We start from the raw sequence: 57,671 nt of genomic DNA on the forward strand, positions 1-57,671 counted from the left end.
TTATCCTTGGTCTGCGAGGAGAATTTCGGGTCCGGCACCTTCACCGACAGCACCGCCGTCAGACCTTCGCGGCAGTCATCACCCGTCAGCGTCACCTTTTCCCTTTTGGTGATGCCCGATGATTCGCCGTAGGAGGTGATCTGGCGCGTCAGCGCGCCACGGAAGCCGGCCATATGCGTGCCGCCGTCGCGCTGCGGGATGTTGTTGGTGAAGCAAAGCACGTTTTCGTGGTAGCTGTCGTTCCACCACATCGCCACTTCGACGGTGATGCCGTCCTTTTCGCTGCGAATGGCGACCGGCTTGTCGACCAGCGGCTTCTTGGCGCGGTCGAGATACCTGACGAAAGCCTCAAGACCGCCGTCGTAGAGCATCTCTTCCTGCCGGACGTCGGAATGGCGCTTGTCGGTGAGCAGAATGCGGACGCCGGAGTTCAGGAACGCGAGCTCGCGCAGGCGATGCTCCAGCGTGCTATAGTCGAATTCCGTCATGGTGAAGGTTTCCGAGCTCGGCATGAAGCTGACTTCGGTACCGGTCTCACTACCGGCATCGCCGGTCACCTTCAACGGCGCGTCGGCGACGCCGTGTGTAAAGCTCATTTCGTTGATCCTGCCCTGACGGCGGATCTTCAGCTTCAGCCAGACGGACAGCGCGTTGACGACGGAAACGCCGACGCCGTGCAGACCGCCGGAGACCTTGTAGGAATTCTGGTCGAATTTACCGCCGGCATGCAGCTGGGTCATGATGACTTCAGCCGCCGAGATGCCTTCGCCGGTATGGATATCCGTCGGGATGCCGCGACCGTTGTCGGTGACCGTCACCGAACCATCCGGATTGAGCGTGACGGTGACGAGATCGGCATAACCCCCGAGCGCCTCGTCGATGGCGTTGTCGACGACTTCGTAAACCATGTGATGCAGACCGGAACCGTCATCCGTGTCGCCGATGTACATGCCGGGACGTTTGCGCACGGCGTCAAGACCCTTCAGGACCTTGATGCTGTCTGCGCCATACTCGGCATTGCCGTCGTTTTCGGTTACGGATATGTCGGTCATTTATTGAAGTCTTTCCAGTGTTTTAGAGAACACCGCCGATCGCTACCGAATCAGCAGTTTTTCTTTCCCTGAATATAGGATGTTTCGTCCGCAACTTCCAAACGGAAGGCCCCTATATGGGGTATAAAACAGGGGATTAAGGCGGTTTTCAGCCCCTTTTTCCGGCATTTTCCAGAACCAGGGACAGTTCCCCGATCGTGGTCGCATCGAGATTGCGAATCCGTCCCGCCAAGCGGTTGACAAACGCCGTATATTCCGGCGCCAGACCCGAGGTATCGACCACGACGCGCGGGTCGGAGAAGCGCGCCAGAAGGAACAATTCCTCGGCTTCATCCCAGATAATGTTGAAATATCCGGCGATGCGCTGCAGCAGATCGAAGGTCGGCGTACCGCGCTTTCCATGCTCCAGGGCGGATAAATAAGCCGGCGTAACATTCAGTGCTGCCGCCATGTCCTTCTGCGAGACACCCTTGCGCGCCCTGAGTTTCCGGACCGCTTCGCCGAAAGGAGTCACGGCCTGTCCCCCTTCGGCCGCGACAGCCGGATATAGAGGGCGCCGTCGCCGCCATGGTGCTGCGCCGCCGTCTCGTAGGAAGAAATCAGGAAGCGGAATTCCGGCTTGGAGAACCACAGCGGCACGGCCCGCTTCAAGGCGCCGTCGCTGCCCATGGAGCTGCCCTTGCCGGTGATGACGAGCACATGGCGAAGGCCGCGCTCATGCGCCCGGAACAGGAAATCCAGAAGCATCACATGCGCCTCGCTCTGGATCAGCCCGTGAAGGTCGATCCGCGCCTCCAGCGCCAGCCGGCCCTTGGCGATCTTGCGCTTGACCGGCCGCTCCAATGGATGATGCGTGCCGGACGGCTGCTTTGCTGGCAATGGCGGAGTTTGCGGATCCGCGGCTGTCGGAGTAACCCTCGCCTTTTCGGCGCGCGCGGTCTCTTCCGCCCTTGCCTCTGCCGCCAGAATGTCGTCGAAAGCCTCCATGTCGGCCTGGCGCCCGGGCATGGGCCGGGTGCTTTTCGCCACCTTGCCCCAGAGGATACGCTCATCCGTGCTGAGCTTTCGTTCTTTGCTTTTGCCTTCTGGGCTTCTGCGTTCTGGGGCCATCAGCCAAACCTCTGAGCTGCCGCCTTCGGAACCAATATATAAAAATCCGCGTCGTTGCGCACGGTACCGGCAAGCTCCCCGGCATCGTAGCCGGAACCGGTGAAGATATCGCCACGCGCCGGGCCGACGATCGCCGAACCGGTATCGAGCGCGAGCATCAGCCGCGCGAGGGGCTGGCCATCGTCGAGATGGGTCAGGCTCTCCGACTGGATGAAGAAGGGAAAGCCGAAGGTATGGATCAGCCGGTCGACCGCCAGCGAACGGCCGGCAACCAGCGGCACCTTCGCCGCTGCGATCGGCCCGAGCGCGGGATCGCTGACATCGGCCTCACGGAAAAAGATATAGGACCGGTTATGCCACAGGACCTCGTCGACTTCCTGCGGATGAGCGTAGAGCCAGTCGCGGATCGTCTGCATGGAGATCGTGGCACGGTCGAGCAGGCCACGCTCGATGAGCAGACGGCCAACGGCTGAGAAAGGGTGACCGGCCTTGGCGGCATAGGTGATACGGCCCATGCGCCCATCGGGATAGCGCAGCCGTGCAGCGCCCTGCACATGCACGAAGAAGACATCGACCTTGGACTTCGCCCAGGCGATCTCCAGACCCCTGCCCTCCAGATAACCGCGATCGATCTCACCCCGGTCGGGATAGGCGGAGATTGCCCCATCCTTCAATCTGCCGAACATGTAGGACGGATCCAGATCCGCCGGCCTGTTGGCGTCGTCGAGATCGATCAGATCATCCGGCCGGCGATAGAAGGGATAGCAATAGGTCTCGTCCCGCGTCGCGGAAACAATAATTTCCGGCTCGAAAAAGGCGGTGACGAAACCTCGGCCGCCATCGCTACGACGGATAAAAAATGGCTGGCATCGCTCCTCGAAAAAGGCACGCGCCTCGGCCGCATCACGCGGCTCGTAGCCTTCGGCATCGTCGAGAAGGGTCAGAAGATCATCGGCAGTCAGGCCGGCGGCACCGGTGCGATAGGGCTTTACGTCGCGGACATGGGTCCGACAGTCCCGCATGGCACGAAAAAGGCTGGAGGGATCATCATCCCCCCAGCCCTTCAGATCGGCGAAGGTTGCCGGCTCCAGCCTAAAATCCTTCGATGCGGTCGTCATTGTTCGGATTCGGTCGCCACGAGTTTCCAGTTGGGGTCGCGCGAGCGGCTGTCGCGGGCAAAGGTCCAGACATCGCTGATCTCCGCCACAGACTCGGCATCGCCATCGATCAGCGTACCGGCCTTGTCGTAAGTCGCCGAAATCATCTGGCTGACGATGCGCATCGTCACCAGAGCTTCCGTATCCTTCATCTCGGCGCTGACGATGTCGGCCTTGTCGATGCCGACGAAGGTGGACTTCACCTTTTCGCCCTTGGCCTCACGATCGGTGATGGCGGCATCGAAGCCTTCATAGACCTCGCGCGACAGCAGGCCCTTCAGCGCGTTACGGTCGCCATCGGCAAACGCCATGACGATCATCTCGTAAGCCATACGGGCGCCGTTGACGAATTCCTTCGGGTTGAAGCTCGGATCGGCCTTGTTCAATTCGCGCAGCGAATCATTGAGCGGCGTGCCGGCTGCCGTGAAGGCGTCGATGGCGGCGAAGCGGTCCTCATCCTCGGTCGCATCGCGGCGCGGCAAGGTCACCACCTTGCCGGCATCCGGCACAGTCGGGCCGGTAGCCTGATCGGGCGAACCATAGAGATCGCGCGGCGGCTTCTCATTCCCCGTGCGGCGGCCAAGGACGCTGCGCAGCTGAAAGAAAATCAGCACCGCCGCCACCAGGAAAAAGATCGTCACAAAGTCGTTTGCACCCATCTCGTGTCGGAACCACCATTAAAATTAAGAGTTTCATTCCCCATATAGTCCGCATCCATCTATCATTCAAATAGCGGACCGGTATCTTTATTATATGCGATGGACTAACGCTTTAGCATGATCCCCTAAAGTGTGACGCGGTTTTCGAGCCAAATCATGCTAAGTCAGAGATACGCCCGCTTTCCAGGACACCCTAACATGCGCCTATCCCTTGTTCCCATCTTCGTCTTTTTGATGCCTCTTGCCGAAATCGCCGGATTTATCGTCGTCGGCAAAATGCTTGGCGTCTGGGCGACATTGGCGCTGGTTATCCTGAGCGCACTTCTGGGCGCTGCCCTTCTTAGAATCCAGGGTATCGGCATCCTGCAGCGCATTTCGGCCGAAAGCCGCAATGGCGGCGATCCTGGCCGCGAGATGGTGCATGGCGCCATGATCGTCGTTGCCGCCTTTCTGTTGATGCTCCCGGGCTTCATTTCCGATATTATCGGCTTGCTGCTCTTCATTCCCGCCGTGCGCGAACTCGCATGGACGGTCCTGCGCAAACGTATCGTCGTTCTCGGCAGCACGCGCCCGTTCAGGCGCGGAACCGGACAAGGCCCCGGCTCGAATGCGGGTCCCGGCCCTCAGCCCCGGCCGTCGACGCCTGGCCAGGTCGTCGATCTGGACGAGACCGATTTTCATCGCGAGCCCAATCGCAACTCGCCCTGGTCGGACCGCAAGCGCCTTGAAGAGTAAGGCAAAGGGGCCGGGAATCGCCTGGGCCTTGAGGGTTGTAAGCCCTTATTCGAAATGCTAGATGGCGACACCCATTGACGTCAGAGGAAACCCCATGGCCAACGAAAACAGCAACGGCGCAGCCAGCCCGAGCCTTACCATCCTTGCTCAATACACCAAGGATCTTTCCTTCGAAAATCCAGGTGCGCCGCGCTCGCTGCAGGCCCGGGAAAACGCTCCCGATATCAACATCAATGTCAACGTCAACGCCAATCCGCTGTCGGATTCCGATTTCGACGTCGTGCTGACGCTGAATGCCGAAGCCAAGGATGGCGATCGGGTGCTCTTTCATACCGAGCTGGTCTATGGCGGCGTCTTCCGCGTTACCGGCTTCCCGCAGGAGCATATGCTGCCGCTGCTCTTCATCGAGTGCCCGCGCCTGCTGTTCCCCTTCGCCCGTCAGATCATCGCCGACATCACCCGCAATGGCGGCTTCCCGCCGCTGATGATCGACCCGATCGATTTCGCGCAGATGTTCACGCAGCGCATGGCCGAAGAACAGGCCCGTGGCCAGGTTTCCGCGGTTCCGAACTAAGCGTTCGGGCCATTCCATCGCTGGAAATGAAAATGCCCGGATCAATGTCCGGGCATTTTTTATTGTCGGCAATCCGTTAATTCGAGGCGCGGTATTTCGACCAGATGCCCTTTTCGCCAAGCTTGGCGACCAGGGCGGCGTGAGCGGCCTCTTCGGTCTCGCTCACCCTGCCCGGCAAGGGCCGGGGCCGCGCCAGAATATCCGCGACGACCTCTTCAACTTCATCATTCCGGCGCGAGCGCGCGGACTGGCCGTTGCTGCTGCCGAGGCCAAGCGCCGTCTGTCGGCCGCCGATCATTTCGATATAGACTTCAGCCAGCAATTCGGAGTCGAGAAGCGCGCCGTGGCGGGTACGGTGGGAATTGTCGATGCCGTAGCGACGGCAGAGCGCATCGAGCGAGTTCGGCCCCATCGGATGTTTGCGCCGCGCCATGGCCAACGTATCGATGACCATGTCGGGCAGGATCGGTGGCCGGCCGAGCCGGTTAAATTCAGCGTTGACGAAACCCATGTCGAAGGTGGCGTTGTGCGCGATCCACTTCGCTCCCTCGAAAAAGGCCAGGATCTCGTCGGCGACATCGGCAAAGGGTGGCTTGTCCTTCAAGGACTCGTCGGTGATGCCGTGCACGGCCAGCGCATCCGGATGAACCTTGCGGTCGCCGGGATTGATATAAAGATGCAGGGTCTTGCCGGTCGGAAAGTGATTGAAGAGTTCGATGCCGCCGATTTCGATGATGCGGTCTGCCCTGTTATCGAGCCCGGTGGTTTCCGTATCGAAGATGATCTCGCGCATGTCAGGGCTCTCCGCCTGTGGGTCCGCCGTCCGCCGATTGGCGCCGGAGGTCCGCTATGATGTCTCTTATCTGCTCCCGCGTCGTGTCGATGCTGTGGCTGGTATCGATGATGTAATCGGCCCGAGCCCGCTTCTCCGCATCCGGCGTCTGGCGGGAGAGAATCATATTGAATCTTTCCTCCGTCATGCCCGGCCGGGCAAGCACTCTTTCTCTTTGAAGCTGTGGATCGCAGCTGACGACGACGATCCTATCGACCCTTTTGTCCGCGCCTGTCTCGAACAGAAGCGGAATATCCAGCACGACGATATCGGCGCCGGCAGTGCGCTGCTGATCCAGAAATATCCGCTCGCGCTCACGCACCAGCGGATGAACGATCGCTTCCAGACGCTTGAAACCGGAGGGATCGAGCCCCAATTGCCGGCCAAGCTCCTGCCGGTCGACGGTTCCGTTCTTCGTCGTCCCTGGAAAAGCGGCCTCGATCAAAGGAACCGCTTCTCCGTTATCGCTATAAAGATCATGCACCACCGCATCGGCATCGTTGACAGTGATACCGGCCTCGGCAAACAGCTTGCCCGAGGTCGATTTTCCCATGCCGATCGAACCGGTGAGGCCAACGCGTATCATCAGTGCTTATCCATATCGACGATAATCAGAGCGCGCAGCACTTCGTCGACCACGGGGCGCTTGCCGAACCATTTTTCAAAACCCGGCACCGCCTGATGCAGCAGCATGCCGAGGCCGTCGACAGTCGCGAAGCCCTGTTCTTCCGCCTGGGCCAGCAGCGGGGTTTTCAACGGCACATAGACGATGTCGGTAACCACGGCATTTTCAGCGAGCGGCGAAAAATCGATTGTCGGGGCAACTTCGTTTTCCATGCCGAGCGAGGTCGTGTTGACGAAAAGACCGGCGCCTCGCATCACCTCGCCCAGCGCTGCCATCGGATGGGCATGGACATGCGCGCCAAAACGATCGGACAGTTCTTGTGCCCGCTCGACGGTGCGGTTGACCACATGGATCTCGTTGACGCCACGGTCGCGTACCGCCTGGATGACGGCACGGCTGGCACCGCCGGCACCGAGGATCACCGCCCGGTCAGTCCGATCCCAGCCCGGATGACGCTCGTCGAGATTGGCCGCAAAACCACGGCCATCCGTGTTGGTCGCGTGCAGCAGCCCCTCTTCAAGCCAGAGCGTGTTCGATGCGCCAAGTTCCTCGGACAATTCATCCGGCCGATCCGCCAGCTTGAAGGCGATCTCCTTGTGCGGGATCGTCACATTGCCGCCGACGAAGCCACTGGATCGATCTTCCAAGGCTGCGATGAAAGCCGGAAAATCATCCGGCCTCACTTCGACAGCGCGATAGCTGCCACCAAGATCAAGCGTGCGCAACCAATGGCCGTGGATCAGCGGGGAGCGCGAATGCTTGACCGGATAGCCGGTGACGAAGGCGTTCGGCCCATGTGTTTCACGTGAATCACCCATCGATGGCTCCCAATTCGCGAAGTTTTTTCAGGAGTGGCAGCATCGGTAATCCCAGAATAGTGAAATAATCACCGTCGATTTTGGAGAAGAGCTGGATCCCCTCGCCCTCGAGCTGATAGGCGCCGACGCTCGAAAATGCCTTGTCGCCGACGCGGGTCAGATGACGATGGATGAAGTCGGCCGAGAGATCACGCACCGTCAATTCGGCGTGGGACACATGCTCCCAGATGATATCGCCGTTCAGCGCCAGCGCGATGCCGCTGTTCAGGCGGTGGGTCTTGCCGGACAGGCTCTGCAGATGGCTCTCCGCCTCTGCCATCGTCTTCGGCTTGTGGAAGACCTGGCTGCCGAGCGACATGGTCTGATCCGAGCCGATGACAAGCGATCCCGGAAAACGGTCGCTTACCTCTTTCGCCTTGGCCTTGGCCAGCACCAGCGCCACGGCGTCGGGCCTAGCGCCATCCCGCTCCAAAGGCGCCTCGATTGTACGCTCGTCGATATCAGCCGCGATCGCCTGGAAATGCAGGCCGGCATTTTCCATCAGCATCCGCCGGAACGGACTGGAAGAGGCGAGGATGAGCGGCATTGTCATGATCGGACGAACCCTGGAAATAGAATGCTATTCAGCGCTTAGCGCAGCTTCGGTCGCAGGGCAACAATGGCGGCCGCCGTCTCTTCTATCGAGCGGCGCGTGACATCAATGATCGGCCAGTTATGCCGGGCGCAGAGCGACCTGGCATATTTCAGCTCTTCGGAGATGGTGGCGCGATCGGTGTAGCCGCCTCGATCGAAGCCGGTGGTCGCCCCGAGAATGCGGTTTTCGCGCACTTGCGATATCCGGTCGGTGGTTGCCACCAGCCCGACGATCAGCGGCCTGGTGGCCTGGATGAGGCTTTCGGGCAAAGGCACGCCGGCGATGATCGGGATGTTGGCGGTCTTGATCCCCCTGTTAGCCAGATAGATGCTGGTCGGGGTCTTTGATGTCCGGCTAATGCCGATAATCACGACATCGGCGTCATTATAGTCATCCTGCATCTGCCCGTCATCGTGATCCATGGTGAAGTTCAGGGCTTCGATGCGGGCGAAATAATCGGCGTTCATGACATGCTGGGCGCCGACTCGGCGGCGCGAGGCCGTGCCGAGATAGGTCTGGAAGACGTTCATTACCGGTTCAAGCACATTGACACAGGGTACGCCCATCTCCCGGCAGCGCTCGTCGATGAAATCGGCAAGCTCGCGATCGACGATCGTATAGAGGACAATGCCGGGACTGTGGTCGATGGCTTCGAGAACCGGCAGCAGCTGCTTACGATTCCGAATCAGTGGGTAGACATGCTCAATCGGCTGGCTGGCATGGAATTGAACGGATGCAGCACGCCCGGCGGAGATCAGAGTCTCGCCGGTTGAGTCAGAAATCAGATGAAGATGAAAGAAGCTTGTCCGGTTTTCCACGCTACTTTCCATCACCTGTTGATATCTTGGGAGAGAAGAGAGGTACGGGAACCGCCCCGTCGGGGGCAAGTGGAAAACCTCCGACTTTTCCACATTTCGGTTTTTCGGGAGGGCTTTCATCCGGGCTTGTGGGTAATGTGGATAATCTATTTTAGGCATCAGGTTTGCCCAGTTTATCCCCAGACAGGATCGAAACGGAATCTGCGCCAAGCACTTAGAAAGATTGATCTAACGTTTTTCTTTTCCACATATCCCGAACGGAGACCGATCTTTTTGCAAAGCCGCCGGTGGATGCGCGACAAATTGGATCAGCCGTGGATAGATTTTAATCCTTGATAGTCACAGACTCTAAGAAATAGAAACCTAAGATATATCTTTGTTTTTATATGGGATGATGACTGTGAACAGTGCGAGCCGGAAGATTTTAAGGGTACTCAGCGGGGAAACGCTGACCCCTCCCCCCATCTGGCTGATGCGTCAGGCGGGACGCTATCTCCCGGAATATCGTGAAACCAGAGCGAAGGCTGGAAGCTTTCTAGATCTCTGTTACAGCCCGGAGCATGCGGTCGAAGTGACGATGCAGCCGATCCGGCGTTATGGCTTTGATGCAGCCATCATGTTTTCGGATATCCTGGTGATCCCTGACGGGCTGAACCGCAATGTCCGTTACACCGAGGGGCATGGCCCCCAAATGGATCCGATCGATGAGGCGGGCATTTTCGCATTGAAAGCGGAAGGTGTGGTTGAATATCTCGCTCCGGTCATGGAAACCCTGCGGCGGCTGCGCGCAGAGCTGCCGGATGAGACGACACTTCTCGGTTTCTGCGGGGCACCCTGGACGGTCGCGACCTACATGATTGCTGGCCACGGCACGCCGGACCAGGCCCCTGCCCGACTTTTTGCCTATCGTCATCCGAAGGCATTCGAACATCTGCTGATGCTGCTTGCCGATATCTCGGCCGCCTATCTCGTGGCGCAGATCGATGCCGGCGCCGATGCGGTGCAGATTTTCGATTCCTGGGCGGGCGTGCTCGGCGAAAGGGAATTCGAAGCCTTCGCCGTCAAGCCGGTGGCAAGGATCATCGCTTCGGTGAAGGCGCAGCGGCCGGAGGCGCGGATCATCGCTTTCGCCAAGGGTGCCGGTTATCAGCTGAAGACCTATCGGCAGAAGACGAGTGCAGATGCGATCGGTCTCGACTGGTCCGTGCCGCTCGCCTTTGCCAAGGAATTGCAGCGCGAAGGACCGGTGCAGGGTAATCTCGATCCGATGCGTGTCGTTGCCGGAGGCAAGGCGCTGGAGGATGGCATTGACGAAATCCTGGAGCAACTGGGTCAAGGTCCGCTGATTTTCAATCTCGGCCACGGCATTACGCCGCAAGCCGATCCGGCCAATGTCACGGCACTGGTGGAGCGCGTGCGAGGATGGAAGGGCTGAGGCCATGAGCGAGCAACCGACGGAAAAGCAGACGGATGCTTCGGCTGGCGCCCGCGCCAGCCGACGGTCCTATTTCATGATCCTGCTGTTCGTGGCGCTGGCGATCGGCCTGTTCGCCTGGCATCCTGCCGACCTCTACCTCTGGGTCAAGGCGCTGCATATCATCTCGGTGATCTCATGGATGGCGGGGTTGCTCTATTTGCCGAGGCTGTTCGTCTATCACACCGATGCCGAGCCCGGTTCGCAGCAATCCGAAACCTTCAAGGTGATGGAGCGCAGGCTTCTGAAGGGCATCATGACGCCGGCGATGATGCTGACCTGGATCTTCGGGCTCTATCTCGCCTGGTCGGTCTATGATTTTCAAGGCGGATGGCTGCATGCCAAGATCGGGCTTGTGGTGCTGCTGACGGGCGTTCACATGTATCTCAGCCGTTCGGTACGGGCCTTTGCCCGCGATGATAACCGCTATTCGGCCCGTCATTGGCGGCTCGTCAACGAAGGCCCGACGTTGTTGATGATTGTGATCGTCATTCTGGCGGTGGTGAAGCCGTTCGCATGAAACTGATAGGATCGGGCGTTGAAGTTAAATTTTCTTCATTTCGCCGGCCCCCCTTGCGGGGCGCTGACTGAATCGCTATTTTCCCGCCATCTCTTCTTCGTGGCATGTATCAGTTCTATCGCCCGCGACATCCCCCATCGCGGCTCTGAATACGACCAACATTGCCTTTCCCCTTCTAAAATAGAGTAATTCCCTTCATGGCTGAAATGAAGCTTCAAGAACTTAAGAACAAATCCCCGACCGATCTTCTGGCTTTTGCTGAATCGCTCGAGGTCGAAAACGCCAGCACGATGCGCAAACAGGAACTGATGTTTGCGATCCTGAAGGAACTCGCCAGCCAGGATGTTGAAATTATCGGTGAAGGCGTTGTCGAGGTTTTGCAGGATGGCTTCGGTTTCCTGCGTTCCGCCAATGCCAACTATCTTCCGGGTCCGGACGATATCTATATTTCGCCGTCGCAGATCCGCCGCTTCTCGCTGAAGACAGGCGATACTGTCGAGGGACCGATCCGTGGACCGAAGGAAGGCGAGCGCTATTTCGCGCTGCTGAAGGTCAACACAATCAATTTCGACGATCCAGAAAAGATCCGTCACAAGGTCCACTTCGACAATCTGACGCCGCTCTATCCGAACGAGCGCTTCCGTATGGAGCTCGACGTTCCCACCACCAAGGATTTGTCGTCGCGCGTCATCGATCTCGTCGCGCCGCTCGGCAAGGGCCAGCGCGGATTGATCGTGGCGCCGCCGCGCACCGGTAAGACCGTCCTGCTGCAGAACATCGCTCATTCGATCACTGCTAACCATCCTGATTGCTATCTGATCGTTCTTCTGATCGACGAACGTCCCGAAGAAGTGACCGATATGCAGCGCTCGGTGCGCGGCGAAGTCGTCTCCTCGACCTTCGACGAACCGGCTGTGCGCCACGTTCAGGTCGCCGAGATGGTCATCGAGAAGGCCAAGCGCCTTGTCGAACACGGACGCGACGTTGTCATCCTGCTCGATTCGATCACGCGCCTTGGTCGTGCCTACAACACCGTCGTTCCCTCGTCTGGCAAGGTCCTGACGGGCGGCGTCGACGCCAACGCGTTGCAGCGCCCGAAGCGCTTCTTCGGCGCGGCCCGTAATATCGAAGAAGGCGGTTCGCTGACGATCATTGCCACCGCGCTGATCGATACCGGCAGCCGTATGGACGAAGTCATCTTCGAAGAATTCAAGGGCACCGGTAACTCGGAAATCGTCCTGGACCGCAAGGTCGCCGATAAGCGTATCTTCCCGGCGATGGACATCCTCAAGTCCGGCACGCGTAAGGAAGACCTGCTGGTGCCGCGCCAGGATCTGCAGAAGATCTTCGTCCTGCGCCGTATCCTCGCGCCGATGGGCACGACCGACGCGATCGAATTCCTGATCGACAAGCTGAAGCAGACGAAGAACAATCCGGATTTCTTCGACTCGATGAACACCTAATCTTGAATCGGATTGGCCGTCACTTATGGGTGACGGAGGCTGAGATAATACGGATCGGGTCGCGCTTGCGGCCCGATTTCGTTTATAATCTTCGGAGCATGCACTGAGATCGAGTTGGTGTTGGTAGTTTTGCTCGCGCAACGAATGCTTCGGCTACGGGATATTCTTTGCTTTCGTGATCCATATATCGTGGAACATCAAACGGCTTTGAGTTAGCCCGACGGAAGCCTGATCAGATTGGATGATAGTTAGAAATCGACCCTTTGCTGATAAGGCCAGGAATCGATTCGGATGCGGATCAATTGGATGAATGCAATCGGCGATACGATCTTTGCGCTTTCTAGCGGTGCTCTTCCGGCCGGTGTCGCGGTGGTGCGGATTAGCGGTCCGGAAGCGCTTGCCGCAGTAGCAGCGCTGGCCGGTACTTTACCGAAGCCGCGACAGGCGACTTTGAAAACGATTCGGACTCGTAACGGTTTAACGATCGACCAGGGACTGGTTTTGGTTTTCCCGGCGCCGGCCTCGTTTACAGGCGAAGACTGTGCGGAAATCCAGGTTCACGGTGGCAAAGCCGTTGTTGCCGCTCTTCTGGACGAACTATCCAATATCGAGGGTTGCCGCCTGGCCGAGCATGGCGAATTCTCGCGCCGAGCCATGGAAAACGGCAAGATGGATCTTGTCGAGGTTGAAGGTCTCGCCGATCTCATCGCCGCCGAGACGGAAATGCAGCGCCGTTTGGCGGTAGAGCACGCCGCCGGTGGTCTCTCCAAGCTGTACGAAGGATGGGCCGATCGCCTGACGCGGGCTCGTGCTCTGATCGAGGCGGAGCTGGACTTCGCTGATGAGGACGATGTGCCAGGTTCTGTGTCCGATATGGTTTGGGACGATATGGCGAAGCTGCGCGCGGAACTCTCAGCGCATCTCGCCGGCGCCGGCTTCGGCGAGATCGTGCGAGACGGTTTGAAAGTCGTTATTGCCGGCGCACCCAACGCCGGCAAATCCAGCCTAATGAATGCGTTGGCGCGTCGCGAAGTGGCGATCGTCACCGATATCGCCGGCACGACGCGCGATGTTCTGCATGTCGATCTCAATATCGAGGGCTATGCTGTTCGGCTCTACGATACCGCCGGATTGCGGGAAACCGAGGAAGTTATCGAACGCGAAGGGATCAAGCGTGCATTAAGAACGGCGGCGGAAGCCGATGTCATACTCTCCCTCGCCGAGATCGGCACTGAGGCGCAGACCGATTTTCTTGGTTTTGGCGGCCGGATTTTTCGTATCGGAACCAAAGCGGATATTCATCAGGCGGCGGGAAAGGGATATGATCTGTGCATTTCCTCGAGCACCGGTGCTGGTCTGGCGGAACTGCATCAGCTATTGGTCGAAGATCTCCAAGAGCGCTCTGCTTCTCTATCATTGGCGCTGCCAAGTCGCTTGCGGCATCGGACATTGTTGGCCGAAAGCTTGGAGGCTTTGACCCGAGCGGTCAATGCCATCTCTGCAGGATTGGATATACGTGCGGAAGATCTTCGCCAGGCCGGGCATAGTCTCGGTCGGATCACCGGAAGGGTCGATGTCGAGGATCTTCTCGATGTGATCTTCTCGGAATTCTGCATCGGCAAATGATTCACGTGAAACACGACTCATGAGATAGGTCGTTCAAAACGTTTCACGTGAAACCTTCTTGACTCCTGAAATTGGTGTGCCAAACAGACGGCACCACTGAGGGCTAGGCAATGCTCGAGACTATATATGATGTGATCGTCGTTGGCGGCGGACATGCGGGCAGTGAAGCTGCGGCCGCAGCCGCGCGGCTGGGCGCGAGGACGGCGCTGGTCACCCACAAGCGCGATACGATCGGCGTGATGTCCTGTAATCCGGCGATCGGCGGCCTCGGCAAGGGTCACCTTGTTCGGGAAATCGACGCACTCGATGGCTTGATGGGCCGCGTGGCGGACGCTGGTGGCATTCAGTTCCGAATGCTGAACCGGAAAAAAGGCCCGGCGGTTCGTGGTCCGCGCACGCAGGCCGACCGCAAGCTTTATCGTCTCGCCATGCAGGCCGAGATCGGCGCGATTGAAAATCTCGACATTATTGAGGGCGATGCCTTTGATCTGACCATCAGCGACGGCCGCGTCTCCGCTGTGGTTCTGAAGGATGGCTGGACTATTCGCTGCGGCGCCGTTGTTCTGACGACGGGCACCTTTCTGCGCGGTCTGATCCATATTGGCGACAGGAAAATTCCTGCTGGCCGCGTCGGCGAAGAACCCTCCGTGGGTCTGTCGGGGACACTGGCGCGCTATGGGCTTGCGCTGGCTCGTCTGAAAACCGGAACACCCGCGCGCCTTGATGGATCGACGATCGACTGGAATGCGGTTGGACGCCAGGGCGCCGACGATGAACCGGTGCCCTTCTCTTTCATGACCGATCGTATCGTGAATCCGCAGATCGAATGCGGCGTGACGCGGACGACGCCGGCGACGCATAAGATCATCGCCGATAATCTCATGCGTTCGGCGATGTATTCCGGGCAGATCGAGGGTGTTGGACCGCGCTACTGTCCGTCGATAGAAGACAAGATCGTCAAGTTCGGCGAGCGTGACGGCCATCAGATCTTTCTCGAGCCGGAAGGGCTTGACGATACGACGGTCTATCCCAACGGCATATCGACCTCCCTCCCCGAGGACGTCCAGGATGCCTTTATCAGGACCATTCCGGGTCTGGAACGAGTTCGTATCCTGCAATGCGGTTATGCTATCGAATATGATCACGTCGATCCGCGCGAATTGAAACCGTCGCTGGAAGTGATGAAGATCCCCGGTCTTTTCCTGGCAGGGCAGATCAATGGTACCACCGGCTATGAAGAAGCAGGCGCGCAAGGGCTAATTGCCGGTCTCAACGCAGCGCGATTGGCTGCGGGCGGCGACGCGATCCAGCTTAGCCGAACCGAATCCTATATCGGTGTGATGATTGACGATCTCACTTCGCGTGGGGTCGCCGAGCCTTATAGGATGTTCACCTCGCGCGCGGAATATCGGTTGTCTCTTCGCGCCGATAATGCCGATGTTCGCTTGACGCCGCTTGGCTTGACCATTGGCTGTGTCGGCAATGCCCGAGCTGCACGGTTCGGCGATTACATGGAAAAACTTGAATGGGCGCGGGCTCAGTTAAAGGCATTGAGTGTCACGCCGAGCGAGGCCGAGAAGTCTGGGCTGCATCTGAATAAGGATGGCCAGCGCCGGACGGCCTATGATCTTCTGTCCTATCCGGAGCACTCGATCGACTCGCTGTCCAGTCTCTGGCCGGAATTGCGCTCAATTGATCGGCGGGTGGTCGAGGCGGTCGAAATCGAGGCGGCTTATGCGGTTTATATGGATCGCCAGACCTCGGATATCGTTCAGGTTCGGCGGGAGGAAGAGCGGCTTATCCCTCAGGATTTCGATTTCTCCGTTCTGTCAGGCCTGTCGAACGAGCTAAAGCAGAAGCTCGCCAAGGCGCGGCCGAAGAATATCGCTCAGGCGTCGCGGATCGATGGGATGACGCCTGCGGCGATATCACTGCTGCTCGCGCATCTGCGGAAGTTGACGATGGTGGAAGAGCGGAAGCTTGTTTCTTGATATCAAGGCATTGCAAGGTGTGAGAGTCCTGCCATGGAATTAAACGGTGTGCGTGTTTCACGTGAAACACAGGGGCGGCTGCAGCACTTTGCCGAGCTCTTTCAGAAGTGGGCGAAGACCATCAATCTGGTCGCTCCATCTACCATCGATGATCTTTGGCGCCGGCACATTGCCGATAGCGCGCAGATCTTTCAGCTTCATCCAGAGCCGGCGCACTGGGTGGATCTTGGAAGCGGCGGCGGTTTCCCAGGCATCATCACCGCGATTCTCTTGGCTGAGCAGAAGGACGGGCATGTCGATCTGGTGGAAAGCAACCAAAAAAAAGCAGCGTTTCTACGGGTTTGCCTTCGAGAATGCGAAGCGCGCGGTGCCGTTCATGCGGTGCGCATAGAGGAAGCGCCAAAGGTCATTGCCGATTGCGATGCAATCTCGGCGCGGGCGCTTGCCGAGCTGGATATGCTGCTGGATTACGCGGCGCCATGGGTCGAGCGCAATGAAAACCTGCGCTTGCTGCTGCATAAAGGCCGGGATTACGAGCGCGAGGTCCAGAAAGCCCGTGGTCGTTGGGAGTTCGATCTGGTAAAACACAATAGTGTTGTCGAGAGCGATTCCGTAATCTTGGAGTTAATGCGCCCTCGTCGTCGAATTTAACCATGATGGATATGCGGCAAATGATCGGCGAGCGAAACCGGATTATTACTATCGCAAACCAAAAGGGTGGTGTTGGCAAGACAACCACCGCGATCAATCTGGCCACGGCTCTGGCCGCTATTGGCGAGCGTGTCCTGATTGTCGATCTCGATCCGCAGGGAAATGCCAGCACGGGCCTCGGCATCGACCGTCGCGACCGAAAAGTGTCTTCCTACGATCTTCTGGTGGGTACGCATACGATCCTGGATACGGTCCAGGAGACGGCTGTGCCAAACCTTTTCATTGTCCCCTCGACGATGGATCTGCTTGGTATCGAAATGGAGATCGCACAGCAGCCTGATCGTGTTTTCCGGCTGCGTCGGGCTCTGAATGGAGCCGGTGCGACCGCCTTCTCTTATATTCTGGTGGATTGCCCGCCTTCGTTCAACCTGTTGACCATGAACGCCATGGCGGCGGCACATTCGGTGCTGGTGCCGCTGCAGTGCGAATTCTTTGCGCTGGAAGGCCTCAGCCAGCTTTTGGAAACGGTCGATCAGGTGCGCCGCACCGTCAATCCGTCCCTGGATATTCAGGGGATTGTGTTGACGATGTTCGATTCCCGTAACAATCTGGCGCAGCAGGTCGTCAATGACGTACGGACGCATTTGGGTGAAAAAGTCTACCATACGTTGATTCCGCGCAACGTCCGCGTGTCCGAGGCGCCTTCCTATGGCAAGCCGGCGATCCTTTACGATTTGAAATGCGCCGGCAGCCAGGCCTATCTGCAACTGGCGTCGGAAGTTATCCAGCGGGAGCGGCAGCGGAAGGCGGCCGCCTGATAGTGTGTTTGTTCTGGAGTGAGTATTGCGATGAATGATGATCTTTCGAAACGGCGCCTCGGGCGCGGTCTGGCGGCTCTTATCGGAGAGATGGATCAGCCGACGCCCGTGGAGGCCGGCAGGCCGGGCGTAAACCCGGATCGCATGGTGCCGATCGAATTCATCAGCCGCAATCCGAAGAATCCACGCCGCTATTTCGATGAAAGCGAGCTGCACGACCTCGCCAGCTCGATCCGCCAACACGGTATCGTGCAGCCGGTCGTCGTGCGTACGGTCTCTGCCGATCGCTATGAGATCATCGCGGGTGAAAGACGCTGGCGTGCGGCGCAACTGGCTGGTTTGATTGAGATTCCGGTCATTGTTCGCGATGTTGACGATAAGACGGCGCTGGAAATTGCCATCGTCGAAAACGTTCAGCGCGCCGACCTCAATCCGCTGGAAGAGGCGCTGGGCTACGAGCAGCTGATTGCCGAACACGGCTATACGCAGAACGATCTCGGCGAAATCATCGGCAAGAGCCGCAGCCATGTTGCAAACTCTCTGCGCCTGCTGAAACTGCCGGATACGGTTCGCGACATGCTCGCCGGTGGCAGCCTTTCGGCCGGTCATGCTCGCGCGCTGGTCTCGACCTCCGACCCCGCGACGCTTGCTCGCACGATCGTCTCCAAGGGCATGTCAGTGCGCGATGCCGAGCGGTTGGCGCAGAACGATATCAAGGCCCAGAACGATCCCCGGCCCGCTAGCTCCCGCAAGGATGACAAGGATTCGGATACGCTGGCGCTGGAACGCACCCTCTCCGACACGCTCGGGCTTGATGTCGCGATCAACCATCGCGGCAATGGCGGCCAGGTGAAGATTTCCTATAAGACCCTGGAACAGCTGGAAGAAATTTGCCGGTTGCTTGAGCGGCGCTGAGTTGTTTCCTGTGAAACACCAGAGCATCGTGCTTTCAGGCATTGTTGCCTGAAAGCGAAATAGATATTTTAAATCAATATGTTAGCGAAGTCTTCGCGCCTTCAGATGAAGGCGGCGCTCTAGCCCTTCCGGGCCGATTGTAGCGTAGTCGCCAGCAATGTCTGCGTGGCGATCGTATCTTCCAGGCTGGCGCGTTGTCTGGTCTGCAGGATGGCTGACTGCAAACGGTTCATTTCACGGGCGATTGCCGGCGCCGTCCAGCTCCGGAGCGCCTGCTCGATGATGGGCTTGCGGCGGAAATGCAGATGCCGGCCGAGTGTCTGCATGACTTGCGCCGGCGGCACGCGTTTTTCGTCCATCTCGATTCGCATGACGTCCAAAAGCTGAAACTGCCTCAGACAGCCCTGCAGCACCAGAAACATCGACGTCTTGGAGGCTGCGATCTTCTGCATCGCATGCAGAAAAGCATCCGAATCGCCCTTCAGGATGGCATCGACAGCGTCGTCCGCGGAAATGGCGCTGGCGTCACCGATGATATCGGCGACATGACCTTCCTCGATCGTTCCCTCCCCGCGGCAATAGAGTGCCAGCTTGCGGACTTCGTTGCGCGACGCGATGCGGTCGCCCCCCAAAAGTTCGAGCAGCATTTGTCGCGCAGCGGGTGAAATACGCAAATTTTCGCTGGCAAGCTCGGTGTCGATCAGGCTGTTCAGCGCGCGGCCGTCATCGGCATAGCAGGGGATGGTCGCAATCTTTCGGGATGCTTCCGCGACCTTGCGCAGGCCGGATCCCTTCTTGAGATCGCCTGCCTCGATAATGACGAAGCTGGCGTCGGGAGGATTTTCGGCGATGACCTGCAGCGAATCGACCAACGCCTTTTCGTTGGCCGCGCCGCGAATCCAGACCAGCTTTTCACCGCCAAACAGGCCGATGGCGTTGACCTCGTCGAGCAATCGGCCGGCATCGTTCTGGAGATCACCGACATCGAGTTTGATCAGCGAAAAAGGGTCCTTCAGGTCGACGCCGGTGTTGCCGGCCACCTGTCCTGCCCGCTCGGAGACAAGGCCGCGATCCGGGCCATAGATGACGAAAAGGCGGTAATTGCGCGCGGCAGTTTGAAGAAATCCGTCAAACTCGTGGGATTTGATCTCCGACATACCGCGCGCTCAGATCAGCGGCTGAGTGCGCCGCCGATATCGGCGGCGACCATCTCGGCAACTTCACGCGCGGCGCGGTCTTCCGAATCGCGAATGGCGCGCTGCTTGGCGAACTCCTCGGTCGGGAAATCCACCAGCGAGGTGACCGAGCGACTGCCGGATTTCAGCACCTTGCCGTCGCTGGCATTCTTCAGCGTGAAGGAAGCAGTAACCGTGGTGCGGCCGGCGCCTGAAGTACCCGAGGACGGCAGGTAAATGACGCCTCCTGTTCCAGAGCTGACGCTCAGATCGACCGTATATTTCGGCGTCTTTGTCTCGCCAGCGCCGCGGCCGGCGATGAAGATCAGCTGATTGCGAACTTGCTGGCCGACACGCGAGCTGGCGTCGGAGAAGGAAACCTCGGCAAGCTTCTGGGTGACACCCGTGCTTACGGCATAAAGCGGCCGAACCTGGCAAGAGGACAAGAGACCCGCAACGGCAATCACAGACGCAACGCCAGCAAGGCGGGCGAGTTTGAAGAGCTTATCAGACGACAATGTTTACGATCCTCTGTGGAACGACGATGATCTTCTTTGGCGCCTGACCATTCAATGCGCTTGTGACGGCATCCAAGGCGAGTACGGCCTGCTGCACGGCATTCTGATCCGCATCGCGCGCAATTGTCAATTCGGCGCGCTTCTTGCCATTGACCTGCACCGGATAGACGATTTCGTTCTCGACAACGAGCGCTTCGTCGTAAATAGGCCAGGGGCTCATGGCGACGAGATGCGTGTTGCCGAGCGCCGTCGAGCATTCCTCCGCCAGATGCGGTGTGATCGGCGCGACTAGCGCGATGAGGATCTCGACCGCTTCGCGAACCGCAGCCCGGTAGCCAGCATCGGCCCCGCCGGCGGCAACCTTGGCCAGCGATGCTGCCAGGGCGTTGACGAATTCGTAAATGCGTGCGACCGCTTTGTTGAAGGCGAGCTTGTCATAGTCGGCCTGGACGGCCTTCAGCGTGCGGTGGGCGATCTGGGAAATTGCCAGGGCATCGCCTTCTCTTGCTGGAGCCGAAACAACGGCTTTCAGCTCGTCGGCGGCTTCCGACACCAGGCGCCACATACGTTGTGTGAAGCGATGCGCGCCTTCGACACCGGCCTCCGACCAGATGACGTCACGGTCGGGCGGCGAATCGGAAAGCACGAAGAAGCGGGCGGTATCGGCGCCGTAGGAGGCGATGATATCGTCCGGATCGACGACGTTCTTCTTCGACTTCGACATCTTCTCGATGGCGCCGATGGCGATATCCTCACCGGTCGACAGCAAGGTCGCACGGCGCTGGCCGTCGGTTTCCTCAATGCGGATATCGGCCGGCGATACCCATTCACGCGTCAGGCCATTGCCGCGGCTATAGGTCTCGTGAACCACCATGCCCTGCGTGAACAGGCCCTTGAAGGGCTCCCTGGCGTCGACATGGCCGGTCTCGCGCATAGCGCGGGTGAAGAAGCGTGAATAGAGCAGATGCAGGATCGCATGCTCGATACCGCCGATATACTGATCGACTGGCAGCCAGTGATCGGCGGCAGCCTTGTCTGTGGGATCATCGGCCCAGGGGACGGTGAAGCGGGTGTAGTACCAGCTCGAATCGACGAAAGTGTCCATTGTGTCGGTTTCGCGACGGGCATCCTTGCCGCATTGCGGGCAGGCGACATGCCGCCAGGTCGGATGACGGTCGAGCGGATTGCCCGGCAGATCGAAGGTGACGTCGTCCGGCAGCTTGACCGGCAGGTCTTGCTTCGGCACCGGCAGGACACCGCAATCGTCACAATGGATGACCGGGATCGGGCAGCCCCAATAGCGCTGACGGGAGATGCCCCAGTCGCGCAGGCGGAAATTCACCTTGCGTTCGGCCTGCGGCACATTGCCGAGGCTTACCGCCGACAGCTTCGTCGCCACCGTCTCAAACGCTTCCTCCGGGCTCATGCCGTCGAGGAACCGCGAATTGATCATCACGCCGTCGCCGTCATAGGCGACATCGCCGATGGCAAAGCTTGCGGCGTCGCCGTCTCTGGGCATGACGACGGGAATGACCGGCAGGTCATATTTGCGCGCGAAATCCAGGTCGCGCTGGTCGCCGGAGGGGCAGCCGAAGATGGCGCCCGTGCCGTAGTCCATCAGCACGAAGTTGGCGACATAGACCGGCAGTTCCCAGGACGGATCGAGCGGATGGCGGACGCGGATACCCGTGTCCATGCCCTTCTTCTCGGCGGTCTCCAATGCGGCGAGCGAAGTGCCGGCGCGGCGGCATTCCTCGCAGAAGGCGTCGATATCGGGATTGAGGGCCGAGGCTTCCCTGGCCAGCGGGTGGTCCGCCGAAATTGCCAGGAAGGATGCGCCAAACAGCGTGTCCGGGCGCGTCGTATAGACGGCGATCTCGCGATCGGCGTTTGGCGAGGTCTCGGGCACGATTTCCCAACGAATCGTCAGGCCTTCGGAACGACCGATCCAGTTCTTCTGCATCAGCCGTACTTTTTCCGGCCAATGGTCGAGCGTATCCAGCGCGTCCAGCAGTTCCTGGCTGAAATCGGTGATCTTGAAGAACCACTGCGTCAGCTCGCGCTGCTCGACCAGCGCGCCGGAACGCCAGCCGCGGCCGTCGATGACCTGCTCATTGGCAAGCACGGTGTTGTCGACCGGATCCCAGTTGACCTTGGATTTCTTGCGATAGATCAGGCCCTTCTGCATCATGTCGATGAAGAGCATCTGCTGGCGATGATAATATTCGACATCGCAGGTGGCGAATTCGCGGCTCCAGTCCAGCGACAGGCCCATGGCCTTCAGCTGCGCCTTCATCGAGGCGATGTTCCGGTAGGTCCACTCTTTCGGATGCACCTTGTTGTCACGCGCGGCGTTTTCCGCCGGCATGCCGAAAGCGTCCCAGCCCATGGGGTGCAGGACATTGTAGCCGCGGGCACGCTTGTAGCGGGCGACGACGTCGCCCATGGCATAGTTGCGCACATGGCCCATATGGATGCGGCCCGACGGATAAGGGAACATCTCTAGGACGTAATATTTCTCGCGCGGATCGGCGTTGTCGGTGAGAAAGACGTTCTCATCGTTCCATTTCTGCTGCCAGCGGGGCTCGGCATCACGCGGATTATAACGTTCGGTAGCCATCTGTTCTTGTATTCCGGAAAATCATGGGGAGTTGGTCGTGACCTTCATCACGAAACCAACCAAGCGTCAAGTTTAGCAGGCACGGCAAGTGCTTTATCTTGCAATGCAAAGCCGGATTCTGCGGCATTCGCCCTTGGCAAAGGCCGCTTGCCTCATTACTGCAAAGTCTTGGGAATAGGCAGATATATCGAGGCGAAAAGATGGAACTTCAAGAGCGGTTGAACGAGGTTCGTTCCCATATCGCGGCGGCGGAACATCAGGCCGGCCGGCCTGGCGGCGCCGTGCAGCTCGTTGCTGTCTCCAAGACCTTCGATGCCGACGCGATCCGCCCGGCGATATCGGCCGGCCAGCGCGTGTTCGGCGAAAACCGTGTGCAGGAAAGCCAGGGCAAATGGCCCGAGCTGAAGGCTGAGACGCCCGGGATCGAGCTGCATCTGATCGGGCCGCTGCAATCGAACAAGGCGGCCGATGCCGTGGCGTTGTTCGACGTCATCGAGACGGTCGACCGGGAAAAGATCGCCCGCGCGCTTGCCGATGAAATCAAGCGGCAGGGCAAGGCGATCAGGCTTTACGTCCAGGTCAATACCGGGCTGGAGCCGCAGAAGGCCGGGATTGCGCCCGACGATACCGTCGCCTTCGTCAATCTCTGCCGCAATGCGCTTGGGCTTTCGATCGAGGGATTGATGTGCATCCCGCCGGCGGACGAGAATCCGGGGCCGCATTTCGCGCTTCTCGCCAAGCTTGCGAGAAAGGCCGGCGTCGAAAAACTCTCGATGGGCATGTCGAGCGATTACGAGATCGCGGTTGCCTTCGGTGCGACGAGTGTCCGCGTCGGTTCGGCGATTTTCGGGGCGCGATAGTTTCCGGTCACCCTCAAAAAATAAAGCCCCGGTCGGGAAACCAGGGCTTTGAAAACATGCGATCGGTTGCGTCTCAGTACTGATCGTCGTCGTCGTCCGGTGTCGTGGACTTTAGCGACTTCAGCTTGGCGAAGACGGCGTCGGCGTCGATTTCCTTTTCCTTGGGCTCATCGCGCTCGTAGCTGAAGCCGAGCTTCTCGGTCTCCTGCGCGGGCTGCAGCGTCGCGCCGAGTTCGGCGGCGGTCGGCAGCGGACGGCCCTTGGCGGCCTTTTCGACTTCCATGTCGAGGTCGATCTGGCTGCAGAGGCCGAGCGTGACCGGATCCATCGGGGCCAGGTTCGTCGAGTTCCAGTGCGTACGGTCGCGGATCTGCTCGATGGTCGACTTGGTGGTGCCGACCAGGCGGGAAATCTGTGCGTCCTTCAGTTCCGGATGGTTGCGCACCAGCCAGAGAATAGCGTTCGGGCGATCCTGGCGCTTGGAAACCGGCGTGTAGCGCGGGCCACGGCGCTTGGATTCCGGCACACGGACCTTCGGCTCGGAAATCTTCAGCTTATGGTTCGGATTGCCTTCGGCGCGAGCGATTTCATCGCGCGACAGCTGACCGGTGGCGATCGGGTCGAGGCCCTTGATGCCCTGGGCGGCTTCGCCATCGGCAATGGCCTTCACTTCGAGCGGATGCAGCTTGCAGAACTGCGCGATCTGGTCGAATGACAAGGCTGTATTGTCCACAAGCCAGATGGCCGTTGCCTTCGGCATGAGCAATTGTTGAGCCATAGATATAGTCCTTCTGTCAGTCCGCGCCGGTGTCGCGGTCCGGGGTGTAACACCTTATTGTCCGGGAAATATGGCCCTATATAACCGCAGCGTTGGGGAATTGCAATTCTTTGCACCGGATTTGATCTTTGTCTAATTGCTGCCACCACTTGACCTGCTATTGATTGCGCAAATGGGTGCCCATAATCTCGACAGAGGGTGCCATGATTTGAGGAGGACACGATGTCGGAAAAGATTCATCCGGTGACGAAACCGGTCAAGGCGCGGGCGCTGATCGACGAGGCAAAATATCAGAAATGGTACAGGCAGAGCGTCGAGGATCCTGACAAGTTCTGGGGCAAGCATGGCAAGCGGATCGATTGGTTCAAGCCCTATACCAAGGTCAAGAACACCTCGTTTACCGGCAAGGTCTCGATCAAATGGTTTGAGGATGGGCTGACCAACGTCTCTTATAATTGCATCGACCGTCACCTGAAGAAGCATGGCGATCGCGTTGCCTTCATCTGGGAAGGTGATAACCCCTATATCAACAAGAAGATCACCTATAACGAGCTTTACGAGCATGTTTGCCGGTTGGCGAATGTCCTGAAGAAGTACGGCGTCAAGAAGGGCGACCGCGTCACCATCTATATGCCGATGATCCCAGAGGCGGCCTATGCGATGCTGGCCTGCGCCCGCATCGGCGCGGTGCATTCCGTCGTCTTTGGCGGTTTCTCGCCGGAAGCGCTGGGCGGCCGCATCGTCGATTGCGAATCAACTTTCGTCATCACCTGCGATGAAGGTGTTCGCGGTGGCAAGTCCATTCCGCTGAAGGAAAACACCGACAAGGCGATTGAGATCGCCGCCAAGCAGAAAGTTGCGGTCAAGAATGTCCTCGTGGTCCGCCGCACCGGCGGTAAGGTCGCCTGGGAGGCCGGCCGCGACCTTTGGTATCACGAGGAAACCGCCAAGGTGAAAGCGGATTGTCCGCCGGCGAAGATGAAGGCGGAAGATCCGCTCTTCATCCTCTACACCTCAGGCTCGACTGGCAAGCCGAAGGGCGTGCTGCACACGACAGGCGGCTATCTCGTCTATGCGGCGATGACGCATGAATACACCTTCGATTATCATCCAGGCGACATCTACTGGTGCACGGCCGATGTCGGCTGGGTCACCGGCCATTCCTATATCGTCTATGGTCCACTGGCGAATGCCGCGACCTCGCTGATGTTCGAGGGCGTGCCGAACTACCCCGATCAGGGCCGTTTCTGGGATATCATCGACAAGCATAAGGTCAATATCTTCTACACGGCACCGACGGCGATCCGCTCGCTGATGGGCGCGGGCGATCATTTCGTCAAGCGTTCGTCCCGCTCCAGTCTGCGCCTACTCGGCACCGTCGGCGAGCCGATCAATCCGGAGGCCTGGGAATGGTACTATAAGGTGGTCGGCGACAGCCGCAGCCCGATCGTCGATACCTGGTGGCAGACAGAAACCGGCGGCCACATGATCACGCCGCTTCCGGGCGCGACGGATCTGAAGCCCGGTTCGGCCACCCTGCCCTTCTTCGGTGTCCAGCCGCAGCTGGTCGATAGCGAAGGCAAGGTGCTGGAAGGTGCAGCCGACGGCAATCTCGTCATCGCCGACAGCTGGCCTGGCCAGATGCGGACGGTCTATGGCGATCACGAGCGCTTCATCCAGACCTATTTTTCCACCTACAAGGGCAAGTACTTCACCGGCGATGGCTGCCGCCGCGACGAGGACGGCTATTACTGGATCACCGGCCGCGTCGACGACGTCCTCAACGTCTCCGGCCACCGGCTCGGCACGGCGGAAGTGGAATCGGCACTGGTCTCGCACAAGCATGTCTCGGAAGCGGCCGTCGTCGGCTATCCGCATTCGATCAAGGGTCAGGGCATCTATTGCTATGTGACGCTAATGGTCGGCCAGGAAGGCTCGGACGCGCTGCGGCAGGAGCTGGTGAAACACGTGCGCACCGAAATCGGCCCGATTGCCTCGCCGGACAAGATCCAGTTCACCCCCGGCCTGCCGAAAACCCGCTCCGGCAAGATCATGCGCCGCATCCTGCGCAAGATCGCCGAAGACGATTTTGGTGCGCTTGGCGATACCTCGACGCTGGCCGATCCGGCTGTTGTTGATGATCTGATTGCCAATCGGCAGAACAAGGCGGATGCGGCTTGATTTTGGGACGCATATTGGAGGTTTTATCTCGCCCGTCCCGGGCGAGATAGGCTCTGCATCTGCTACGCCGAACAAAACGGTCCGCACAGCGACTAATCAAAAATCGATCGTCCGCCCATTGATCTCCCAATCGCCGAAGCGCGAAGGGTCGGCGCCGCCGCGGCCGCCGATTTCAGGGGGGAGTTCGGCCTGCGCTTGTGCCTCCTGCGCCTTGCGGCGTTCCTCGGCCTCGACGAGTGCGCGCTTGGCGGCGGGCGAGAGCGGTTTGCGGGGCGCTTCGCCGGCTTCGATGTCGGTTTTATTGTCGTTATCTGCTGTCTGCATGGCTTGGTGCGGCCTGGAACTGTTGAAATAGCCGGGTGAATAGCCAAATCATAGTGCGTCCGGCCACAAAGAGAAAGGTTCGGACTGCCGATCGTGTTGGAGACACCGAATGAATCTCATGCGTACTGCCATGCTGCTTGCCTTCATGACCGCCCTGTTCATGGGCGTCGGCTATCTGATCGGCGGGCAATCCGGCATGATGATCGCGTTGGTCGCGGCTGCCGGCATGAATTTCTTTTCCTATTGGAACTCCGACCGCATGGTGCTGTCCACCTATGGTGCACAGGAAGTGGATGAGCGAAGCGCGCCGGAATTCTACGGTATCGTTCGCGATCTGGCGCGCAATGCCGGCCTGCCGATGCCCAAGGTCTATCTCTATGATAATCCGCAGCCGAACGCCTTTGCCACCGGCCGCAATCCGCAGAATGCCGCGGTCGCCGCCTCGACCGGTCTTCTGCACGCGCTGACACCGCAGGAAGTGGCGGGTGTCATGGCGCATGAGCTGGCGCATGTGCAGAACCGCGACACGCTGACCATGACGATTACGGCGACGCTTGCCGGCGCCATCTCCATGCTCGGCAATTTCGCTTTCTTCTTCGGCGGGCGCCGCGACAATAATAATCCGCTTGGAGCGATCGGTGTGCTCGCGGCGATGATCGTCGCTCCTCTGGCCGCCATGTTGGTGCAGATGGCGATCAGCCGGACGCGCGAATATTCGGCCGACCGTCGTGGCGCGGAAATCTGCGGCAATCCGCTCTGGCTCGCCTCGGCGCTCGGCAAGATCGCGCGTGGTGCCGCGCATATCCCGAACGAGGAAGCCGAGGGACATCCGGCGACGGCGCATATGTTCATCATCAATCCGCTCTCCGGCGCGCGCATGGACAATCTGTTTTCCACGCATCCGGACACGGAAAATCGCATCGCCGCGCTGCATGAGATGACCCAGTATGGCGGCGGAACAGGCCCTTCTGTTGGCACGCCGACCCGCTCCGGCTCGACGGGACCGGCCATGACTGCTAATCCGGAGCGCAAATCGCGCTCCGTTCCGAATACGGGTCGCGGTGGTTCGCAACCGCCGAAGGGACCTTGGTCTTGAGTTCTGATAATAAAAACAAGCATTTCAATAAGGACGGAAAGCAAGCAGGCAACCGCTCCGGACAGGGCCGACCGCGTGATTCGGTTTCCTCCAAGCCCGGATTTGCGGCGCGCGCCGCCGCGACGAAGATCCTTTCGGCCGTCATCGACCGCAAGACACCGCTCGACGGCATGCTGGATGCCGAAGGCGGAAATCCTGCCTATAAGGCGCTTGGCGATAGCGACCGGGCGCTGGTGCGCGCTATTCTGAACTCGGCCTTGCGGCATCTGCCGCGCATCGAGGCGGCGATCGCTTCGCTGTTGGATTCGCCGCTGCCGGAAGGGGCTCGCGCCCTGCATCATGTGCTGGTGGTCGGCGCGGCGCAGATGCTCTATCTCGACGTGCCGGATCACTCCGCCGTCGATATCGCCGTGGAACAGGCCAACCAGGATCCGCGCAATCGCCGCTTTGCCAAGCTGGTCAATGCCATTCTCCGGCGCATCGGCCGGGAGAGGCAGGACATTCTCAGCCAGGGCGCCGATGTGCCGGCCATGCCCAAATGGTTCCTGTCCCGCCTCGAGGCTGCCTATGGCAGGCAAGCGGCGCTGAAGATTTCGGATACGCAGCTGGAGCCGGCCGCCATCGACGTCACGGTAAAATCCGACGCCGAGGGCTGGGCGAAGCGCCTGAACGGCGTCGTCCTGCCGACCGGCGGCGTGCGGCTTGCCGCGTTTGAAGGCTCCATCCCATCACTGGACGGCTTTGCGGAGGGCGAATGGTGGGTGCAGGACGCCGCCGCCAGCATCCCGGCAAAGCTGTTCGGCTCGCTTGCCGGCCAGCGGGTTGTCGATCTTTGCGCCGCGCCCGGCGGCAAGACGGCGCAACTCATTCTTGCCGGCGGCAAGGTGACCGCGCTCGACCAATCCGCCAATCGCCTGAAGCGGCTGTCCGGCAATCTGGCACGGCTCGGGCTGGAGGCGGAAACCGTCGTCGCCGATATGGCGAAGTTCCAGCCCGACGATCTCTTCGACGCGGCCCTTCTCGATGCGCCGTGCTCGTCCACCGGCACGACCCGCCGTCATCCCGATGTGCTCTGGACCAAGGGTCCGGAGGATATCGCCAAGCTCGCCGCTTTGCAGGAGCGCCTGCTTCGTCATGCCTTGACCCTGGTCAAGCCCGGCGGGCTGGTGGTCTTTTCCAATTGCTCGCTCGACCCTGAAGAGGGCGAGGATCTCGTCGCCCGCGTTTTGTCCGATACGGACATGGCGGAGCGTGTGCCGATCAGCCCCACGGACTGGCCGGGTCTCGAAGCGGCGATCTCTCCGCTCGGCGCTTTCCGCACCACGCCCGACATGCTGCCGCTTTCCGGCGGTTTTGCCTCCGGCCTCGATGGCTTCTTCGCCGTGGTGCTCCGTCGCACGCATTAGTGGCGGAGCTTGATCGACTACCCTCACATTGATGAAAAATCGGGCACAACGTCCCGATTTGGCATATTGCTAACCTCTTCTTAACCTTCGGGCGCTGAGAGTAAGTACAAGCAAATATGCAGGCTTGCGGCAGGATTTAGTGAAATTACACATGCGGGAAGCATGGCGGCGGATGTCTCGCCGCGCGGCGTTGGCGCGATTGCGTCTCACCCGCCACACGATGCGTGTGCCGGAACGGCTGATCGTGGCCCCGACCGATTTGCGCAGTATCGATCCCTTTTTCGCGGAAGAGCTGATCAATGGCCGCATCCTGCTGGCGGGTCGCGTGCTGGAAACCGAGGGCCGATCGCCTTTCGCGCTGGAACTTCCGTCGCAGGTCTTCGCCGTGCGGCTGCACAATTTCCGTTGGCTGCGGCATTTGCGGGCGGAAAAAAGCGATCAGGCGTCGGCACTTGCGCGCTCCATTCTCAATGACTGGATGGCGGTGCATGGCCGCCGGCTGCAGGGCATCGCCTGGGCGCCCGATACCGCCGCCGAGCGGCTGATCGCCTGGCTGTCGCATTCGCCGGTTCTCCTGCAGGGCACGGATAGCGGTTTCTACCGTCGCTTCATGCGTATGCTCGTCCTGCATGTGCGCTATCTGCGTCGGGTTGCGGCAACGACGCGGGATGGAACGACGCGGTTCCGGGTGCGGATCGCGCTTGCCATGTCCTCGGTCGCCATGCCGAATGGCGCTTCCGTGCTGAAGCGCGCCGGTCAGGCGCTCAATCGGGAAATCGACCGGCAGATCCTGCCCGATGGCGGGCATATCTCGCGCAATCCGCGCGTGGCGCTTGAGCTTTTGCTCGATCTGCTGCCGCTGCGCCAGACCTATGTCAATCTCGGCCATGATGTCCCGTCGCGGCTGATCCCCGGTATCGACCGCATGTATCCGGCGCTCCGCTTCTTTCGGCATCAGGATGGCGATCTGGCATTGTTCAACGGCGCGACCTCGACGCTTGCCAATGAGCTGATGTCGGTGCTGCGCTATGATGAAACCGCCGGCCAGACCTTCAAGGCGCTGCCGCATGCGAAATACCACCGGCTGGCCGCGGGTCAGGCGGTCGTCATCGTCGATACCGGCTGTCCCGCTTCCGCCGATCTCAGCCGCACGGCCCATGCGGGCTGCCTGTCCTTCGAAATGTCCTCGGGCAAGGCCCGATTCATCGTCAATTCCGGCGCGCCGGAATTTGCCGGCGACCGCTATGTGCAGGCGGCCCGGGCGACGGCGGCGCATTCGACCGTGACGCTCAACGACACATCGTCCTGCCAGTTTTCCAAGTCGAAATCTCTAGGTCCCGTCATGGTCGGTGGGGTGAAGAAGGTCATTGTCGAGCGCGCCGAAACCGAAGACGGCCGGGATTATGTGCGAGCCGCGCATGATGGCTATCTCTCCACGTTTGGCTATGTGCATGAGCGTGAGATCAGCCTCAATGCCGCCGGCACGATCCTGACCGGCCGCGATCGTTTCTTCGTCCCCGAGGGCAAGAAGCATACGCCGAGGGGCGAAAGCCTGGCTTCGGCCCGCTTCCATATCCATCCCTCCATCAGTCTGTTGCAGACCGAGACGGACAGCGCCCTGCTGATCGCGCCGGATGGAGAGACCTGGGTCTTCTCCTCGCCGGGCAACGAGGTGTTGGTGGCCGAGGATATCTTTTTCGCCGATGCCTCCGGCATGCGCTCCTCCGACCAGCTCGAGATTGTTTTCCCGATTGGCGAAAAGCCGGAAATCCGTTGGTTTTTGTCCTATCGGCCATAGGCTAACAGCGTCAGCTATGCTAACGGGGCGGGCATATCGTCCCGCGCCGTTTTCGCCGGACATTTCGTCTCCCCACGCTAGACCGGAGAAAGCCCATGGCCGTCGTATCCAAGAAAATCCCCGCTCCCGACAAAGTCCAGGTGAAGACCGCGCTTCTGTCCGTCTTTGACAAGACCGGCATTGTCGAGCTTGCTCGTGCGCTCAGCGAAAAGGGTGTGCGGCTCCTGTCGACCGGCGGCACGCACAAGGCGATCGCGGCTGCCGGCCTTGCGGTGACCGACGTTTCCGAAGTCACCGCGTTTCCGGAGATCATGGACGGCCGCGTCAAGACGCTGCATCCGAAGGTGCATGGCGGCCTGCTTGCCATCCGTGACGATGCCGAGCATCAGGCGGCGATGAAGGAGCACGGCATCGAGGGCATCGACCTCGCCGTCATCAACCTCTATCCCTTCGAAGACGTGCGCAAGGCCGGTGGCGATTATCCGACGACGGTGGAGAATATCGACATTGGCGGCCCGGCAATGATCCGCGCTTCGGCGAAGAACCATGCCTATGTGACCACCCTGACGGATCCGGCCGATTATCCCGAGTTGGTGGAGCAGCTTTCCGCCGATGCCGGACAGACGAGCTACGACTTCCGCAAGCGCATGGCCGCAAAAGCTTTTGCGCGCACCGCTGCCTATGACGCGATGATCTCCAACTGGTTTGCCGAAGCGCTCGATATCGCCACGCCGCGCCACCGCGTCATCGGCGGCGTGCTGCGTGAAGAGATGCGTTATGGCGAAAATCCGCATCAGAAGGCGGCTTTCTACGTCACCGGCGAAAACCGCCCAGGCGTTTCGACTGCGACGCTGCTCCAGGGCAAGCAGCTTTCCTACAACAACATCAACGACACCGATGCAGCCTATGAGCTGGTTGCCGAGTTCTTGCCGGAGAATGGTCCTGCCTGCGCGATCATCAAGCATGCCAATCCCTGCGGTGTCGCCACCGGCCCGAGCCTGGTCGAAGCCTACAAGCGGGCGCTCGCCTGCGATTCCGTCTCGGCTTTCGGCGGCATCATCGCTCTGAATAGCATTCTTGATGCGGCAACGGCCGAAGAGATCGTCAAGCTCTTCACGGAAGTCATCATCGCGCCGGAGGTGACCGAGGAAGCCAAGGCGATCATCGCCCGCAAGCCGAACCTCCGCCTTCTCTCGGTCGGCGCCCTGCCCGATCCGCGCGTGGCCGGTCTGACCGCCAAGACCGTCTCCGGCGGCCTGCTCGTGCAGAACCGCGACAATGCGCTGGTCGAAGACATGGAGTTGAAGGTCGTCACCAAGCGTGCGCCGACAGCGCAGGAGCTGAAAGACATGAAGTTCGCCTTCCGCGTCGCCAAGCATGTCAAGTCGAATGCCGTCGTTTATGCCAAGGATGGTCAGACGGCCGGCATCGGCGCCGGCCAGATGAGCCGCGTCGATTCGGCTCGCATCGCCGCGATCAAGGCGGAAGAAGCTGCCAAGGCCATGGGGCTTGCCGAGCCGCTGACCCGCGGTTCCGCCGTTGCCTCCGAAGCCTTCCTGCCGTTTGCCGACGGCCTGCTGTCGGCGATTGCCGCCGGCGCCACGGCCGTCATCCAGCCGGGTGGCTCGATGCGCGACCAGGAAGTCATCGACGCCGCCAACGAGCATAATGTGGCGATGGTGTTCACCGGCATCCGCCATTTCCGCCATTAATTGGCGGATATACCAAATCCTGAATTTGGATATCCCGGTTGGCCAGCCCAGCCGGGATTTTCTTTTACCTATCTAGCCTTGTCGGCGGGATAGGGCGTCGGCAGCAAAAGAAGAAGGCCGCCGGCAAGGAAGATGACGAGGGTTGCCATGCCGAGACGGGCCGAACCGCTCCAATAGGTCACCAGCGAGAAGAACAGCGTCGCCATGAAGCTGGTGGCGCGGCCGGAGAGCGCATAGATGCCGAAATAGCGCCCGGCCTCCGAGAGGCTGACGCTGCGGGCGAGATAGGAACGCGAGGAAGCCTGCACCGGGCCGAAGGCGATACCGATCAGCAGACCGTAGCCGATATAGGCCTTCTCCGCTGCCGTCCCGAACAACCGGCCGGAATCGACGGTGGAAAGCGGCACGAGGCCGAAGAGCGTAAAGCCCGGCCCGGTCGAGACGATACCGAATGTGGCGACGAGCAGCAGGGTGAGGCTGATGACGACCGTTATCTTCGAGCCGAGCCAGCGGTCGACATAGCCGGCGATGAAGCAGCCGAAAATGGCGATGATATTGAGGATGATGCCGTAGATGCCGATCTCGATGGTCGCCCAGCCGAACATGCCCGCCGCGAAGGTGCCCCCGAGGATCAGCAGGCCGTTGACGCCGTCCTGGTAGATCATGCGTGCAATCAGGAAGAGGCTGATGCCGCGCCGACGCTTCAGCTCGCCGAGTGTCGTTTTCAGTTCACGCAGGCCAGAGCGAACAGCAGTGGCCAGCGGCAGGCCGCGCGCGGCATCGGGTGTGAAGAAGAACATCGGCAGGATGAAGAGGAAATACCAGACGGCGGCGATTGGCCCGGTGATGCGCGCATCCTCGCCGAGCGCCGCATCAAGGCCGAAGAGCGGCGTCAGGCGGAGGATGGTCTTGCCGGTCTGCGGGCTGCCGGCCAAAAGCGCCACGACGGCGATCAGCACGATCATGCCGCCGAGATAGCCGAGGCCCCAGGCGGTATTCGACAGCCGGCCGACATCGTCCTTGCTGACAAGCCGCGGCATCATCGAATCGTTGAAGACGATCGAGAATTCCGCCGAGATCGAGGCGAGGATCATGAAGATGACGGGATAGATGACTGGTGAGCCGGGGGCAGCCCCCCAGAGGCAGAAGAGGCTGGCGATCTTGATGACGGCGAAGAAGGCAATCCAGGGTTTACGCCTGCCAGATTGATCCGCGATCGAGCCGAGCACCGGCGACAGCACGGCGATGATCACCGAAGAGATCGTCGCCGTGTTGCTCCATGTCGTCTGCGCGGCAACCGGATCGGCGGTCAGTCGTGCGACGAAATAGGGACCGAAGATGAAGGTGGTGACGACGGTGAAGAAAGGCTGCGCCGCCCAGTCGAAGAACATCCATCCCCAGATGCCCCGCGCCGGCACTTTTGCCGGCGCATTGTCGCTTATCTCGGTGGCCACCAAATTCTTGCCCTTGATTCCGCCGGTCGGCTATTGAGTCGGGCGGACTGTCTCACCTCGCCCGGTCATGCGCAAGGTCGGTCAGGAGGCCGGCGGCAACCGTGATCCGGGCCAAGTTCGGATCGCCGCTTTCGCTGAGGTTTCCAAGCTCTTCTGCAATGCGGTTGATGCGGATGCGATCCTCCGCATGCCATGCCTGGATCGGCTGCTTTTCCTTCGGATGGTTCGACAGCGCCGAGATGACGATATCGCGCCGGGCGCCGGCGATCTGGTCGAGGCTGCGCGCCAAGGCCAGGCTCTCATAGTGATCGCCGGTGAGGATACGGCTGCCGGCCAGCAACAGGCGACCGACGCGGAAGGTCTGCGACACGGTGAAGTAGCTCTCGGCGGCGCGGTTGAGCGTGTCACCGGTGCGTTCGGCGATCTGCATGATCTCTGGTACCAAAACGAGCGCGTAGATCATGGCGATCTCGCCGGCGAGTTTTTCCGGCAGACCGGCCGCCTGATAGTCCGTCTGGCGGGCCGCGATCTCGGCGGCGAAATCCGCCGGGATATGGCTGAGGAAGAGCGGCCGCAGCTTTTTCAGGGCCGCCTGGAGCCGGCTGATGGTTTCCTCGATATTGCCCTTGGCCGCGCCGGTTTTCAGCAGCAGGCGGGTGAGCGCCGTATAGACATCGGTGATCTCGCCGTAGACGCGGTTCTGCATCTGTCCGGCGACTTTACCATCCAGCGCATCGGTTTCGTCCCAGAGCCGGTCGAGATCGAAGCCGTCGCGGGCAAGCACGGCAGCCTTGACCACTTCGGCGGCAGACGCTGCCGTCGCATCCATCATGCTGACGGCAAAGCCCGGTCCGCCACGGTTGATGACTTCGTTCGCCAATACGGTCGCGACGATTTCACGCTTCAGCCGGTGGCCGGTGATATCCCCGGCATTCGAGCGCTGCATCTTCCCCGGGAAATAGTGGCTGAGCGTTGCGGCGAAATAGGGATCGTCCGGCAGATCGCTTGCCGCCAGCGCGTCAAAGAGGACGATCTTGGCGTAGGAGAGCAGAACCCCGATTTCGGCGCGCGTCAGCGGCCGGCCATTGGCATAGCGCTCAGTGAAGGTCTGGTCGTCCGGCAGGGTCTCGACCTTGCGGTTGAGCTGCTTGGCGGCTTCCAGAACGCTCATGAAGCGGCTGAGCTCCAGGGCGTTGCCGGTGCCCTTGCGCTCGGTCAGCGAGATCGCCAGCGATTGCAGGTAGTTGTTGCGCAGCACCAAGGTGCCCACTTCGTCGGTCATCGACGCGAGCAGTGTATCGCGTTTCGCCCGCGTCAGGCGGCCGTCATGCATGGCAGATGCCAGCGCGATCTTGATGTTGACCTCGACGTCGGAGGTGTTGACGCCGGCCGAGTTGTCGATGGCGTCCGAGTTGCAGCGTCCGCCCTTGAGACCATAGGCGATGCGGCCTTTCTGGGTGACGCCGAGATTAGCGCCCTCGCCTATCACCTTGGCGCGCACCTCTTCGGCGGTGATACGGATCGGGTCGTTGGCACGGTCGCCGACTTCCGAATCCGTCTCGGACGGCGCTTTCACATAAGTGCCGATGCCGCCGAACCAGAGCAGGTCGACGGGAGCCTTCAGGATCGCCGTGATGATTTCGAATGGCGTTGCCACCGTCTTGTCGATACCGATCGCAGCGGCGGCCTCAGCCGTCAGCGTCACCGATTTTGCCGAGCGTGAGATGATCATCGCGCCCTTCGACAGGACGGATTTGTTGAAATCCTGCCAGCTGGAGCGTGGCAGGTCGAAGAGGCGCTGCCGTTCGGCCAGCGTCTTTGCCATGTCCGGATCGGGATCGATGATGATGTCGCGATGGTCGAAGGCGGCGATGAGGCGGATCTTCGGCGACAGCAGCATGCCGTTGCCGAAGACGTCGCCGGACATGTCGCCGACACCGACGACCGTGAAGGGGGTCGTCTGGATGTCGATATCCATCTCGCGAAAGTGCCGCTTGACGGTTTCCCAGGCGCCGCGGGCAGTGATGCCCATCTTCTTGTGGTCGTAGCCGGCCGAGCCGCCGGAGGCGAAGGCGTCATCCAGCCAGAAGCCGGCTTCCTGTGCCAGCGCATTGGCGGTGTCGGAGAAAGTGGCCGTGCCCTTGTCGGCGGCAACGACGAAATAGGGATCGTCGCCATCCAGCCGCACGGTATCCAAGGGTGCGATGATATCGGCGCCGGAGATGTTGTCGGTGATCGACAGCAGCGTGCGGATATAGGTCTTGTAGGCCTCGCGCCCGGCATTGAAGATCTCGTCGCGGGCGCCGCCAACCGGCAATTTCTTCGGATAGAAGCCACCCTTGGCGCCGACAGGCACGATGACGGCGTTCTTCACCTGCTGTGCCTTCACGAGGCCGAGCACTTCGGTGCGGTAATCCTCGGCGCGGTCTGACCAGCGCAGACCGCCGCGCGCCACCTTGCCGAAGCGCAGGTGCACGCCTTCCACTTCGACGCCGTAGACGAAGATTTCGCGGAAAGGCCGCGGTTCCGGCAGACCGTCCAGCAGCTTCGGATCGAGCTTGAAGGCGAGCATCGCCTTCGGCGTACCGTCGGGGTTTTTCTGGAAATAGTTGGTGCGCAGCGTCGCGTCGATGGCGTTGACGTAACGGCGCAGAATCCGGTCGTCGTCGAGGCTGGGAACATCGGCAAGCTCGGTTTCGATGGTCGCATGCAGCTCGGAAAGCTTCTTCGTGCGGTTCTTGTCGCTGAGCTTCGGGTCGAGCGTGTCGTAGAACAGCCGGAAGATCGCGGCGGCGATGCGCGGATATTTATCCAGCGTCGCGGCAATATAGTCCTGCGAATAGGCAATGCCGGCCTGGCGGAGATAGCGGGCATAGGCGCGGAGCACATTCGTTTCGCGGGCGGAAAGATTGGCCGAGACGATCAGCCGGTTGAAGCCGTCATTGTCGATCGTGCCACCGAAGGCAGCTAGGAAGGCTTCCTCCAGCGCCGCGCCGTGGCGGGCGAGATCGATCACCGTGCCGGTGCGGGCTTCGAGTTCCATGTCGTGGAGCACCACATGGCCGGTTTCGCCGTCCTTGCCCGTGACATAGATGTCGAAAGTCCGCTCGCTGATGACGTTGAAACCGAGATTTTCGAGCAGCGGCACGCGGCGCGACAGTGCCAGATTGCCCTGCCCGTGGAAGATCTTCAGCGAGAGAATATCGCCGCTTTCATCCTTGCGGGTGTAGAAGGCGATGCGGATCGGCTCGGCACCGGCGGTGGCGGTGATATCCGGCAGGTCGGCGACCGCATCCTCCGGCGTGAAGGCCTCCTGGAACGCCTGGCTGACGGAGATGCGCGGCGCTTTCGGCCCGGCCAGCATGACGAAACGCTCATCCCAGCGGGCGGTGATGGCGCGGATCGCCTCTTCGAGCTTGCCTTGTGGAATATGCGGCGTCTTGCCGCCACTGCGGCCGATGATGAAATGCACGCGCGCCACGCCGCCTTCCGGGAATGCCGGGTAATAGGCGGAGACGCGGCCGTCATAGACGGTCTTCAGGTAATTGCCGATCTTCTCGCGGACGACCGAATCATACTCTTCGCGCGGAACGTAGACGATGATCGAGACGAAGCGGTCGAAATGGTCGATACGCGGCAGCGCCCGCACATGCGGCCGGTCGGTCAGATCGTTGATCTGTTCGGCAAAGCTTGCGAGCAGAGTGGTGTCGATCTGGAAGAGATCGTCGCGCGGGTAGGATTCCAGCGTGTTTTCCAGCATTCGGCCGGAATGGCTGGCCGGGTCGAAGCCGAAGTAATCCTTGACCTTCTGTACCTTCGAGCGCAGCAGCGGCACATCGGCGGCGGCGCTGGTATAGGCGGTCGAGGTGAAGAGGCCGACGATACGCAGTTCGCCCGTCACCTTGCCGTCGGCATCGAAGCGCTTGACGCCGACATAATCCATATAGGCACGCCGGTGTACGACCGACTTGACGTTGGCCTTGGTGACGATCAGGAAATCGGGACCGTCAAGGAAGGCGAGGATTTCCGGTGTGGTGGTGACGGCGTCCTTGCCCTGGCGGAGCACCAGGACATCCGGATTGGAGAGGATACCGAGGCCGGTGCCGCGATCGCGCTCCACCTTGGCGTTGGCGCCCTTGCCGGAATAGACATATTCGCGCATGCCGAGGAAGGTGAAATTGCCGTCGCGCAGCCAGGAGAGGAAAGCCAGCGCCTCGTCGCGATCCGCCCTACGGCGTCCAGCCGCCTCATAGATGGAAAGTTCCGATATCACCGTATCGAGCCGCGCCAGCATCGGCGTCCAGTCGGAAACGGTCAGATGCGTCTGGTCGAGCACGGTCTGGACGCGCTTGATGAGGTCGGTCGCCTGCGCTGCGGTCAGCGGCGTCAGATGCAGCTGGATATGGCTGACGCGATGGGCCGGATCGCTGGGCTGATCGGAGGAATAGAGGCTCGGCTGCTTGCCGCTCTCGATGACCAGGATCGGGTGCACGGCCATATGGAGGTCACGGTAGCTGCTCGTCACCTCGCCCATGACCGATTCGTAGAGGAAGGGCATGTTGTGGTCGGTGATCGACAGGATCGAGACGGGCACGCCATCGGGATCGATATCGGCTACCTGCTCGATCGAAACGCGGGGGGACGTACCGCTCCAGGCCGCGAGCTCCTTGGCCGCGTGCACCGCGGTAAGGGCAAGCATTTCCGGGCTGTAGCGCTCCATGTCGTCATTGCTCGCCCGGCCGAACAGGATCTCCGGATCGAGATGTGCCTCGCCGGTCGCGGCAGCGATCTTTCGCGCCGCCTCAATCTGTTTTTCCCGTTTCGGATTGGTCCTGGACGCCATGAATTTCCTCCAAATTTCAAGATTTTGACCACAGTATCAGAAGATTTATCGAAAAAACTGGCAAAATGAATGCGAATTTGATCGCTTTTCGACGGATTCTGTCTCAAATCGTGAAGAATCTTGCCGAACGTCGTGATCCCGTTGCAAAGCGCATGATAGGGGCGCGGAATTGTCACCATAAGCTCCGCAACAGACGTTTTCATGACTCTGTGAAGCGCGGTTGACAGAGTGACGATAAAGGGATCATCACAACCCCATCGAAGTCGGAAGATCATAACCGGAAGCAAGCATCATGTCGGACAATTCGGCGGGCGCCGTTATCGTCATCTCCAGCCATGTCGTCAGAGGCTCCGTCGGCAATCGTGCCGCCGTCTTCGCGCTGGAAACCCTCGGTCATCCCGTCTGGGCGCTGCCGACCATCGTTCTTCCCTGGCATCCAGGCCATGGCCGCTCGACGCGACTGACCTTCAATGAAGCTGATTTCGATCATGCGATCGACGATCTCATCGCCGCACCCTGGTTGTCGGAAGTGAAGGCGGTGCTGTCGGGTTATTTCGGCAATGCCGCGCAGGCGCATTCCGTTGCCCGGCTGGTACGGGCACTGAGGGAAAAGAACCCCGACCTCTTTTATGCCTGCGATCCGGTCATCGGCGATGCCGGCGGTCTCTACGTGCCCGAGGCGACGGCGGAAGCGATCCGGGATCAGCTGATCCCGCTGGCATCGCTGGCGACGCCGAACCGCTATGAGCTTGCCTGGCTCGCCGGCGCGCCGCTGGAGGACAACAACGCCGTCATGGAGGCTGCCCTGGCGCTCGGGCCGTCGCGCATGCTGGTGACCTCGGCTGTGCCGATGATGGCCGGTGGTATCGGCAATCTCTATCTCAGCGGCCGCAATGCGCTGCTTGCCGAACATCGCAGCATTGACAATGCCCCGAACGGGCTCGGCGATCTTCTCTCGGCCGTATTCCTATCGCGGCTCCTGTCCGGCATGGACGAAGAGCGGGCGCTGCAAATGACCACGGCAAGCGTCTACGAAGTGCTGGCAAGGGCGGTCAAGCGTGGTAGCGACGAGCTGACGCTGGCGGCGGATGCCTCCAGCCTGTCGACGCCGATGGCGATGGTGCAGATGCGCCGGCTGATGCATCCCGCCCAGCGCAAGAAGTAGCGATCGAAGCTATCAAGAGCTTTTTGCAGTGCAATAGTTGCCATTCGCGGCGGCGCGCTGTAATTCAATCCGCATGGACAGCTTTCCTACATCCCTTCTGAGCGGCTATCGCAACTTCATGAGCGGACGTTATGCGGACGAGCGCGAGCGTTATCGCAGTCTCGCCGAGAGCGGCCAAAGCCCATCGACCCTGGTGATTGCCTGTAGCGACTCCCGCGCGGCGCCGGAGATTATCTTCGACGCCGGCCCGGGGGAGCTTTTCGTCATCCGCAACGTCGCCAATATGGTGCCGCCCTATGAGCCGGACGGCCATTTCCATGCGACGTCGGCAGCGCTGGAATTTGCGGTGCAGTCGCTGAAGGTTTCCGACATCGTCGTCATGGGCCATGGCCGTTGCGGCGGCATCCGCGCAGCGCTCGATCCCAATGCCGAGCCGCTCTCGCCAGGTGACTTCATCGGTCGCTGGATGGGGCTCCTGAAGCCCGCCGCCGAGCAGATCCAGAGCAACGACATCATGACACAGGCCGAGCGGCAGACGGCGCTGGAGCGCATCTCGATCCGCAACTCGCTCGAAAATCTGCGCAGCTTTCCGGATATCAAGGCGCTGGAAGAAGAAGGAAAGTTGAACCTGCACGGGGCTTGGTTCGATATTTCGACCGGCGAATTGTGGGTGATGGACGCAAAGACCCGCGACTTTATCCGCCCCGAAGCCTGAGAACGCTCTATCTCTTTGTTTTTACGCAATTCCGGACGGAAAACCGGCACACACTTTTCCTGGAATTGCTCTAGATCAAACAAAAAAGCGCTTCAGACCATCCGGTTGAAGCGCTTTTTTGATGTGTATGGCTTTTGATTATTTGCCGTCGATCTGCTTGCCGATATAGGCGATTGCTTCCTGATAGACCCTTGCATCGTTCCAGCCGCCGATCGCCGAGAAATTCGGTTCGCCGGGCTGATAGGGAGCGCCCGACTGCCAGCCGTGGCCCTTCAGGAAGTTTGCGGTCGACGACAGCGCGTCGGCGCGCGAGCCGACGAGATCGACCTTGCCGTCGCCGTCGCCATCGACGCCATAGAGCACGACGTTCTTCGGCATGAACTGCGTCTGGCCGATTTCGCCATGGGCAGCACCGCGAGCGGACGGGCTCAGATAACCTTCGCCGACGAGCTTGAGGGCGGCATAGAGCTGATCGGTGAAATAGGCCGAGCGGCGGCAGTCATAGGCAAGGGTCGATACGGCGGAGAGGGTATGCTGATCGCCCATGAAGCCGCCGAAACCGGTTTCCATGCCCCAGATGGCGATGATCGGGCCTGGGGGAACGCCGTAACGCTTCTCGATGCGCGAGAACAGAGCGGCGTTGGCCTGCTTCATGCTCTTGCCGCGGCTGATGATCGTCTGGCCACCGCGCTTCTTCATGAATTCATCGAATGAGAGCTTGAAGCTCTTCTGGCCACGGTCGGCGCGGATGGTCGGCTGGTTGTAGTGGACGTTGGCAAAGGCCCGGTCGAGGACGGAAGGGCTGATGCCCTGACCCTGCGCTTCCTGCTTGAATTCGCGCACCCAGTTGTCAAAACCGGCGGACGTATTGCCGCAGGATGCGGCGTTTGCCGCAAACGGCGTGACCAATAACAACCCGCCTGCCAAGAGAGCTGCCATTCCAGACTTAGTGATGCGCATTCAGAATCCCCAAATTCTTACCGCGCGAAAGACGCGGGAACGTTTTTGAATGGCGCGTGAGCCTCTCCGTTCTCCGGGCTCATGCGCTGTTTTGTCGCCACAGGACCATGCCAGTATCGAATGGTTCTGTCATTACTACATTTTAGCGATCAATGTTTTTCACTTCACGTAAAAGACGATCGCTCAAGTATATTTCACAAAAGCCCCGCCTTTCATTATGAAATGGCGAGGCTTTTCCTCAAGTCCTGATTATCCCGTCAAGGTTTATAAACCGTAAATTGGTTTACAAGCGCTTATGCAGCCTTCTTGCGCGGCTTGATCAGACCGCGGTTGATCAGGAGTTCGGCGATCTGGATGGCGTTCAGGGCCGCACCCTTGCGCAGATTGTCCGAGACGACCCAGATGTTGAGGCCGTTTTCAACCGTGGCATCTTCGCGGATGCGGGAGATGTAAGTCGCGTCTTCACCGGCGCATTCATAAGGCGTGATGTAGCCGCCGTTTTCATGCTTGTCGATGACAAGGCAACCCGGCGCCTCGCGCAGGATATCGCGAGCCTGGTCGGCGGAAATCTCGTTTTCGAACTCGATGTTGACCGATTCCGAATGGCCGATGAAGACCGGCACGCGCACGGCGGTGCAAGTAACCTTGATCTTCGGATCGAGCATCTTCTTGGTCTCGGCCAGCACCTTCCACTCTTCCTTGGTGTAGCCGTCTTCCATGAAGCTGTCGATGTGCGGAATGACGTTGAAGGCGATGCGCTTGGTGAACTTCTTGTTCTCGATCGGATCGGCGACGAAGACGGCGCGGGTCTGATTGAAGAGCTCGTCCATGCCATCCTTGCCGGCGCCGGAGACGGACTGATAGGTGGAGACGACAACGCGCTTGATCTTGGCGAAGTCATGCAGCGGCTTCAGGGCCACGACGAGCTGCGCGGTCGAGCAATTCGGGTTGGCGATGATGTTGCGCTTGGTGAACTGGGTGATGGCGTCCGGGTTTACTTCCGGCACGATCAGCGGCACGTCGGCGTCGTAGCGCCAGGCGGACGAGTTGTCGATGACGACGCAGCCCTGAGCGCCGATCTTCGGCGAGACCCGCTTGGAGACATCGCCACCGGCCGACATCAGGCAAATGTCGGTGTCGGAGAAATCGTAGTTCTCCAGGTTCGAAACCTTCAGCGTCCGGTCGCCGAAGGAAACTTCGGTGCCCTGCGAGCGAGCCGATGCCAGCGCCACGACTTCGTCGGCGGGGAAACCGCGTTCAGCCAGGATATTGAGCATTTCGCGACCTACATTTCCGGTCGCGCCCGCTACTGCAACTTTGAAACCCATTTCTCAAGCTCTCTTTCTCTTCTCTCCTCTTTGGCGAGGGGGGAACCACGGTCATAACGACCGGTTCCTGTCCCCAGCCGAGCCGGGGAGAGAGCGGCAGGCCAGAGACGTCAGACGGTTTTCGTCGTCGTTTTGGCCTTGGTTTTGGAAGAAACCGGAAAATAGACATCCCGCCCGGCACATTGCGCCAGGTGAGCGAAGCTATCGATCTGTTCGAAGCGAACCATGGAGGTCTTCCTTTTCCGCTGCCGGTTCTAAGAGGTTTTCCACAGGAGTCAAGGATTTTGCGCTCCCACCCCAGTGGGAACGCGGAAATCGGAGCAAGGTTTTACCGATTGGTGTTGCGCGTGGATTCGAACAGGAACCAGGTGCGGCGCTCGGTCTCGTCCAACCAGTTTTCCAGCAGGCTGGCGGTTGCGATGTCGCCATACTCGTCGCAAACATCGTGGGTGGCGCGGATTTCGGCTGAAAGCTTGAGATTGTTGTCGGCCAGTTCGGCGAGCATGTCCTGAGCGTCGACATATTCGGCGTCATTGTCGGGGATGCGCTGCAGCTTGGCGATCTGGCCGATGGAACGCAGCGTCGTGCCGCCGATCTTGCGGGCACGCTCGGCAAGCGGATCGGTCATGGCGAAAAGCTGCTCGCCCTGTTCGTCCAGCAGCAGGTGGTAGTCGCGGAAATGCGGGCCGCTCATATGCCAATGGAAATTCTTGGTCTTGAGATAAAGGGCAAAAACATCGGCCAGCAATGCCCTGAGCGCCGCGGAAATATCGCGGGTCGCTTCTTCGCTGAGGTTGGTGCGGGTACCCAGTTTCGATTTGGTATTGGCGGTATTCATGATGACATGCTCCGTTTCGTTGTTCGCATCAGCGATCGCCGAGAGATTTTAGCGGAGTTTAATGACATTCGCTGTTGTGTGGGCGCTGTTGTGTGGGATGGCATGGCAGGCAGGCCTGGCGCGAGTGTTTTTCGCGGCGGAGCCGGCTGCGATGATCTGCGGAAAGCCCGAACAGGAATGATAGTATGAAGACGGGAAGGGTTTGGCAATTGCTCGCTGATATAGCAGATCGGCACTGGAAACGTGCCGCCTCCCCCGCGCGAGGGAAGCGGCCGGAGGGATGGCGGTTACTTCAAGCCGCCGCCGGCATAGAGGGTTTCGCCCGTCAGCCAGCCGGAATCTTTCGAAGCGAGGAAGACCGCGATCGGGGCAATGTCGGTCGGCTGGCCAAGACGGCCGAGCGGCGTTTGTGAGACCAGATGCTTTTCGAAATCGCTGCCGATGACGCCGGCCGCATGTACGCCTTCGGTCTCGACGCCACCCGGCGAAATGGTGTTGACGCGGATGTTGCGGGGTCCGAGTTCCTTGGCGAGAATCTGGGTGATCGAGGTGACGGCCGCCTTGGTCGCCGTATAGACGGCGGTGGTCGGCAGGTTCAGGGTGACGGCGTTCGAAGCGATGTTGATGACATTGCCGCCGTCCGGGCCGAAATACTTCACCGCTTCCTGCGTCGTCAGCAATGTGCCGAGGACGTTGATATTGAATTCACGATGGAATTCCTCCTCGGTGATCTCTTCCAGCGAGGCGAATTTATAGACGCCGGCATTGTTGACGAGGATATCGACGCCGCCAAACGCCTCCTTGGCCTCGGCAAAAAGCCGTTTCACGTCGGCGGATTTTGAAACGTCGCCATGGGCCGCGATCGCCTTGCCGCCCTTGGATTTGATCTCGGCCACGACCCTGTCGGCGCCTTCCCGGCTGGATGCATAATTGACCACGACGGCTGCGCCCGCCTCGCCAAATGCCTTGGCGATGCCCGCGCCGATGCCCTTGGATGCTCCGGTCACGATCGCGACCTTACCTGCCAGCTTGCTCATGTTATCTCCTATCGAGAATTGTTAGATGATTTTATATCTATCGAAACGTTGGCGCGAGCGAGGCCTCTGGAGGCTAATCTTCGCCGCGTCACTTTGATATTTAGATAATCATCTAAATGATACAAGAGGACGCGCGTGTTGCGATCAAAGAATCATTCGGGCTGAATCCGTCAGATGTTGGAAAGCTCTGCCATATAGGCGCTGAGCACGTCCCGGCGTAACACCAGATTGGCGAATTTGCCTTCGCGCACGATCTCGATGAGACCGGCGTTCTCAAGTTCCTTGATATGATGGGAGATTGTTGCGGCGCTGACGGTATGGCATTGCGTCAGCACGCTGCAAGGCATCGAATCGGTGCGACGGCCGATTTCCTTCAGCATCTGCACGCGACGTGGCTCTGCAAGCGCGCGGGAAATCAATCCCAGCTGCCTTTCGCTCAAACGTATCGTCCCGGCATCCGTCATCGTCTTTACCACATCGCAAGCGGGATGGATTTCCCGCAGATTCACCGTTCCAGATATATGAATGCAAGGGATGCTTGGCAACCATTCGGGGTGGGTGGTGGAGCGGTATGATATATAGGTGAGGGGATTTTCTTTTCCCTTACCCGTCTTCGTGGTTCGAGACGGCCCTGCGGGCTTCCTCATCATGAGGACTAATCTTTTGTGTCCGGGCGGACAGCTTACTCCGCCTCATCCAGAGGGGCGGAGCTCGAAGAGCGAAGCCTCGAGGGACGAGGCGGCCCCGAACTCGCGATAAATCGATCACTTCCCCTTGAGCAACGGCAGTCTCGGCACCGGCCAGCCGGTTTCGCCGATGCGGAAGAGCAGGCCGTAGCGGGAATAGACGATCGCCATCATGAAGGAAAACCAGCCGCCGAGTGCCAGGCCGGCGATGACGTCGCTTGGATAATGCGCGCCGATCATCACGCGGGTCGCGGCGAGCCAGAGGGCGCAGGCGATGAAGATGTAGCGATAGCGCGGAAAGAGGAAAGCCAGCGCCACGAAGAAGGCGCCGATGGTGGTCGCATGGCCGGAGGGGAAGCTTTCGAAACTTGCGCGGCCGTTGAAGGGTGAGAAGCCGAAGGTTCCCCAATCCTCGAAATGTGTGGGTCGGGCACGACCGATGGCGCGCTTCAGGAGATTGGCAAGAATGCCCGAAAGCGCGATCGTCGTCAGCAGATAGCCGCCGATCTGACAGATACGCAGCGCCTGGCACCGACAGCGCGCCGACTGCAACAGCCGGCTACCGGCCCAACCCTCGAAGAACAGGAAGGCGCTGAGGAGGATGATCCAGCCTGATTCACCGAAATTGGTGAGCAGCTTGGCGAAAAAATGAACGGGCGGCGCTACGTTCTTGATGTTCGCGCCGACCGGTGCATCGAACAGCAACGCGGAGAGAAAGACGATATTGGCGGTCAGGAACAGGCAGATTTTCCAATGCGACGGCGCAAAGCCATGTCTGCTTCGCCGCCACCGCCTGTCGAGAGACGTCAAGATTGCCTGCATGTCCACCGCCTGTCGCCGACACTTCCACCCCAGTCGACAATCACGCGTAGCAGGCTTCTGCTACAATTTTTTTACAGATTTGAGACGGTCGGCGGGATAGGCAAGCCAATGGCTCGAACGCGGTCGTAGCCAGCCGGTTTGCGCGGCGGAGAAGACCAGGCCAAGGCGGGAGAAAAGGATCGCGACGGCAAAGGCGATCCAGGCGCCAAGCGCCAGGCCGGCGGCGACATCACTTGGGTAATGCACGCCGATGATGATGCGCGTCGCCCCAAGCCAGAGGCCGATGCCGGCGAACAGCAGCCGGAAGCGCGGGAAAAGCAGGGCGAGTGCCGCAAAGAGCGCGCCCACATGCGCTGAATGCGCCGAGGGAAAGCTCTGAAACAGGAAATCGCCGTGAAACGGCTCGAAGCCGAAAATGCCATACTGATCGTAGAGCGGCGGCCGTGCCCGGCCGATCGCATATTTCAGGAGATGCACGACGATGCTGGCGGACAGGACCGAGAGGCCGACATAGATCACCTTCCGGACGAGATTGGCGGCTTGGTAACGGGCATGCGGTCGGGCTAGGTACCTGGTGATGAGTAGGCTGAAAGCCAGCACGGCAACGGCGGTGGCGAGAATCCAGACGAGCCTGCCGATGTCGGTGATGGCGCCCGCAGCCGCGACCAGCTGCGGCGGAAGGTTCTTCGCCGCCTGCCCCAGTGGGGCGTCGAAGACGAGGAAGGCAAGAAGGACGATGTTGACGGTCGTCAAGGCATAGCCGAGCCAGGGAAGGCGGCGATGCCGGCCGCGGCGAAGGTCATAGCGCCGCGCCAGCCTGCCCCATGGCGATGCTTGCCTCCGGATCGCATTGTTCGGCGGCGGGGTGGTTTCCATTCTCATGCGAGGGGACATAGGAGGCGATGTGGCCGAATTCAACAAAAAGCCCTCGCTCCGTGGGCCGGGAGCGAGGGCTTTTATGTTTCACGTGAAATATAGCAGGCGATTTATGCCGACTTTATGCGGATAGCGCCTTGAATTCGGCGAGGATAGCGTCGCCCATTTCGGTGGTGCCGACCTGGCGGCTGCCAGCCGACATGATGTCGCCGGTGCGGATGCCGCTGTCGAGCACGTTGGCGATCGCCTTTTCCAGCGCGTCGGCCTCGGTGACCAGACCGAAGGAGTAGCGCAGGCACATGGCAAAGGAGGCGATCATGGCGATCGGATTGGCGATGCCCTTGCCAGCGATGTCGGGGGCCGAACCATGCACCGGCTCATAGAGCGCCTTGCGCTTGCCGGTCTTGGCGTCGGGAGCGCCGAGGGAGGCCGAAGGCAGCATACCGAGCGAACCGGTCAGCATGGCGGCGACGTCGGAGAGCATGTCGCCGAAGAGGTTATCGGTGACGATGACGTCGAACTGCTTCGGCTGGCGAACGAGCTGCATGCCGCCGGCATCGGCGAGCATATGCTCGAGCTGGACGTCGGCATATTTTTCCTTGTGCGTCGCGGTGACGACCTGGTTCCAGAGCACGCCGGACTTCATGACGTTGCGCTTTTCCATCGAGCAGACGCGATTGTTGCGAGTGCGCGCCAGTTCGAAGGCGACGCCGGAGATGCGCTCGATTTCGTAGGTGTCATAGACTTGCGTATCGATGCCGCGCTTCTGGCCGTTGCCGAGATCGATGATCTCCTTCGGCTCGCCGAAATAGACGCCGCCGGTGAGTTCGCGCACGATCAGGATATCGAGGCCTTCGACCAGTTCCGGCTTCAGTGAGGAGGCCGATGCCAGCGCCGGATAGCAGATGGCCGGGCGTAGGTTTGCGAAAAGCTGGAGATCCTTGCGCAGGCGCAGCAGGCCGGCTTCGGGGCGCACTTCGTAAGGCACATCATCCCACTTCGGACCGCCGACGGCGCCGAAGAGAACGGCATCGGCGGCCATCGCCTTGGCCATATCGGCATCGGAGATTGCCGCGCCGTGCGCGTCATAGGCGCTGCCGCCGACCAGACCCTCGTCGGTAACGAAACCGGCGCCCTTCGCCTCGTTCATATAGGCGATGATCTTGCGGACTTCGCCCATGGCTTCAGGGCCGATGCCGTCACCCGGCAGAAGGAAGAGATTGCGCACTGTCATGGGAAGAGCCTCCGCAAAAGAAACAAGTTGCGGGGTTCTTAGACCTGCAAATGCGGCTTTTCAAGCGAGGAAGGGCGGGAAACGGTACGGTTTTGCGGCCAATCACCCGCCCTCACCCTTCGAGGGCCCTGCGGGCCACCTCAGGGTGAGGGCTAGTCTTTTGTGCTTGGCTGAAAAGGCCGCTCCACCCTCATCCTGAGGTGCGGAGCCTCGAAGGACGAGGGTGGCCCCGACTCGCTGCCTTTCCGGGATGCTTACTCAGCCAGACCCAGCGAGGCCAGATAAGCGGCTGATGCCGGGATCTTTGACTTGTCCTTGATCTCGATGATCAGGCGCGGATTGCTGTCGAGCTTGGCAAGGGCGGCGAAGACGGCGCGCCAGTGGATATTGCCTTCGCCGAGGCTCCAGTGACGATCGGCATAGCCGTCGGCATCCTGCAGGTGGACGTGCTGCAGGCGGTTGCCGGCGGCGTGGACGTAATAATCGACCGGCGGTGCGCCGGTGTAGCCATGGGCATAATTGGCATGGCCGGTGTCGATCGACACGGCGACGGCGGGCGAATTGAAGCTGTCGGCGAGGCCGACGCGGATATGCGGGTCCTTGTCCTCGATGTTCTCGATGACCATGGTCAGCCCGATGTCCTCGGCGCGCTTGACGGCATCCTTCAGCGTCAGATGCGTATGTTCGATGATCTTTTCGCGTTCGCCCTTGTTGTTGTCCAGGTTGTTGTAGGACCAGGACGTATAGGGGCTATGGATGACCATCTGCGTCGCGCCGATATTGGCGCAGACATCAAGCGCCTGCAGGAGACGCCTGGAAACGACGGCGCGGATATCCGGATCCTGCGAGGCGATGATGAAGCCCCAGAACGGACCATGGATGCCGAGACGGCCCTGATGTCCGTCGAGCAGTTTTCTGGCACGCTCGGCAAGCGGCGCCCAGTCGCCATTGAGGATTTCGGCTTCGACGAAGCTCTGCAGTTCCAGGTCACGCGGCTTTTCGAGCAGCCAGCCGCGATGGGTTTCGACGTCGGAGAGCGTCATGGCGGCGCCGACAATGGGAAGGGAGGTCATGGGGAATGCTCCAGTGGGGAGGAGGAAAATCGGGGGGCGGGAGAGGCCTGAAAGGGCTCCGCGGAGACTGTATGATCCCCGTTTTTGTCGGGCATATTACAGCTGGCCGGATCTCACGGCCTTTATGCGCCGCGACATAAGAAAAAAGCCGGGCTTTTCAGCCCGGCTTCGACACGCAAATATGATGATTAAATCGATCAGGCAGCCCAGGGATGAGCGGCGGCGTTCGACTTTTCGAACTTGTCGATCGCGGATGCCTTCTCCAGCGTCAGGCCGATATCGTCGAGGCCGTTCAGCAGGCAGTGGCGCTTGAATTCGTCGAGTTCGAACTTCAGCGAGCCGCCGTCCGGGCCGGTGATCTCGAGGTTTTCCAGATCGATCGTCAGGATGGCATTGGAGCCGCGCGAAGCGTCGTCCATAAGCTTGTCGAGATCTTCCTGGCTGACCTTGATCGGCAGGATGCCGTTCTTGAAGCAGTTGTTGTAGAAGATGTCGGCGAAGCTGGTCGAGATGACGCAGCGGATGCCGAAGTCGAGCAGCGCCCAGGGAGCGTGTTCGCGCGAGGAGCCGCAGCCGAAATTGTCGCCGGCGATGAGGATCTTGGCGTTCTGATAGGCCGGCTTGTTGAGCACGAAATCCGGGTTCGGCGAACCGTCTTCATTGTAACGGGCTTCGGCGAACAATCCCGTTCCGAGACCGGTGCGCTTAATGGTCTTCAGATAATCCTTCGGGATGATCATGTCGGTGTCGACATTGACGACCGGGAGGGGTGCCGCGACACCGGTCAACTTCACGAACTTGTCCATAGGTCCTGCCTTCAATTTTCGTCTATGCACGAATTATCCTGCCAATAGAGCAAATCCGGCCCAAAATGAAGGGGAATCTTGGAAATGCTCCGCAGGTGGGCGCATCAGTCGCGGTGCTGCAATTTAAGGATCGCGCACGGACAAGCGCATCGGGCGCGGCAAGACGCCGCCCTGCCCGATATCAGAGGTCGATGATCGTGCCGCGACCGTCGTTCCAGACGCGCATCTCGCGCTGACCGTTGTTCGCCCTGGCGCGCACCGGAACCGGTTTCATCCGCAGCGAAATCGCGCGGCCCACCATAAGCGCGGTGAGGATGCCGCCGACGGCGAGCGTCAGCGAAACGGTAAACAGCGCCATCGCCGCAAACACGGTGATGCCGGCAAGCGCGATAAACAAGGAACGGATGTTTTTCATGGTCGAGACCTCTCTACTCATGGAAATGTGGTCCTCTCTTCTCCCATCTGCAAGAGGAGCGTGGCTTTTTGTTGTCGCGCTATTGTCATCTTGCCTAGAGATTGAAAGCGCGGCAAAACTGGAGGATGAGTAGAGCTGCCCCTCCCCGTTCCGTCTGCCTGCGCCGTTCGGTGCTGAGCGTTCCCGCGATCAATCGTCGCGCGCTTGAAAAGATCGCCAGCCTCGATTGCGATGCGGTCATCTTCGACCTCGAGGATTCCGTGGCGCCGGAGATGAAGGTGGAGGCGCGCGAGAATTTGAAGGCCTTTTTCGCCGGGCCGAAGCTTGTGGGCAAGGAGCGGATCATCCGCATCAATACGCTGTCATCCGGTTTTGGCGCCGACGATCTGGATCTGGTTCTGGCGCTCGAACCTGATGCGGTGCTTCTGCCCAAGGTCGACGGACCGCAGGATGTGACTGTCGTCAGCGACAGGCTTGCCGAAGCGGATGCGCCCGAGAGCCTGCGCATCTGGGCGATGATCGAGACGCCGCGCGGCATTTTGAATGCGGCTGCCATCGCCGAGGCCGGACGCACGCCGGGAAGCCGGCTCGATTGCTTCGTCGTCGGCCTCAACGATCTGCGTAAGGAGACCGGGGTGTTGCCGCAGCCGGGCCGCGCCTATCTCGTGCCCTGGCTGATGCAGGTGATTTTGGCGGTCAGCGCTTACGGGCTCGACGCTATCGACAGCGTCTTCAACGATTTCAAGGATATGCAGACGCTGGACGCCGAATGCGACGAAGGTCGCGCCATGGGCTTTGCCGGCAAGATGCTGATCCACCCGAACCAGATCGAGGCCGCTAATCGGCATTTCGGGCCGGACGAGACGGCGATTGCCGAGGCGGAGGCGATCATCGCCGCCTTTTCCGATCCCGCCGCCGCGAGCCTCAATGTCGTCAATCTCGGCGGCCGCATGGTCGAGCGGCTGCATCTTGTCCAGGCGGAAAGACTGGTTCATAAAGCTCGCCTGATTGCAAAACGCCATCGCCCTTCGGCAAGTTGAGGGTGAGGCCGCTATGTTACGAAAGACGCTTCGATGAAACTCTATCGCTTCCTCACCGGACCGGATGACGCTTCCTTCTGCCACAAGGTGACCGCCGCGCTGAACAAGGGCTGGGACCTCTCAGGCTCGCCGACCTATAGCTTCAACGCCGCGACCGGCGTGATGCAATGCGGCCAGGCCGTCGTCAAAGAGGTTGTAGGCAAGGATTACGATCCTGAGGTCAAGCTTTCCGAGCAATAAGCGTGCGGCAATAGAGCCGCTTTTCTAGCGATCTGTCGCTTCTTCCGCGCTTTCCTCGATGCGCTCCATGTCCTCGTCGCTCAGGCCGAAATGATGGCCGATTTCGTGGATCAGGACATGGGTGATGATATCGCCGAGGGTTTCCTCGTTCTCCGCCCAGTAATCGATGATCGGCCGGCGATAAAGCCGGATCTTGTTCGGCATTTCCCCGGTCTGGGCGGTGAAGCGCTCGGATATCCCACGACCTTCGAACAGGCCGAGCAGGTCGAAGGGCGTTTCCAGCGCCATGTCCTCGAACACGTCGTCGTCTGGAAAATCCTCGATCACAATGATGAGATTGCCGGTGAGCGAACGGAATTCGTCCGGCAGGTGGCTGTAAGCCTCCGTGGCCAGTGATTCAAATGCGCTGATTGAGGGTGCGTGGCGGTCCCGCCAATCCTCGCTCTGGTCAATGCGGGCCATGAATGCTTCCTTCCGTAGCTGGTCATATAGAGCCTTTGCTCGGCTTTTTCGAGAGCCGATTGTGGCAGAGGAATATTTTCTCATAGAATCATGTTGACTCTTTCCTCGACCTCTGGAATCCATAAGAACATAACAGGAACATAATTGATCTGGAGCTAACGTCATGGCAGAGACCGCCGTGGCGCGGGAAACGCTTTTTGCCCTGCGTGAAACCATCGCCCGACTGGAAGGCAGGCCGATACCGGCGCTGTCAGCGGCTGCGCATGAGACGCGGGCGACGGAGCCTGAGGCCGGTCTGATGGGTGCTGTCCAGTCGCTGCTGGCGACCGGGGTTGCCGATCTCGACCAGGCGATGCAGGGCGGCGTGCCGCTCGACGCGCTGACGGAGATCCGTTCGCTGGCCTTGCGTCATGCGGGTGCGGCCAGCGGCTTCACGCTTGCTCTTGCCGCGCGGCTTGGGGCGCAAGCCGCCGGCAAGACCGCCACCGTGTCGCCGGTTCTATGGATCGGCGACACGGTGGCGGCGATGGAGGCGGGCCTGCCCTACCCCATCGGCATCAGGGATTTCGGATTGGAGCCGGCCGGCTTTCTGCAGGCCTCGCCGCGCAAGCTGGAAGAGGCGCTGTGGCTGGCGGAGACGGCGCTCGCGAGCGCTGCCTTTGCGGTCGTCATCCTGGAGGTGCGCGGCAATCCGGCCCGTTTCGGCCTGACCGAAAGCCGGCGGCTCGCGCTTCGGGCCAAGGCGGCGGGGCGGCCTTTGTTTCTCTTGCGGCAGGGAGGCGAAGAGGAGGCAAGCAGCGCCCTCTTCCGCCTCTCCGTCGAACCCGCGCCGGCTTTGGCGCGGCCTCTACCGGACGGATCGATGCTTGGCGGTAGCATCGGTCATCCGGCCTTTCATCTCACCCTGGAAAAGAGCCGCAATCCGGCGCCTTTTTCCATAACCCTGGAATGGAATGCCCATGACCGCCAGTTTTCCCTTGTCCCCGACGCTCAGCGTCCTGCCTTTCCCGACGAATACGCAGCGCATTCTGGCGCTGACCTTCCCGCATCTGCCGACGGACCGGATCGCCCGGAAGCGCTGGGGCCTGTCCTGGCGTACAGCCGGCCGGCTTGAAGCGCCGCCGCTTGCCTGCGCCGGCAAGCTCAGCAATGCCATGCGGCTCACCGCGCTCAACGAAAAGGCGGAGATCATCGGGCTGAAGCCCGGCCTGGGTGTTGCCGAGGCGAAGGCGATCTGTCCCGCTCTCGACGTCATCGAAGAGGATCCGGCGGCAGACCGCAAGCTGCTGGAGGCGATCGCCGACTGGTGCGATCGTTATACGCCGCTGGTGGCGATCGACGGCAAGGACGGGCTTTTTCTCGACATTACCGGCTGCGCCCATCTCTTCGGCGGCGAAGATGCGCTGCTCGAGGATATATTGATCCGCATTTCCGGGCTGGGGCTCGATGTTCGCGGCGCCATCTCCTCCGCGCCGGGCCTGTCCTGGGCGGTTGCCCGCTTTGACGACAGCCGTGTCGTCCCGCCGGACGCCATGGAAGAGGCGCTGGCGCCGTTGCCGGTCGCTTCGCTGAGGCTCGGCGAGGAAACCGTCGCCGCCTTGCAAAAGCTTGGATTGAAGCAGGTGGGCGATCTCCTCGCCGCACCGCGCGCGCCGCTCACCCGCCGTTTCGGCGCGCAGTTGCTTCTGCGGCTCGATCAGGCGATTGGCCACGCCGAAGAGCCGATCTCGCCGCGCCGACCGGTGGCGCAATTGTCGGCCGAACGGCGGCTTGCCGAGCCGGTGCAGGCCGAGGCCGATATCCTGCAATTGGCCCGCGAGCTTGCCGAAACCTTGAAGCCGGGGCTGGAAGCGCGCGGTGTCGGCGGCCGCCTGTTCGAGCTCCTGCTGTTTCGGGTCGATGGCGCGGTGTTCCGCATTGCCGCCGGCGCGTCGCAGCCGCTGCGTGAGCCAAGGCGGATCGCCGGCCTGTTTACTGAGCGCTTTACCGCTATTCATGATGATCTCGATGTCGGATACGGCTTCGAAATCGTCCGCCTCAACGTCCTGCAGCATGCGCCTTTCGATGCGATGCAGGGCGATTTTGTCGAGGAGGATCGGCAGGGCACGTCGCTTGCCGCCTTCGCCGACCGGGTTGCGGCGCGGCTGGGGCCGGATTGCCTGCAGGGCTTCGAATTACGGCAAAGCCATATTCCCGAGCGGGCCGCCCGGCCGGTGCCGGCCATGCACATCTTCGCTACTCGCAGGCGGACGGGCAGCGAAGATGCCGGTCACGGCTTTTTCCGGGGCGAACGGCCGCTCCGTCTGTTTCGCATGCCGGAGCCGATCGAGGCCTTTGCCGCCGAGGTGCCTGATGGCCCACCCCGGCAGTTCCGCTGGCGGCGGATGATGCACCGGGTCCTGCGGGCCGAAGGACCGGAGCGACTGGCGGCGGAATGGTGGATCGAGGAGGAAGACGATGTCCCGGAGCGTGATTATTTCCGTATCGAGGACGAGGGCGGTCATCGCTACTGGCTGTTCCGCAAGGGGCTTTATGGTCGAGGCGAAACGGCGCCGCACTGGTATATGCATGGGGTCTTCGCATGAGCGCCCATCCGTCCTCTTCCGGGCCACCCCCTTTTTTCGAGATTGGGGCCCGGTCGAACTTCTCCTTTCTCGAAGGTGCCTCGCATCCGGAAGAGATGGTAGCGCAAGCCGCTATTTTGAAACTTTCGGGGTTTGGAATTGCCGACCGCAATTCGGTTGCCGGCGTGGTCAAAGCGCATGCGCATACCAAACTTCTCCGCGAAAAATATAAAGAGGCCGCGAACAACCTGGAGCTTCGAACCACGGGCAAGCCGGAAAAACATCCCCTAGAGCCAGTCTCCTTCCAACCTGGTGCTCGGCTGGTGTTTTCGGACGGCACGCCTGATATTCTTGCCTATCCGCAGAACCGCATGGGCTGGGCGCATCTCTGTCGGCTGTTGAGTGCCGGCAATCTCAAGGCCGAAAAAGGCTCCTGTCAGCTCGAAGAAGCCGACCTGATGCAATGGGGCGACGAGATGATGCTGGCGCTCATTCCCGATGCTGACAGCATCGAGACGCCGGGGGGGCAGGCAAAGCTTGAGGAGTGCCTGAAGCGGCTATGGATGCGGTTTGGCCAAAAGTTCCATATGGTCCTGTCGCCGGCCTATGATGGACGGGATCGACTGGTCTTTGCCACGCTTTCCATCCTGGCGCAGCGCAATGGCGTCCGGCTGATCGCTAGCAACCAGCCGCTCTATCACGCAACCGAACGTAAGCGGCTTGCCGATATCGTGGTTTCCATCCGCGAGCATGTGCCGATTGCGGAAGCCGGCTTCAAGCTGGCGGCCAATGCCGAACGCTATATGAAGGGCGCTGCAGAGATGGTGCGTCTTTTCAGGGACTATCCGAAGGCTATCGCCAATACGCAGAAGTTTTTCAGCCGGCTGTCTTTTTCACTGGATGAGCTGAAGCATAATTATCCCGACGAAAGCATTCCTGGCGAAACCGTTGCGGAAACGCTGAAGCGACTGACGTGGGAGGGCGCGAGATGGCGTTATCCTGACGAGATCCCTGAAAACGTCTCGATGCAGATCGAGCATGAACTCAAGCTCATTCGTGAGAAGGAATATGAGCCCTATTTTCTGACAGTGCGTCGCATCATGGAGTTTGCCCGCAGCAAGAATATTTTATGTCAGGGGCGCGGTTCAGCCGCTAACTCCTTGGTCTGCTATTGTCTGAGGATCACGGAGGTCAATCCGAAGATTACGACGTTTTTGTTCGAACGCTTCATCTCGACGGAACGTGAGGAGCCGCCTGATATCGACGTCGATTTCGAGCATGAGAAGCGCGAACAGGTCATTCAATTCATTTATGACCATTACAAGATCGAGCATGCCGGGCTCACGGCGGCCGTCACTAGCTATCGGGCCCGCTCGGCCGGCCGCGAAGTGACAAAGGCCTTTGGCCTGTCGGAGGATGTGCAGTCCGCCCTTGCCAGCGGCGTCTGGGGCTGGTCGACGGAGGAACTGTCCGAACGCGAGGCCAAGCTTGCCGGGCTCGACCTTAAGGACAAGACGACGCAGCGCGTGCTTTCCTATGCCTCGACGCTGATGGGATTTCCAAGGCATCTCACCCAACATGTCGGCGGTTTTGTCATCACTAGAGATCGGCTGGACGAAGTGGTGCCGATCATGCACACGGCGATGAAGGATCGCTATATGATCGAGTGGAACAAGGACGATCTCGACAATCTCAATATATTGAAGATTGATGTTCTGGCGCTCGGCATGCTGACCTGTCTCGCCAAGGCTTTCGACCTGCTGCTGCTACATTACGACGTAAAAAAGCAGCTCTCTGATCTTGGTTACGCCAATTATCCTGATGGTGAGCCGGTCTATGACATGATCTGCCGGGCCGATACTATCGGCGTCTTCCAGATCGAAAGCCGGGCGCAGATGAGCATGCTGCCGCGCCTTCGGCCTCGCAAATTCTATGATCTGGTTATCGAGGTGGCGATTGTCCGGCCGGGACCGATTCAGGGGAACATGGTGCATCCCTATCTTAAGCGACGGGATGATGTTCTTCACAATCGGCCGATCGAATACCACCGACCGGAACTGAAAGCGGTCTTGGAAAGAACGTTAGGGGTTCCCCTATTTCAGGAACAGGCGATGCAAATTGCCATTACAGCGGCCGGATTTTCCGCGGCAAAGGCTGATCGGTTGCGTCGGTC

The 57,671-nt window shown here is 60.2% G+C and carries 52 protein-coding genes (2 of these 52 cut by a window edge); 23 read left to right on the forward strand and 29 right to left on the reverse strand.

From position 1 onward, the window contains the following. From gyrB to AB6803_RS18720, 5 genes are all read right to left on the reverse strand, one after another. Positions 1-1,052, reverse strand: partial view of a DNA topoisomerase (ATP-hydrolyzing) subunit B gene (gyrB, locus tag AB6803_RS18700; protein ID WP_371110302.1) — the start only. 1,384 nt of this gene lie to the left of the window's left edge; 1,052 of the gene's 2,436 nt are visible here — the first part of the coding sequence; it begins with the start codon at positions 1,050-1,052; its stop codon lies off the left edge, out of view. Between the two features lie 148 nt (positions 1,053-1,200). Then, positions 1,201-1,566 carry a helix-turn-helix domain-containing protein gene (locus AB6803_RS18705; protein WP_371110303.1) on the reverse strand — a complete coding sequence of 122 codons (366 nt, stop codon included), beginning with the start codon at positions 1,564-1,566 and terminating at the stop codon, positions 1,201-1,203. Beyond that, entirely contained in the window at positions 1,563-2,162 is a 600-nt protein-coding gene (locus tag AB6803_RS18710; RefSeq protein WP_371110304.1) for a Smr/MutS family protein, read from the reverse strand. Before AB6803_RS18710 ends, AB6803_RS18705 begins: the two co-directional genes overlap by 4 nt. After that, positions 2,162-3,280, reverse strand: a complete 1,119-nt coding sequence (locus tag AB6803_RS18715) for a murein transglycosylase A (protein WP_371110305.1) — start codon at positions 3,278-3,280, stop codon at positions 2,162-2,164. Before AB6803_RS18715 ends, AB6803_RS18710 begins: the two co-directional genes overlap by 1 nt. After that, the gene (locus AB6803_RS18720) at positions 3,277-3,978 is read right to left on the reverse strand and encodes a Tim44/TimA family putative adaptor protein (protein ID WP_371110306.1); all 702 of its coding nucleotides are present in this window, start codon (positions 3,976-3,978) and stop codon (positions 3,277-3,279) included. The genes AB6803_RS18715 and AB6803_RS18720 overlap by 4 nt, the downstream gene beginning before the upstream one ends. 198 nt (positions 3,979-4,176) lie before the next feature. Between AB6803_RS18720 and AB6803_RS18725 the strand changes: the two genes are divergently transcribed. Both AB6803_RS18725 and secB read left to right on the forward strand, forming a co-directional pair. After that, positions 4,177-4,713: an FxsA family protein gene (locus AB6803_RS18725; protein WP_371110307.1), complete on the forward strand. Its 537-nt coding sequence runs from the start codon at positions 4,177-4,179 to the stop codon at positions 4,711-4,713. A 94-nt stretch (positions 4,714-4,807) separates the two neighbouring features. Next, positions 4,808-5,287: a protein-export chaperone SecB gene (gene secB / locus AB6803_RS18730; protein ID WP_371110308.1), complete on the forward strand. Its 480-nt coding sequence runs from the start codon at positions 4,808-4,810 to the stop codon at positions 5,285-5,287. A 76-nt stretch (positions 5,288-5,363) separates the two neighbouring features. Here secB and dnaQ read toward each other — a convergent pair whose 3' ends face one another. The 5 genes from dnaQ to AB6803_RS18755 are packed head-to-tail and all read right to left on the reverse strand — an operon-like array spanning position 5,364 to position 9,014. Next, positions 5,364-6,080, reverse strand: coding sequence for a DNA polymerase III subunit epsilon (gene dnaQ / locus AB6803_RS18735; protein WP_371110309.1), 717 nt, complete (start codon positions 6,078-6,080; stop codon positions 5,364-5,366). A gap of 1 nt (position 6,081) precedes the next feature. Beyond that, complete coding sequence (gene coaE / locus AB6803_RS18740) at positions 6,082-6,705, reverse strand: dephospho-CoA kinase (protein WP_371110310.1); 624 nt, start codon at positions 6,703-6,705, stop codon at positions 6,082-6,084. After that, entirely contained in the window at positions 6,705-7,562 is an 858-nt protein-coding gene (locus AB6803_RS18745) for a shikimate dehydrogenase (RefSeq protein WP_371110311.1), read from the reverse strand. The genes coaE and AB6803_RS18745 overlap by 1 nt, the downstream gene beginning before the upstream one ends. Continuing rightward, positions 7,555-8,154, reverse strand: coding sequence for a Maf-like protein (locus tag AB6803_RS18750; protein ID WP_371110312.1), 600 nt, complete (start codon positions 8,152-8,154; stop codon positions 7,555-7,557). The genes AB6803_RS18745 and AB6803_RS18750 overlap by 8 nt, the downstream gene beginning before the upstream one ends. A 38-nt stretch (positions 8,155-8,192) precedes the next feature. Beyond that, entirely contained in the window at positions 8,193-9,014 is an 822-nt protein-coding gene (locus AB6803_RS18755; protein ID WP_007698683.1) for a pyruvate, water dikinase regulatory protein, read from the reverse strand. Positions 9,015-9,408: 394 nt separating this feature from the next. Between AB6803_RS18755 and hemE the strand changes: the two genes are divergently transcribed. The 8 genes from hemE to AB6803_RS18795 all read left to right on the forward strand — a co-directional run bounded on the left by hemE (position 9,409) and on the right by AB6803_RS18795 (position 18,472). Further along, entirely contained in the window at positions 9,409-10,449 is a 1,041-nt protein-coding gene (gene hemE, locus AB6803_RS18760; protein ID WP_371110530.1) for a uroporphyrinogen decarboxylase, read from the forward strand. Between the two features lie 4 nt (positions 10,450-10,453). Beyond that, positions 10,454-11,008, forward strand: coding sequence for a protoporphyrinogen oxidase HemJ (hemJ, locus tag AB6803_RS18765; protein ID WP_371110313.1), 555 nt, complete (start codon positions 10,454-10,456; stop codon positions 11,006-11,008). A gap of 197 nt (positions 11,009-11,205) precedes the next feature. Further along, positions 11,206-12,471 carry a transcription termination factor Rho gene (gene rho, locus AB6803_RS18770; RefSeq protein ID WP_371110314.1) on the forward strand — a complete coding sequence of 422 codons (1,266 nt, stop codon included), beginning with the start codon at positions 11,206-11,208 and terminating at the stop codon, positions 12,469-12,471. Positions 12,472-12,762: 291 nt separating this feature from the next. Then, a complete protein-coding gene (gene mnmE / locus AB6803_RS18775) occupies positions 12,763-14,097 on the forward strand; it encodes a tRNA uridine-5-carboxymethylaminomethyl(34) synthesis GTPase MnmE (RefSeq protein ID WP_371110315.1) in 1,335 nt (444 codons plus the stop codon). 110 nt (positions 14,098-14,207) lie between these two features. Continuing rightward, positions 14,208-16,088, forward strand: a complete 1,881-nt coding sequence (mnmG, locus tag AB6803_RS18780; protein WP_371110316.1) for a tRNA uridine-5-carboxymethylaminomethyl(34) synthesis enzyme MnmG — start codon at positions 14,208-14,210, stop codon at positions 16,086-16,088. 33 nt (positions 16,089-16,121) lie between these two features. After that, positions 16,122-16,739, forward strand: coding sequence for a 16S rRNA (guanine(527)-N(7))-methyltransferase RsmG (rsmG, locus tag AB6803_RS18785; protein ID WP_371110317.1), 618 nt, complete (start codon positions 16,122-16,124; stop codon positions 16,737-16,739). Between the two features lie 20 nt (positions 16,740-16,759). Then, positions 16,760-17,557: a ParA family protein gene (locus AB6803_RS18790; protein ID WP_153369430.1), complete on the forward strand. Its 798-nt coding sequence runs from the start codon at positions 16,760-16,762 to the stop codon at positions 17,555-17,557. Between the two features lie 30 nt (positions 17,558-17,587). Beyond that, positions 17,588-18,472: a ParB/RepB/Spo0J family partition protein gene (locus AB6803_RS18795; RefSeq protein ID WP_371110318.1), complete on the forward strand. Its 885-nt coding sequence runs from the start codon at positions 17,588-17,590 to the stop codon at positions 18,470-18,472. A 119-nt stretch (positions 18,473-18,591) separates the two neighbouring features. On the opposite strand, the gene holA is transcribed toward AB6803_RS18795, so the two are convergent. Genes holA through leuS form a run of 3 tightly spaced genes read right to left on the reverse strand, consistent with a single transcriptional unit; the run spans position 18,592 to position 22,785 of the window. Further along, positions 18,592-19,629, reverse strand: a complete 1,038-nt coding sequence (gene holA / locus AB6803_RS18800; protein ID WP_371110319.1) for a DNA polymerase III subunit delta — start codon at positions 19,627-19,629, stop codon at positions 18,592-18,594. Positions 19,630-19,643: 14 nt separating this feature from the next. Further along, a complete protein-coding gene (gene lptE, locus AB6803_RS18805) occupies positions 19,644-20,165 on the reverse strand; it encodes an LPS assembly lipoprotein LptE (RefSeq protein WP_371110320.1) in 522 nt (173 codons plus the stop codon). Next, positions 20,155-22,785, reverse strand: a complete 2,631-nt coding sequence (gene leuS, locus AB6803_RS18810; RefSeq protein WP_371110321.1) for a leucine--tRNA ligase — start codon at positions 22,783-22,785, stop codon at positions 20,155-20,157. The genes lptE and leuS overlap by 11 nt, the downstream gene beginning before the upstream one ends. 200 nt (positions 22,786-22,985) lie before the next feature. Between leuS and AB6803_RS18815 the strand changes: the two genes are divergently transcribed. Beyond that, positions 22,986-23,645, forward strand: coding sequence for a YggS family pyridoxal phosphate-dependent enzyme (locus tag AB6803_RS18815; protein ID WP_371110322.1), 660 nt, complete (start codon positions 22,986-22,988; stop codon positions 23,643-23,645). Between the two features lie 73 nt (positions 23,646-23,718). On the opposite strand, the gene AB6803_RS18820 is transcribed toward AB6803_RS18815, so the two are convergent. Then, positions 23,719-24,423, reverse strand: coding sequence for a DUF1013 domain-containing protein (locus AB6803_RS18820; RefSeq protein WP_007698715.1), 705 nt, complete (start codon positions 24,421-24,423; stop codon positions 23,719-23,721). 222 nt (positions 24,424-24,645) lie between these two features. On the opposite strand from AB6803_RS18820, the gene acs reads away from it, so the two are divergent. Next, complete coding sequence (gene acs, locus AB6803_RS18825; RefSeq protein WP_371110323.1) at positions 24,646-26,604, forward strand: acetate--CoA ligase; 1,959 nt, start codon at positions 24,646-24,648, stop codon at positions 26,602-26,604. 96 nt (positions 26,605-26,700) lie between these two features. Here acs and AB6803_RS18830 read toward each other — a convergent pair whose 3' ends face one another. Further along, positions 26,701-26,928 carry a DUF1674 domain-containing protein gene (locus AB6803_RS18830; RefSeq protein WP_371110324.1) on the reverse strand — a complete coding sequence of 76 codons (228 nt, stop codon included), beginning with the start codon at positions 26,926-26,928 and terminating at the stop codon, positions 26,701-26,703. A gap of 109 nt (positions 26,929-27,037) precedes the next feature. Here AB6803_RS18830 and htpX point away from each other — a divergent pair, with 109 nt between their 5' ends. The 4 genes from htpX (at position 27,038) to purH (ending at position 32,940) form a co-directional block, all read left to right on the forward strand. Further along, on the forward strand, positions 27,038-28,024 hold the full coding sequence (htpX, locus tag AB6803_RS18835) for a zinc metalloprotease HtpX (RefSeq protein ID WP_371110325.1): 987 nt from the start codon (positions 27,038-27,040) through the stop codon (positions 28,022-28,024). Continuing rightward, entirely contained in the window at positions 28,015-29,430 is a 1,416-nt protein-coding gene (locus tag AB6803_RS18840) for an RsmB/NOP family class I SAM-dependent RNA methyltransferase (protein WP_371110326.1), read from the forward strand. Before htpX ends, AB6803_RS18840 begins: the two co-directional genes overlap by 10 nt. A gap of 151 nt (positions 29,431-29,581) precedes the next feature. Further along, positions 29,582-31,228: a heparinase II/III family protein gene (locus AB6803_RS18845; protein WP_371110327.1), complete on the forward strand. Its 1,647-nt coding sequence runs from the start codon at positions 29,582-29,584 to the stop codon at positions 31,226-31,228. 95 nt (positions 31,229-31,323) lie between these two features. Further along, the gene (gene purH / locus AB6803_RS18850; protein WP_371110328.1) at positions 31,324-32,940 is read left to right on the forward strand and encodes a bifunctional phosphoribosylaminoimidazolecarboxamide formyltransferase/IMP cyclohydrolase; all 1,617 of its coding nucleotides are present in this window, start codon (positions 31,324-31,326) and stop codon (positions 32,938-32,940) included. A 68-nt stretch (positions 32,941-33,008) separates the two neighbouring features. On the opposite strand, the gene AB6803_RS18855 is transcribed toward purH, so the two are convergent. Beyond that, positions 33,009-34,397 (reverse strand): MFS transporter, encoded by a 1,389-nt coding sequence (locus AB6803_RS18855; protein ID WP_371110329.1) that lies wholly within the window; start codon positions 34,395-34,397, stop codon positions 33,009-33,011. 49 nt (positions 34,398-34,446) lie between these two features. Continuing rightward, the gene (locus AB6803_RS18860) at positions 34,447-39,237 is read right to left on the reverse strand and encodes an NAD-glutamate dehydrogenase (RefSeq protein ID WP_371110330.1); all 4,791 of its coding nucleotides are present in this window, start codon (positions 39,235-39,237) and stop codon (positions 34,447-34,449) included. 292 nt (positions 39,238-39,529) lie between these two features. Between AB6803_RS18860 and pdxY the strand changes: the two genes are divergently transcribed. Next, on the forward strand, positions 39,530-40,402 hold the full coding sequence (pdxY, locus tag AB6803_RS18865; RefSeq protein WP_047453791.1) for a pyridoxal kinase PdxY: 873 nt from the start codon (positions 39,530-39,532) through the stop codon (positions 40,400-40,402). 73 nt (positions 40,403-40,475) lie between these two features. Next, positions 40,476-41,117, forward strand: coding sequence for a carbonic anhydrase (locus tag AB6803_RS18870; protein ID WP_371110331.1), 642 nt, complete (start codon positions 40,476-40,478; stop codon positions 41,115-41,117). 138 nt (positions 41,118-41,255) lie between these two features. Here AB6803_RS18870 and AB6803_RS18875 read toward each other — a convergent pair whose 3' ends face one another. From AB6803_RS18875 to AB6803_RS18925, 11 genes are all read right to left on the reverse strand, one after another. After that, entirely contained in the window at positions 41,256-42,077 is an 822-nt protein-coding gene (locus AB6803_RS18875) for a lytic transglycosylase domain-containing protein (RefSeq protein WP_371110332.1), read from the reverse strand. A 293-nt stretch (positions 42,078-42,370) separates the two neighbouring features. Beyond that, positions 42,371-43,405 carry an aspartate-semialdehyde dehydrogenase gene (locus AB6803_RS18880; RefSeq protein ID WP_371110333.1) on the reverse strand — a complete coding sequence of 345 codons (1,035 nt, stop codon included), beginning with the start codon at positions 43,403-43,405 and terminating at the stop codon, positions 42,371-42,373. Positions 43,406-43,733: 328 nt separating this feature from the next. After that, positions 43,734-44,243 carry a Dps family protein gene (locus AB6803_RS18885; RefSeq protein WP_371110334.1) on the reverse strand — a complete coding sequence of 170 codons (510 nt, stop codon included), beginning with the start codon at positions 44,241-44,243 and terminating at the stop codon, positions 43,734-43,736. 287 nt (positions 44,244-44,530) lie between these two features. Further along, positions 44,531-45,280 (reverse strand): glucose 1-dehydrogenase, encoded by a 750-nt coding sequence (locus AB6803_RS18890; RefSeq protein ID WP_371110335.1) that lies wholly within the window; start codon positions 45,278-45,280, stop codon positions 44,531-44,533. Between the two features lie 170 nt (positions 45,281-45,450). Next, positions 45,451-45,930 (reverse strand): ArsR/SmtB family transcription factor, encoded by a 480-nt coding sequence (locus AB6803_RS18895; protein WP_371110336.1) that lies wholly within the window; start codon positions 45,928-45,930, stop codon positions 45,451-45,453. 114 nt (positions 45,931-46,044) lie between these two features. After that, on the reverse strand, positions 46,045-46,788 hold the full coding sequence (gene lpxE, locus AB6803_RS18900) for a lipid A 1-phosphatase LpxE (RefSeq protein WP_371110337.1): 744 nt from the start codon (positions 46,786-46,788) through the stop codon (positions 46,045-46,047). Positions 46,789-46,848: 60 nt separating this feature from the next. Next, entirely contained in the window at positions 46,849-47,664 is an 816-nt protein-coding gene (locus AB6803_RS18905) for a phosphatase PAP2 family protein (protein ID WP_371110338.1), read from the reverse strand. Between the two features lie 121 nt (positions 47,665-47,785). Beyond that, positions 47,786-48,898 (reverse strand): 3-isopropylmalate dehydrogenase, encoded by a 1,113-nt coding sequence (gene leuB, locus AB6803_RS18910; RefSeq protein ID WP_065707556.1) that lies wholly within the window; start codon positions 48,896-48,898, stop codon positions 47,786-47,788. A gap of 254 nt (positions 48,899-49,152) precedes the next feature. After that, entirely contained in the window at positions 49,153-49,971 is an 819-nt protein-coding gene (locus AB6803_RS18915; protein ID WP_371110339.1) for a sugar phosphate isomerase/epimerase family protein, read from the reverse strand. Positions 49,972-50,168: 197 nt separating this feature from the next. After that, positions 50,169-50,777, reverse strand: a complete 609-nt coding sequence (gene leuD / locus AB6803_RS18920; RefSeq protein ID WP_371110340.1) for a 3-isopropylmalate dehydratase small subunit — start codon at positions 50,775-50,777, stop codon at positions 50,169-50,171. A gap of 181 nt (positions 50,778-50,958) precedes the next feature. Then, on the reverse strand, positions 50,959-51,192 hold the full coding sequence (locus tag AB6803_RS18925) for a hypothetical protein (protein WP_037219472.1): 234 nt from the start codon (positions 51,190-51,192) through the stop codon (positions 50,959-50,961). Positions 51,193-51,317: 125 nt separating this feature from the next. On the opposite strand from AB6803_RS18925, the gene AB6803_RS18930 reads away from it, so the two are divergent. Then, positions 51,318-52,232 carry a CoA ester lyase gene (locus AB6803_RS18930; protein WP_371110341.1) on the forward strand — a complete coding sequence of 305 codons (915 nt, stop codon included), beginning with the start codon at positions 51,318-51,320 and terminating at the stop codon, positions 52,230-52,232. 33 nt (positions 52,233-52,265) lie between these two features. Then, positions 52,266-52,472, forward strand: coding sequence for a DUF1737 domain-containing protein (locus AB6803_RS18935; RefSeq protein WP_371110342.1), 207 nt, complete (start codon positions 52,266-52,268; stop codon positions 52,470-52,472). 24 nt (positions 52,473-52,496) lie between these two features. On the opposite strand, the gene AB6803_RS18940 is transcribed toward AB6803_RS18935, so the two are convergent. Beyond that, positions 52,497-52,934: a metallopeptidase family protein gene (locus AB6803_RS18940; protein ID WP_371110343.1), complete on the reverse strand. Its 438-nt coding sequence runs from the start codon at positions 52,932-52,934 to the stop codon at positions 52,497-52,499. Between the two features lie 163 nt (positions 52,935-53,097). Between AB6803_RS18940 and AB6803_RS18945 the strand changes: the two genes are divergently transcribed. The 3 genes in view from AB6803_RS18945 to AB6803_RS18955 are tightly spaced (at most 40 nt apart) and all read left to right on the forward strand, a layout consistent with a single transcriptional unit that may run on beyond the window. Next, complete coding sequence (locus AB6803_RS18945) at positions 53,098-54,048, forward strand: ImuA family protein (protein ID WP_371110344.1); 951 nt, start codon at positions 53,098-53,100, stop codon at positions 54,046-54,048. Between the two features lie 40 nt (positions 54,049-54,088). Next, positions 54,089-55,519: a DNA polymerase Y family protein gene (locus AB6803_RS18950; protein WP_371110531.1), complete on the forward strand. Its 1,431-nt coding sequence runs from the start codon at positions 54,089-54,091 to the stop codon at positions 55,517-55,519. Further along, positions 55,516-57,671: the 5' portion of an error-prone DNA polymerase gene (locus AB6803_RS18955; RefSeq protein ID WP_371110345.1), read on the forward strand. It continues 1,315 nt past the right edge of the window; the window shows 2,156 of its 3,471 coding nt (coding positions 1-2,156); its start codon is at positions 55,516-55,518; its stop codon lies beyond the right edge, outside the window. Before AB6803_RS18950 ends, AB6803_RS18955 begins: the two co-directional genes overlap by 4 nt.

The sequence above is a fragment of the Rhizobium sp. RCC_161_2 genome, assembly GCF_041355235.1.
Taxonomy (GTDB): Bacteria; Pseudomonadota; Alphaproteobacteria; order Rhizobiales; family Rhizobiaceae; genus Rhizobium.

Coding starts and splice junctions, on each gene's coding strand:
- hemE (WP_371110530.1), top strand. CDS start 9,409: ATGACTGTGAACAGTGCGAGCCGGAAGATTTTAAGGGTACTCAGCGGG.
- leuD (WP_371110340.1), bottom strand. CDS start 50,777: ATGGACAAGTTCGTGAAGTTGACCGGTGTCGCGGCACCCCTCCCGGTC.
- AB6803_RS18875 (WP_371110332.1), bottom strand. CDS start 42,077: ATGCGCATCACTAAGTCTGGAATGGCAGCTCTCTTGGCAGGCGGGTTG.
- holA (WP_371110319.1), bottom strand. CDS start 19,629: ATGTCGGAGATCAAATCCCACGAGTTTGACGGATTTCTTCAAACTGCC.
- AB6803_RS18815 (WP_371110322.1), top strand. CDS start 22,986: ATGGAACTTCAAGAGCGGTTGAACGAGGTTCGTTCCCATATCGCGGCG.
- AB6803_RS18890 (WP_371110335.1), bottom strand. CDS start 45,280: ATGAGCAAGCTGGCAGGTAAGGTCGCGATCGTGACCGGAGCATCCAAG.
- AB6803_RS18725 (WP_371110307.1), top strand. CDS start 4,177: ATGCGCCTATCCCTTGTTCCCATCTTCGTCTTTTTGATGCCTCTTGCC.
- dnaQ (WP_371110309.1), bottom strand. CDS start 6,080: ATGCGCGAGATCATCTTCGATACGGAAACCACCGGGCTCGATAACAGG.
- secB (WP_371110308.1), top strand. CDS start 4,808: ATGGCCAACGAAAACAGCAACGGCGCAGCCAGCCCGAGCCTTACCATC.
- AB6803_RS18830 (WP_371110324.1), bottom strand. CDS start 26,928: ATGCAGACAGCAGATAACGACAATAAAACCGACATCGAAGCCGGCGAA.
- leuS (WP_371110321.1), bottom strand. CDS start 22,785: ATGGCTACCGAACGTTATAATCCGCGTGATGCCGAGCCCCGCTGGCAG.
- pdxY (WP_047453791.1), top strand. CDS start 39,530: ATGTCGGACAATTCGGCGGGCGCCGTTATCGTCATCTCCAGCCATGTC.
- AB6803_RS18880 (WP_371110333.1), bottom strand. CDS start 43,405: ATGGGTTTCAAAGTTGCAGTAGCGGGCGCGACCGGAAATGTAGGTCGC.
- AB6803_RS18925 (WP_037219472.1), bottom strand. CDS start 51,192: ATGAAAAACATCCGTTCCTTGTTTATCGCGCTTGCCGGCATCACCGTG.
- AB6803_RS18930 (WP_371110341.1), top strand. CDS start 51,318: ATGAGTAGAGCTGCCCCTCCCCGTTCCGTCTGCCTGCGCCGTTCGGTG.
- leuB (WP_065707556.1), bottom strand. CDS start 48,898: ATGACAGTGCGCAATCTCTTCCTTCTGCCGGGTGACGGCATCGGCCCT.
- AB6803_RS18795 (WP_371110318.1), top strand. CDS start 17,588: ATGAATGATGATCTTTCGAAACGGCGCCTCGGGCGCGGTCTGGCGGCT.
- mnmE (WP_371110315.1), top strand. CDS start 12,763: ATGCGGATCAATTGGATGAATGCAATCGGCGATACGATCTTTGCGCTT.
- purH (WP_371110328.1), top strand. CDS start 31,324: ATGGCCGTCGTATCCAAGAAAATCCCCGCTCCCGACAAAGTCCAGGTG.
- hemJ (WP_371110313.1), top strand. CDS start 10,454: ATGAGCGAGCAACCGACGGAAAAGCAGACGGATGCTTCGGCTGGCGCC.
- AB6803_RS18915 (WP_371110339.1), bottom strand. CDS start 49,971: ATGACCTCCCTTCCCATTGTCGGCGCCGCCATGACGCTCTCCGACGTC.
- AB6803_RS18715 (WP_371110305.1), bottom strand. CDS start 3,280: ATGACGACCGCATCGAAGGATTTTAGGCTGGAGCCGGCAACCTTCGCC.
- htpX (WP_371110325.1), top strand. CDS start 27,038: ATGAATCTCATGCGTACTGCCATGCTGCTTGCCTTCATGACCGCCCTG.
- AB6803_RS18950 (WP_371110531.1), top strand. CDS start 54,089: ATGCGGCTCACCGCGCTCAACGAAAAGGCGGAGATCATCGGGCTGAAG.
- rsmG (WP_371110317.1), top strand. CDS start 16,122: ATGGAATTAAACGGTGTGCGTGTTTCACGTGAAACACAGGGGCGGCTG.
- AB6803_RS18940 (WP_371110343.1), bottom strand. CDS start 52,934: ATGGCCCGCATTGACCAGAGCGAGGATTGGCGGGACCGCCACGCACCC.
- AB6803_RS18870 (WP_371110331.1), top strand. CDS start 40,476: ATGGACAGCTTTCCTACATCCCTTCTGAGCGGCTATCGCAACTTCATG.
- AB6803_RS18935 (WP_371110342.1), top strand. CDS start 52,266: ATGAAACTCTATCGCTTCCTCACCGGACCGGATGACGCTTCCTTCTGC.
- AB6803_RS18945 (WP_371110344.1), top strand. CDS start 53,098: ATGGCAGAGACCGCCGTGGCGCGGGAAACGCTTTTTGCCCTGCGTGAA.
- AB6803_RS18905 (WP_371110338.1), bottom strand. CDS start 47,664: ATGGAAACCACCCCGCCGCCGAACAATGCGATCCGGAGGCAAGCATCG.
- AB6803_RS18710 (WP_371110304.1), bottom strand. CDS start 2,162: ATGGCCCCAGAACGCAGAAGCCCAGAAGGCAAAAGCAAAGAACGAAAG.
- rho (WP_371110314.1), top strand. CDS start 11,206: ATGGCTGAAATGAAGCTTCAAGAACTTAAGAACAAATCCCCGACCGAT.
- AB6803_RS18885 (WP_371110334.1), bottom strand. CDS start 44,243: ATGAATACCGCCAATACCAAATCGAAACTGGGTACCCGCACCAACCTC.
- AB6803_RS18720 (WP_371110306.1), bottom strand. CDS start 3,978: ATGGGTGCAAACGACTTTGTGACGATCTTTTTCCTGGTGGCGGCGGTG.
- AB6803_RS18790 (WP_153369430.1), top strand. CDS start 16,760: ATGATCGGCGAGCGAAACCGGATTATTACTATCGCAAACCAAAAGGGT.
- lpxE (WP_371110337.1), bottom strand. CDS start 46,788: ATGCAGGCAATCTTGACGTCTCTCGACAGGCGGTGGCGGCGAAGCAGA.
- mnmG (WP_371110316.1), top strand. CDS start 14,208: ATGCTCGAGACTATATATGATGTGATCGTCGTTGGCGGCGGACATGCG.
- coaE (WP_371110310.1), bottom strand. CDS start 6,705: ATGATACGCGTTGGCCTCACCGGTTCGATCGGCATGGGAAAATCGACC.
- AB6803_RS18745 (WP_371110311.1), bottom strand. CDS start 7,562: ATGGGTGATTCACGTGAAACACATGGGCCGAACGCCTTCGTCACCGGC.
- AB6803_RS18845 (WP_371110327.1), top strand. CDS start 29,582: ATGCGGGAAGCATGGCGGCGGATGTCTCGCCGCGCGGCGTTGGCGCGA.
- acs (WP_371110323.1), top strand. CDS start 24,646: ATGTCGGAAAAGATTCATCCGGTGACGAAACCGGTCAAGGCGCGGGCG.
- AB6803_RS18895 (WP_371110336.1), bottom strand. CDS start 45,930: ATGATGAGGAAGCCCGCAGGGCCGTCTCGAACCACGAAGACGGGTAAG.
- AB6803_RS18750 (WP_371110312.1), bottom strand. CDS start 8,154: ATGACAATGCCGCTCATCCTCGCCTCTTCCAGTCCGTTCCGGCGGATG.
- AB6803_RS18820 (WP_007698715.1), bottom strand. CDS start 24,423: ATGGCTCAACAATTGCTCATGCCGAAGGCAACGGCCATCTGGCTTGTG.
- AB6803_RS18860 (WP_371110330.1), bottom strand. CDS start 39,237: ATGGCGTCCAGGACCAATCCGAAACGGGAAAAACAGATTGAGGCGGCG.